This is a genomic window from Bradyrhizobium sp. DN3 (genome assembly GCF_041357655.1).
Classification (GTDB): domain Bacteria; phylum Pseudomonadota; class Alphaproteobacteria; order Rhizobiales; family Xanthobacteraceae; genus Bradyrhizobium.
Genome location: NZ_JAULLN010000023.1, coordinates 57,672 through 115,342, shown reverse-complemented (window position 1 = coordinate 115,342; position 57,671 = coordinate 57,672). Strand labels below are relative to the sequence as shown.

The 57,671-nt window shown below is 64.3% G+C and carries 51 protein-coding genes and 1 pseudogene (2 of these 52 cut by a window edge); 34 read left to right on the top strand and 18 right to left on the bottom strand.

Annotated features, from left to right (window positions below; genetic code table 11):
- Nucleotides 1-36: the final stretch of an ATP-binding protein gene (locus AAE027_RS29550; protein WP_370989466.1), read on the top strand. Its footprint begins 1,833 nt before the window's first position; only the last 36 of its 1,869 coding nucleotides appear in the window; its start codon lies off the left edge, out of view; the stop codon is at nt 34-36.
- A gap of 248 nt (nt 37-284) precedes the next feature.
- On the opposite strand, the gene AAE027_RS29545 is transcribed toward AAE027_RS29550, so the two are convergent.
- Nucleotides 285-1,310: an AraC family transcriptional regulator gene (locus tag AAE027_RS29545; RefSeq protein WP_370989465.1), complete on the bottom strand. Its 1,026-nt coding sequence runs from the start codon at nt 1,308-1,310 to the stop codon at nt 285-287.
- 187 nt (nt 1,311-1,497) lie between these two features.
- Here AAE027_RS29545 and AAE027_RS29540 point away from each other — a divergent pair, with 187 nt between their 5' ends.
- On the top strand, nt 1,498-1,947 hold the full coding sequence (locus AAE027_RS29540) for a cupin domain-containing protein (RefSeq protein ID WP_370989464.1): 450 nt from the start codon (nt 1,498-1,500) through the stop codon (nt 1,945-1,947).
- Nucleotides 1,948-2,050: 103 nt separating this feature from the next.
- Entirely contained in the window at nt 2,051-3,541 is a 1,491-nt protein-coding gene (locus AAE027_RS29535) for a flavin-containing monooxygenase (RefSeq protein WP_370989463.1), read from the top strand.
- Here the strand turns inward: AAE027_RS29535 and AAE027_RS29530 are convergent.
- A complete protein-coding gene (locus AAE027_RS29530) occupies nt 3,526-4,251 on the bottom strand; it encodes a GntR family transcriptional regulator (RefSeq protein ID WP_370989493.1) in 726 nt (241 codons plus the stop codon). The genes AAE027_RS29535 and AAE027_RS29530 overlap by 16 nt on opposite strands.
- Nucleotides 4,252-4,426: 175 nt before the next feature.
- Here AAE027_RS29530 and AAE027_RS29525 point away from each other — a divergent pair, with 175 nt between their 5' ends.
- The 5 genes from AAE027_RS29525 (at nt 4,427) to AAE027_RS29505 (ending at nt 10,378) form a co-directional block, all read left to right on the top strand.
- A complete protein-coding gene (locus AAE027_RS29525; RefSeq protein WP_370989461.1) occupies nt 4,427-5,329 on the top strand; it encodes a VOC family protein in 903 nt (300 codons plus the stop codon).
- Nucleotides 5,326-6,933 (top strand): bifunctional 3-(3-hydroxy-phenyl)propionate/3-hydroxycinnamic acid hydroxylase, encoded by a 1,608-nt coding sequence (locus AAE027_RS29520; RefSeq protein WP_370989460.1) that lies wholly within the window; start codon nt 5,326-5,328, stop codon nt 6,931-6,933. The genes AAE027_RS29525 and AAE027_RS29520 overlap by 4 nt, the downstream gene beginning before the upstream one ends.
- Nucleotides 6,930-7,778: a fumarylacetoacetate hydrolase family protein gene (locus AAE027_RS29515; protein WP_370989459.1), complete on the top strand. Its 849-nt coding sequence runs from the start codon at nt 6,930-6,932 to the stop codon at nt 7,776-7,778. Before AAE027_RS29520 ends, AAE027_RS29515 begins: the two co-directional genes overlap by 4 nt.
- A 100-nt stretch (nt 7,779-7,878) precedes the next feature.
- Complete coding sequence (locus tag AAE027_RS29510) at nt 7,879-9,204, top strand: MFS transporter (protein WP_370989458.1); 1,326 nt, start codon at nt 7,879-7,881, stop codon at nt 9,202-9,204.
- 103 nt (nt 9,205-9,307) lie between these two features.
- The gene (locus AAE027_RS29505; RefSeq protein ID WP_370989456.1) at nt 9,308-10,378 is read left to right on the top strand and encodes a hypothetical protein; all 1,071 of its coding nucleotides are present in this window, start codon (nt 9,308-9,310) and stop codon (nt 10,376-10,378) included.
- Between the two features lie 28 nt (nt 10,379-10,406).
- Here the strand turns inward: AAE027_RS29505 and AAE027_RS29500 are convergent, their stop codons facing one another.
- Complete coding sequence (locus AAE027_RS29500) at nt 10,407-11,198, bottom strand: transporter substrate-binding domain-containing protein (protein ID WP_370989455.1); 792 nt, start codon at nt 11,196-11,198, stop codon at nt 10,407-10,409.
- A 235-nt stretch (nt 11,199-11,433) separates the two neighbouring features.
- Between AAE027_RS29500 and AAE027_RS29495 the strand changes: the two genes are divergently transcribed.
- Nucleotides 11,434-12,618 (top strand): efflux RND transporter periplasmic adaptor subunit, encoded by a 1,185-nt coding sequence (locus tag AAE027_RS29495; RefSeq protein ID WP_370989454.1) that lies wholly within the window; start codon nt 11,434-11,436, stop codon nt 12,616-12,618.
- An 11-nt stretch (nt 12,619-12,629) separates the two neighbouring features.
- Nucleotides 12,630-15,785 (top strand): efflux RND transporter permease subunit, encoded by a 3,156-nt coding sequence (locus tag AAE027_RS29490; protein ID WP_370989453.1) that lies wholly within the window; start codon nt 12,630-12,632, stop codon nt 15,783-15,785.
- Between the two features lie 171 nt (nt 15,786-15,956).
- Here AAE027_RS29490 and AAE027_RS29485 read toward each other — a convergent pair whose 3' ends face one another.
- Both AAE027_RS29485 and AAE027_RS29480 read right to left on the bottom strand, forming a co-directional pair.
- Complete coding sequence (locus AAE027_RS29485; RefSeq protein ID WP_370989452.1) at nt 15,957-18,218, bottom strand: cation:proton antiporter domain-containing protein; 2,262 nt, start codon at nt 18,216-18,218, stop codon at nt 15,957-15,959.
- Nucleotides 18,219-18,621: 403 nt separating this feature from the next.
- The gene (locus AAE027_RS29480) at nt 18,622-19,794 is read right to left on the bottom strand and encodes an MFS transporter (RefSeq protein WP_370989451.1); all 1,173 of its coding nucleotides are present in this window, start codon (nt 19,792-19,794) and stop codon (nt 18,622-18,624) included.
- A gap of 59 nt (nt 19,795-19,853) precedes the next feature.
- Here AAE027_RS29480 and AAE027_RS29475 point away from each other — a divergent pair, with 59 nt between their 5' ends.
- Complete coding sequence (locus tag AAE027_RS29475; RefSeq protein ID WP_370989450.1) at nt 19,854-20,705, top strand: AraC family transcriptional regulator; 852 nt, start codon at nt 19,854-19,856, stop codon at nt 20,703-20,705.
- A 172-nt stretch (nt 20,706-20,877) separates the two neighbouring features.
- A complete protein-coding gene (locus AAE027_RS29470; RefSeq protein WP_370989449.1) occupies nt 20,878-22,230 on the top strand; it encodes a malonyl-CoA decarboxylase in 1,353 nt (450 codons plus the stop codon).
- 327 nt (nt 22,231-22,557) lie between these two features.
- Here the strand turns inward: AAE027_RS29470 and tarD are convergent, their stop codons facing one another.
- The 5 genes from tarD to AAE027_RS29445 all read right to left on the bottom strand — a co-directional run bounded on the left by tarD (nt 22,558) and on the right by AAE027_RS29445 (nt 26,520).
- The gene (tarD, locus tag AAE027_RS29465; RefSeq protein ID WP_370989448.1) at nt 22,558-23,727 is read right to left on the bottom strand and encodes a D(-)-tartrate dehydratase; all 1,170 of its coding nucleotides are present in this window, start codon (nt 23,725-23,727) and stop codon (nt 22,558-22,560) included.
- Between the two features lie 167 nt (nt 23,728-23,894).
- Nucleotides 23,895-24,137 (bottom strand): DUF3297 family protein, encoded by a 243-nt coding sequence (locus tag AAE027_RS29460; RefSeq protein ID WP_035730878.1) that lies wholly within the window; start codon nt 24,135-24,137, stop codon nt 23,895-23,897.
- Between the two features lie 11 nt (nt 24,138-24,148).
- On the bottom strand, nt 24,149-24,625 hold the full coding sequence (locus tag AAE027_RS29455) for a glutathione peroxidase (protein WP_370989447.1): 477 nt from the start codon (nt 24,623-24,625) through the stop codon (nt 24,149-24,151).
- 2 nt (nt 24,626-24,627) lie between these two features.
- On the bottom strand, nt 24,628-26,028 hold the full coding sequence (locus AAE027_RS29450; protein WP_370989446.1) for an amidase family protein: 1,401 nt from the start codon (nt 26,026-26,028) through the stop codon (nt 24,628-24,630).
- A 234-nt stretch (nt 26,029-26,262) separates the two neighbouring features.
- Nucleotides 26,263-26,520 (bottom strand): DUF6894 family protein, encoded by a 258-nt coding sequence (locus AAE027_RS29445; protein WP_124162551.1) that lies wholly within the window; start codon nt 26,518-26,520, stop codon nt 26,263-26,265.
- Nucleotides 26,521-26,785: 265 nt separating this feature from the next.
- Between AAE027_RS29445 and pqqA the strand changes: the two genes are divergently transcribed.
- From pqqA to AAE027_RS29395, 10 genes are all read left to right on the top strand, one after another.
- Complete coding sequence (gene pqqA / locus AAE027_RS29440) at nt 26,786-26,866, top strand: pyrroloquinoline quinone precursor peptide PqqA (RefSeq protein WP_007595659.1); 81 nt, start codon at nt 26,786-26,788, stop codon at nt 26,864-26,866.
- A gap of 130 nt (nt 26,867-26,996) precedes the next feature.
- Nucleotides 26,997-27,926 (top strand): pyrroloquinoline quinone biosynthesis protein PqqB, encoded by a 930-nt coding sequence (gene pqqB / locus AAE027_RS29435; protein WP_370989445.1) that lies wholly within the window; start codon nt 26,997-26,999, stop codon nt 27,924-27,926.
- On the top strand, nt 27,923-28,702 hold the full coding sequence (pqqC, locus tag AAE027_RS29430) for a pyrroloquinoline-quinone synthase PqqC (RefSeq protein ID WP_370989444.1): 780 nt from the start codon (nt 27,923-27,925) through the stop codon (nt 28,700-28,702). The genes pqqB and pqqC overlap by 4 nt, the downstream gene beginning before the upstream one ends.
- Before the next feature lie 11 nt (nt 28,703-28,713).
- The gene (pqqD, locus tag AAE027_RS29425; protein WP_370989443.1) at nt 28,714-29,025 is read left to right on the top strand and encodes a pyrroloquinoline quinone biosynthesis peptide chaperone PqqD; all 312 of its coding nucleotides are present in this window, start codon (nt 28,714-28,716) and stop codon (nt 29,023-29,025) included.
- The gene (gene pqqE / locus AAE027_RS29420; protein ID WP_370989442.1) at nt 29,022-30,221 is read left to right on the top strand and encodes a pyrroloquinoline quinone biosynthesis protein PqqE; all 1,200 of its coding nucleotides are present in this window, start codon (nt 29,022-29,024) and stop codon (nt 30,219-30,221) included. The genes pqqD and pqqE overlap by 4 nt, the downstream gene beginning before the upstream one ends.
- Nucleotides 30,211-31,197: a prolyl aminopeptidase gene (gene pip, locus AAE027_RS29415; protein WP_370989441.1), complete on the top strand. Its 987-nt coding sequence runs from the start codon at nt 30,211-30,213 to the stop codon at nt 31,195-31,197. Before pqqE ends, pip begins: the two co-directional genes overlap by 11 nt.
- Nucleotides 31,198-31,210: 13 nt before the next feature.
- Nucleotides 31,211-31,888, top strand: coding sequence for a hypothetical protein (locus AAE027_RS29410; protein ID WP_370989440.1), 678 nt, complete (start codon nt 31,211-31,213; stop codon nt 31,886-31,888).
- Nucleotides 31,889-32,343: 455 nt separating this feature from the next.
- Complete coding sequence (locus AAE027_RS29405; protein ID WP_370989439.1) at nt 32,344-34,143, top strand: FAD-dependent oxidoreductase; 1,800 nt, start codon at nt 32,344-32,346, stop codon at nt 34,141-34,143.
- Nucleotides 34,113-35,960 (top strand): 2-oxoacid:acceptor oxidoreductase subunit alpha, encoded by a 1,848-nt coding sequence (locus AAE027_RS29400; RefSeq protein WP_370989438.1) that lies wholly within the window; start codon nt 34,113-34,115, stop codon nt 35,958-35,960. The genes AAE027_RS29405 and AAE027_RS29400 overlap by 31 nt, the downstream gene beginning before the upstream one ends.
- 172 nt (nt 35,961-36,132) lie before the next feature.
- Nucleotides 36,133-37,188, top strand: coding sequence for a 2-oxoacid:ferredoxin oxidoreductase subunit beta (locus tag AAE027_RS29395; protein ID WP_128936150.1), 1,056 nt, complete (start codon nt 36,133-36,135; stop codon nt 37,186-37,188).
- Here AAE027_RS29395 and AAE027_RS29390 read toward each other — a convergent pair whose 3' ends face one another.
- Nucleotides 37,189-37,638, bottom strand: coding sequence for a DUF4399 domain-containing protein (locus AAE027_RS29390; protein WP_370989437.1), 450 nt, complete (start codon nt 37,636-37,638; stop codon nt 37,189-37,191). It lies immediately after the preceding gene.
- A gap of 17 nt (nt 37,639-37,655) precedes the next feature.
- Nucleotides 37,656-39,182, bottom strand: coding sequence for an SUMF1/EgtB/PvdO family nonheme iron enzyme (locus AAE027_RS29385; RefSeq protein ID WP_370989436.1), 1,527 nt, complete (start codon nt 39,180-39,182; stop codon nt 37,656-37,658).
- A 323-nt stretch (nt 39,183-39,505) separates the two neighbouring features.
- Here AAE027_RS29385 and AAE027_RS29380 point away from each other — a divergent pair, with 323 nt between their 5' ends.
- From AAE027_RS29380 to AAE027_RS29355, 6 genes are all read left to right on the top strand, one after another.
- A complete protein-coding gene (locus AAE027_RS29380; protein WP_370989435.1) occupies nt 39,506-40,126 on the top strand; it encodes a hypothetical protein in 621 nt (206 codons plus the stop codon).
- Nucleotides 40,127-40,163: 37 nt separating this feature from the next.
- Nucleotides 40,164-40,613, top strand: coding sequence for a DsrE family protein (locus tag AAE027_RS29375; protein ID WP_370989434.1), 450 nt, complete (start codon nt 40,164-40,166; stop codon nt 40,611-40,613).
- A 213-nt stretch (nt 40,614-40,826) separates the two neighbouring features.
- The gene (locus tag AAE027_RS29370) at nt 40,827-41,150 is read left to right on the top strand and encodes an ArsR/SmtB family transcription factor (protein WP_091879607.1); all 324 of its coding nucleotides are present in this window, start codon (nt 40,827-40,829) and stop codon (nt 41,148-41,150) included.
- Nucleotides 41,147-41,566 carry an SRPBCC family protein gene (locus tag AAE027_RS29365; protein ID WP_370989433.1) on the top strand — a complete coding sequence of 140 codons (420 nt, stop codon included), beginning with the start codon at nt 41,147-41,149 and terminating at the stop codon, nt 41,564-41,566. Before AAE027_RS29370 ends, AAE027_RS29365 begins: the two co-directional genes overlap by 4 nt.
- A gap of 43 nt (nt 41,567-41,609) precedes the next feature.
- Entirely contained in the window at nt 41,610-41,813 is a 204-nt protein-coding gene (locus AAE027_RS29360; RefSeq protein ID WP_370989432.1) for a hypothetical protein, read from the top strand.
- A gap of 12 nt (nt 41,814-41,825) precedes the next feature.
- Nucleotides 41,826-42,272: a DUF1801 domain-containing protein gene (locus tag AAE027_RS29355; RefSeq protein ID WP_370989491.1), complete on the top strand. Its 447-nt coding sequence runs from the start codon at nt 41,826-41,828 to the stop codon at nt 42,270-42,272.
- 105 nt (nt 42,273-42,377) lie between these two features.
- Here the strand turns inward: AAE027_RS29355 and AAE027_RS29350 are convergent, their stop codons facing one another.
- From AAE027_RS29350 to AAE027_RS29335, 4 genes and pseudogenes are all read right to left on the bottom strand, one after another.
- Complete coding sequence (locus AAE027_RS29350; RefSeq protein WP_370989431.1) at nt 42,378-43,916, bottom strand: SpoVR family protein; 1,539 nt, start codon at nt 43,914-43,916, stop codon at nt 42,378-42,380.
- Nucleotides 43,913-45,190: a YeaH/YhbH family protein gene (locus AAE027_RS29345; protein ID WP_370989490.1), complete on the bottom strand. Its 1,278-nt coding sequence runs from the start codon at nt 45,188-45,190 to the stop codon at nt 43,913-43,915. Before AAE027_RS29345 ends, AAE027_RS29350 begins: the two co-directional genes overlap by 4 nt.
- A 19-nt stretch (nt 45,191-45,209) precedes the next feature.
- A complete protein-coding gene (locus AAE027_RS29340) occupies nt 45,210-47,153 on the bottom strand; it encodes a PrkA family serine protein kinase (RefSeq protein WP_091879622.1) in 1,944 nt (647 codons plus the stop codon).
- A gap of 297 nt (nt 47,154-47,450) precedes the next feature.
- Nucleotides 47,451-47,671: pseudogene (locus AAE027_RS29335) on the bottom strand (hypothetical protein); the annotation flags it as partial.
- Nucleotides 47,672-48,032: 361 nt separating this feature from the next.
- Between AAE027_RS29335 and AAE027_RS29330 the strand changes: the two are divergent.
- The 6 genes from AAE027_RS29330 to AAE027_RS29305 are packed head-to-tail and all read left to right on the top strand — an operon-like array spanning nt 48,033 to nt 55,556.
- Nucleotides 48,033-50,882 (top strand): bifunctional transaldolase/phosoglucose isomerase, encoded by a 2,850-nt coding sequence (locus AAE027_RS29330; RefSeq protein WP_370989430.1) that lies wholly within the window; start codon nt 48,033-48,035, stop codon nt 50,880-50,882.
- Between the two features lie 13 nt (nt 50,883-50,895).
- Complete coding sequence (gene gnd / locus AAE027_RS29325; RefSeq protein WP_370989429.1) at nt 50,896-51,894, top strand: phosphogluconate dehydrogenase (NAD(+)-dependent, decarboxylating); 999 nt, start codon at nt 50,896-50,898, stop codon at nt 51,892-51,894.
- A 27-nt stretch (nt 51,895-51,921) separates the two neighbouring features.
- Entirely contained in the window at nt 51,922-53,433 is a 1,512-nt protein-coding gene (gene zwf / locus AAE027_RS29320) for a glucose-6-phosphate dehydrogenase (protein WP_370989427.1), read from the top strand.
- A complete protein-coding gene (gene pgl, locus AAE027_RS29315; RefSeq protein ID WP_370989426.1) occupies nt 53,430-54,179 on the top strand; it encodes a 6-phosphogluconolactonase in 750 nt (249 codons plus the stop codon). Before zwf ends, pgl begins: the two co-directional genes overlap by 4 nt.
- A complete protein-coding gene (locus AAE027_RS29310; RefSeq protein WP_128936164.1) occupies nt 54,166-54,696 on the top strand; it encodes a gluconokinase in 531 nt (176 codons plus the stop codon). The genes pgl and AAE027_RS29310 overlap by 14 nt, the downstream gene beginning before the upstream one ends.
- Before the next feature lie 47 nt (nt 54,697-54,743).
- Nucleotides 54,744-55,556, top strand: a complete 813-nt coding sequence (locus tag AAE027_RS29305) for an HAD family hydrolase (protein WP_370989425.1) — start codon at nt 54,744-54,746, stop codon at nt 55,554-55,556.
- Between the two features lie 206 nt (nt 55,557-55,762).
- Here AAE027_RS29305 and AAE027_RS29300 read toward each other — a convergent pair whose 3' ends face one another.
- Both AAE027_RS29300 and malQ read right to left on the bottom strand, forming a co-directional pair.
- On the bottom strand, nt 55,763-57,562 hold the full coding sequence (locus tag AAE027_RS29300) for a glycoside hydrolase family 15 protein (protein ID WP_370989424.1): 1,800 nt from the start codon (nt 57,560-57,562) through the stop codon (nt 55,763-55,765).
- 30 nt (nt 57,563-57,592) lie between these two features.
- Nucleotides 57,593-57,671, bottom strand: the 3' end of a protein-coding gene (gene malQ / locus AAE027_RS29295) for a 4-alpha-glucanotransferase (RefSeq protein ID WP_370989423.1). The gene runs 1,883 nt beyond the window's last position; only the last 79 of its 1,962 coding nucleotides appear in the window; its start codon lies beyond the right edge, outside the window — the gene reads right to left on this strand; its stop codon occupies nt 57,593-57,595.

Below are 57,671 nucleotides of genomic sequence, written 5' to 3'. Positions count from 1 at the left end.
GCCGAAGACAACGGCCCAACGCGACCGCGGAAGTAGGCCTCGCGCCTAGAGCGGGATGATTTTTTGTTGAGCCGGTGCGAGCCGAGAACTCGTCACCTCTCCCGAAGGGAGAGGTCGGATCGCATCGTAAGAGGCGATCCGGGTGAGGGGTTCAAGTCTCACTGGGTGCTGCGGCCCCTCACCCGGATTGCACTGGACGATGCTTCGCATCGCCAGACGATCCGACCTCTCCCCGCTGGGGAGAGGTGAACACGGACCGCCGCCCGGGCCCAACTTCACCACGGCTAACTCATCCTTCGCCGCAACGTCGCCGAGGGCGTCTCGCCGAATTTCTCGCGGTAGGCACCTGCCATGCGGCCGAGATGGGTGAAGCCGAGATCGAAAGCGATCTCGGTGATGGAGGCATCGGGCGAAGCCTGCGCGAGGCGGGCGTTCAGGCCGGCAAGGCGCATGTCGAGCAGCATCTGCGAGATCGAGAGGCCGAAGTGACGGCGGAAGCCGAGCTGGAGCGCGCGGATGCCGATGCCGGAGGCGCAGGCGAGCTGCGCGAGGTCGAGCGGCTCGCCGGCATTGTCCGAAAGATGATCCCGCGCGGCGCGGAGCGCGCGCGGCAGACGCTCGGCCCGGCCCGAAAACGTCCTGATCGCATCCGACAGGTCATGCCGCTGGCCATTCAGGAGGTGATCCAGCAGAACCTCGCGCCAATCGGCCATCGCGACCGGTGACAGCCTGCCGGCGGGACCGAGACGTTCGGCAAGCGTCATCAGCTCGGCAAGGCTGGCCCGCAACGCCCGCCCCGACGCCGCGTCCAGGTCGATCACAGGATCGAACTCGACCGTGCCGGCCGCCCTGCCCGACAGCGCCGCGACGCGCTGCTCGACCATGCGACGATCGAGCAGCAGGATCGCTTGCGCGCAGTCGGCCCAGGTCATGCGCGTCGGGATCGTCGGCGACAGCAGTGACGCCGTCCGGTCCGGCACGGCATCGAGCTCGCAGGCGCCGGCACGAATGCGGGCGGTGCCCGTGAGCGGGACTTGGACCAGGAAGAAGCGTTCGAGGCAGCCGGGATCGATGCTGACCGATCCGCCATAGGCGACATAGTTGATGGAAAAGCCTGCGAATGCCGCGCAATTGTGCCGAGCGGAGAAGCCGGCGGCGCGCGCACGCGTCGGCTTGAGATCGTGCGGACAGAAGATGCGTCCGATCTGCTCGGCTGCTTCGTCGACGTCGTCCGTGGTGACGCGGGCGAAATCCGCAAGCCGTTCGGCTGCGGTTGGTCTCGCGCTCATTTCCAGCACGGCTGCGGACATCGTCGACCACGCTTCGCGTCACGGAATTACTTTAAGCCTATAATAGTTCCGTGACAGCGAAAAGGGCCGCATCCACAAAATCGTCGTGCTGCATGGCAACAGCCGTTGCAGATTCGTTTAGCGGATAGACAGGCGGGCCACGACTGGCCGATGCTCCGTCCCCGCCGGAATCCATGAGGAGGCGAGCATGACTGCACTCGAAAAGGGCATTACCGCAAACGGCACGGGCTATGGCGGCAAGAGCTGGAACATCCTGGGCCAGGTCTATTTCCCAAAGGCCGTGACCGACTCCACCTTCGCGTTCGAGACCAACAGCGATCCCGGCCAGTTCGTGCCGGTGCACGTCCATCCGACCCAGGACGAGTTCATCCTGGTGCAGGAAGGCACGCTCGACCTCAAGCTGGACGGCCAATGGGTCAAGGCCCATGCCGGCGATCTCGTGCGCATGCCGCGCGGCATCCCGCACGGCTATTTCAACAAGTCCGACAAGCCGTGCCGCGCGCTGTTCTGGGTCTCGCCGATGCAGAAGCTGGAGGCGCTGTTCAATCAGCTGCACAACCTGACCGACCCGGCCGAAGTGGTGCGCATCTCGGCGCTGCACGAGGTCGATTTCTTGCCGCCCGAGGCCAACGAGTAGGCAGCCTCCTCGTCCACTTTCATCTGCTTGCAGCTCCGCCGGCCGCGCCTTGCGGCCGAACGTAGCCGCTTGCGCGCGAAACACACTGATTGCGAGCAAACCCATGATCACTCCGAAGCATGTCTGCGTGATCGGCGCCGGCGTCTCCGGCCTTGCCGCCGCAAAGGCGTTCTCCATCCGCGGTCACCGCGTCACCATCATCGAGCGCAGCGGCGATCTCGGCGGCGTCTGGGAGCCGGCGCGCTCCTATCCCGAAGTGCAGACCCAGAGCCCGAAGGAGCTCTACCGCTACACCGACCGCGCCATGCCGGACGCCTATCCGGAATGGCCGACCGGGCCGCAGGTCCACGCCTATCTCGCCGACTACGCGAAGAGTTTTGGCCTCGACCGCATACTGCGCCTCAACACCGAGATCGCGGGAATGGCGCGGCGCGCCGACGGCAAACCGGGCTGGGCGCTCGCACTGAGCGGCAAGGACGGCGCGACCTCGCAGGAGGACTTCGATTTCGTCGCGGTGTGCACCGGTCAGTTCAACGAACCGCGCGAGCTGCATTGCCCGGGCGAGGACGGCTTTCTGGCACAGGGCGGCCAGATCCTGCATTCGTCGAAATACAATGATGCCGCCCTGGCAAAGGGACGCCGCGTCGTCGTGCTCGGCGGCTCCAAATCCGCGACCGACATCGCCGTGAACGCAGTCAAGGCAGGCGCGCGCGAGGTGACGATCGTGATGCGCGAGCCGGTCTGGCGCATCCCCTATTTCATCGGCGGGCTCGTGAACTTCAAGCGCATCCTCTACATCCGCGCGCAGGAGGAGATGTTTCCGGGCTGGGGCATCAGCACGATGGCCCGGCTCGCGCACCGCCTCGCCGCGCCGCTGGTTTGGGCGAACTGGCGCGGGCTGGAGAGCCTGTTGAAGGCGCAGCTCAAGCTCAACCGGTGCAACATGGTCCCGAAGGAGCGGATCGAGGACGGCGTCAACTGCTCTGTGCCGATCGCAACGCCGGGCTTCTATCCCATGGTCGCCGACGGCCGCATCAAGGCCGTGTTCGGCACGTTCGATCATTATGACGGCGACAGCATCGTGATGAGCGGCGGCGAGCGCATTGGTGCCGATATCGCCGTGCTCGCGATCGGCTACAAGCTCGGCGTGCCGTTCCTGCCCTCGGCCTGCCAGCAGAAGCTGGTCGATGCCGACGGACAGTACCGGCTCTATCGCCTGATCGCCAATCCTGATCTGCCGGAGCTCGGCTTCGTCGGCTTCAACTCGTCATTCTGCACCGTGCTTTGCGCCGATCTCGCCGCCAACTGGCTGGTGCGCTATGCCGACGGCCAGCTCGCCAACCAGCCGACCGCGCAAGCCATGCGCGACAACATCGAGATGATGCTGCACTTCAAACGTGTAGAACGACCGGCCGCGGGCGTCTATGGCGGCCTGTGTGTCGCGCCGTATCACTATCGCCATTTCGACGAGCTGATGGCCGACATCGGCGCGAAGAACCAGAAGCGCGGCGGGCTCGCCGGGCGGTTCTCGCCGCCGGACGCAGATGCCTATGCCAAGTTCCTGGCCACGGCGCCGGACTATCGCGCGGCGTAAGGCGTGTCGGACTTCGGCAGCACCGTCTCGAGATCCGAATCGATCACATCCGCCGTGCGCTGATAGTGCTGCTGCAGCAGCGCGACGGCATCGTCGGTCTTCCGGTCGAGCACAGCCTGGAGGATCTGTGCATGCTCGGTTCCGATCTTCCGGACCGGGTAGGCCTTCGCGATCGACATCATGCGATAGCGGTAGAGCCGGTCGGCAAGCTGCTCGCAGAAGCCGAGCAGCGGGCGCGAGCCGCACAGGCCAATCAGCGTCGCGTGAAACGCGCGGTGCGCCTTCTCCCACTCCGGATTGTCCGCGAACTTTTCCGGATCGAGCGAACGCGGCGTGCGGTCGAGGCGGTGATGCGTCACCAGAAGTGCCTCCTCCCATTCTTGCGTCGCGTTCTGCATGGATTCGCGCAAGGCCAGCCCTTCGACCCAGCAGCGCGTCTTGGTCAATTCCCGGAGCTCGTCCTTGCTGACCGGCTTCACGTAGAAGCCGCGCTGCTCCATGCCGACGACGAACTTCTCGGTGGTGAGACGGTTGAGCGCCTCGCGGAGCGGGGTCTGCCCGACATTGTAATGCTCCATCAGGAAGCGCGACTGGAGCTTGCGTCCGGGCGCAAGGCGCGTGGTCAGGATGTCGGCCTTGAGGCGGGCATAGATGCTCGTCGCCAGCGTCGCCGGCGCGTCGGTCTTCGGGCTCGACAGGTCTGAGCTCATGGCGTCCCACTGATTCATCGAGATTTTTTGTACAACAGGCTGCAAGCACCAATAATTTATAAATTTCGTCTTTACGGATAGATTTATATAGATTAATCGTTCGCCGACAACAACCGGCTTGGTGGGCGATCCGCGGCTATTCGGGTGCGGCCCTCTGCCTTGACGAGGAAGCCCGATGTCCGATTTTCCGGTGGTCGCGTTGCGCAGCGTCGAGATTGCGACGCCACGCCTTGGCGTCTCCGCCGACTTCTATACGAAGGTCTGGGGCCTCGATGTCGCGGCCGAAGCCGAGGGCACGATCTATCTCGCCGCGACGGGCGCGGATTTCCACGTTCTCGAACTCTCGCAAGGTGAACGAGCTGCGCTGTGCAAGATGACTTTTCGCGTCCGCTCGCGCGACGATCTCGACCGCCTGTTCGCGCGCGCACGCGAGGCGGACTGCGAGATCATCACGCCGCCCGGGCAATCGCACGCGCCATCGGGCGGCACGCATTTCGTGATCCGCGAGCCGCAGGGCTGCTGCATGGAGTTCGTCCACGGCGATCGCACCAAGACGGCGCGCATCGTGGCTGACCGTCCCGAGCGGCTCGCCCACGTCAACATCAACAGCGCCGACATCGAAAAGCTCTCGGCGTTCTATCAGCAGGTGCTCGGCTTTCGCCTGACCGACCGCTCGAAGCTGATGGCATTCCTGTGCTGCAACAGCGATCACCACGCCGTCGTGCTCGCGGAAGCACCAAGCAACGGCCTCAACCACATCGCTTTCCTGATGCCGGATCTGGAATCGGTGATGCGCGGCTCCGGCCGCATGATTGATCACGGCTTTCCGATCGGCTGGGGCGTCGGCCGGCATGGGCCTGGCGACAACGTGTTCGCCTATTTCGTCGATCCGGACGGGGTCGTCGTCGAATACACCGCCGAAGTCCTCCAGGTCGACGACAGCTATCGCGCGAAGGGACCGGCGGAATGGGTCTGGCCGCCGGGACGCACCGACCAATGGGGCATTGCGCCGCCCAAGAGCGAGGCCTGCAAGACCGCACAACTCTCCGTGCTCTTCGACACGGATCGCCGCACATGACGATGTCCGCCGCCACCACGGATTACGATGTGCTTATCGTCGGCTTCGGACCGACCGGCGCCGTCGCGGCCGGGCTGCTCGGCCGTCTCGGCCATCGCACGCTCGTCGTCGATCGCCTCGTCGACATCTACGACAAGCCACGGGCGATCGCGCTCGATCACGAGATCTTTCGTCACTTCGACAATATGGGATTGGCCGAAGCGATCGCGCCCCATGTCGAGCCCTTCACCGCCTCCGAGCATTTTGGCGTCGACGGTCAATTGATCCGGCGCGTCCACATGGTCGAAAAGCCCTACCCGCTCGGCTACACGCCCAGCATGGTGTTCAGCCAGCCGCCGGTCGAGGCCGAGTTGCGCCGTCACGCCTTGAGCTTTTCCTGTGTCCGCGCCGAGCTCGGCGTCGAGCTGGTCGATCTCGTGCAGCGGACGGACCGCGTCGGGGCCAAGTTGAAGGATGCGGCAGGACAATCGCGGACGGTGACGGCGCGTTACGTGCTCGGCTGCGATGGTGCCTCGAGCACGGTGCGACAGATCGCCGGCATCGCGCTCGAAGACCTGATCTTCGACGAGCCCTGGCTCGTGGTCGACGTGCGGGTCAATCAAGACGCACTCGCAAAGCTGCCGCAGAACTCAGCGCAGTTCTGCAATCCGGCGCGGCCCGTCAGCTTCCTGATCGGCCCCAACAACCATCGTCGCTGGGAGATCATGCTGCTGCCGGGCGAAGATCCCAGGCAGATGGAGCGGCCGGAAAATGTGTGGAACCTGCTCGCGCCGTGGCTGACGCCGGAGGATGGCGAATTGTGGCGCGCGGCATCCTATCGTTTCCACGCCCTGGTGGCCGCCGATTGGCGCAACGACCGCATCGTCATCGCCGGCGATGCCGCGCATCAACAGCCACCGTTCATCGGCCAGGGCATGTGCCAGGGCCTGCGCGATGCGACCAACCTCGTCTGGAAGCTCGATTCCGTGCTGAGGGGCGTCTCGCCCGACGCCCTGCTCGACAGCTACACGGCCGAGCGCAAGCAGCACGTGATCGAGCTGACCGGCAAGATCAAGGCGATCGGCCAGTCGATCTGCGAGCGTGATCCGGCCGCCGCGCGACGCCGCGATGCGCAGATCCTGATTGCAGGCGGCGGCAAGCCGCTCGAAATCACGCGGCAGGAGATCATCCCGCCGCTCCGCACGGGCTTCCTGGCCGATCAGGATGGAGCCGCCCGCGGCAGCCTGTTTCCGCAGCCGCGGGTTCTGATCGATGGCGCGCCTTGCCTGCTCGACAAGATCACCGGGCCCCGCTTGCGCGTGCTCATCGACGGCCGCCGCAGCGAGGCCCCCTCCCTCATGGCGCTCTGCGTCGCGCATCCGGAGTTGATCGCAACGACAATCGCGCCTGCCGGCGCCGATGCATCCGACGTGCTCCAAGAGAGCGACGGCGTGCTGGCCGGCTGGTTCGACCGCCACGGCGTCCTCGCCACGATCGTACGGCCCGATCATTACGTGTTCGGGGCGGCGCGCAACGCGGCCGAGCTCGGCAGTCTCTTGCACGAGGTCACTTCGCGCCTGCACGGCCATCCCGATCCGGATTTCAAAATGGAGAAGACAGCATGAAACTCGCGACCGTTGCGATCGACGGACGGACGACCTGGGGCCTTGTCGAGGGCGATAATTTCCTCGATGTCGGCGCCGTGCTCGCCACCCGCTATGCCGATCTGAGGGCCGCCTTCGCCGGTGCGCTCGCAGGCGTCGCGGACGCGAAGCCCAAGGCGGCCGCCACGCCGCTAGCGGGGCTCAGCTGGCTGCCGGTCGTTCCAAACCCGGACAAGATCCTGTGCGTCGGCCTGAACTACGAGACGCACCGGAAGGAAACCGGCCGCCCCGAGGTCGAGCACCCCACCATCTTCTCGCGCTATTCCAACAGTCAGACCGGGCATCTGAAGCCCATCATCCGGCCGCGCGTCTCGACCCATCTCGACTTCGAGGGCGAGCTCGCGGTCATCATCGGCAAGGGCGGGCGATACATCTCCCGCAGCGAAGCGATGGGTCACGTTGCCGGCTACGCCTGCTACAACGACGGCAGCATCCGCGATTTCCAACGCCACACCCACCAGTTCACGCCGGGCAAGAATTTTCCCGATACCGGCGCGTTCGGCCCGTGGATGATGACGCCGGACGAGCTCGGCGAGCTCGGCGAGCTCAAGCTCACCACACGCCTCAACGGGCAGGTCGTGCAGGAAGCGCAGATCAGGCACATGATCTTCGATATCCCGCGCCAGATCGAATATTGCTCGACCTTCACCCGGCTCGAGCCCGGCGACGTCATCGTCAGCGGCACGCCCGGCGGTGTCGGCGCCAAGCGCACCCCGCCGCTCTGGATGAAGCCCGGCGACGTCGTCGAGGTCGAGGTCGAGAAGCTCGCAATCCTGCGCAATCCGGTCGTCGACGAGGCGCGGTGAGCGATCCATTCCCTGGCGGCGGCGAGGCCTGCCTCGCTCCGCCGCCAGCCCGGCGCGCCCGATGTGAGACGACATAAGCAAAAGCAGAGAGGGGAAACGTATGAGCAACACTGCCGAGGTCATAACCGGGGCGACCAGTCGCGCCGAGGCGGCGCCAATCACGCCGGCGTTCCGTAAGCTCGTGATCGCATCCTCGCTCGGATCGGTGATCGAACACTATGATTTTTTCATCTATGCCTTCACCGCTCCCATCGTGTTCGACCGCTTCTTCTTTCCGAAGATGGATTCGACGGCGAGCATGCTAGCGGTTTACGCGACGTTTGCAGTCGGCTTCGTCGCCCGCCCGCTCGGCGGCATGGTGTTCGGCCATTACGGCGATCAACTCGGCCGCAAGGCGATGCTGACGATCACCTTCGTGCTGATGGGTGTGGCGAGCTTCCTGATCGGCTGCCTACCGAGCTACGATTCGATCGGGCTCCTGGCGCCGATCGCGCTGGTCGCCTTGCGCTTCGTGCAGGGGTTTGCCTTCGGCGGCGAATACATGAACGCGGTGTCGCTGACGCTGGAGAATGCGCCATCGGCAAGACGCGGCTTCTTCGCTTCCTTTGTCAACGCGTCCGGTCCGATCGGCGTGATCCTGGCCTCCGGCTTCATCGCCTTGCTCGGCTTCGTCTCGACCCCGCAAGACTTTGCGCAATGGGTCTGGCGCGTGCCCTTCGTGCTCAGCCTCGTCCTGGTGGTGCTCGGCACCTACATCCGCCTCCAGGTCGACGAGTCGACCCTTTTCAAGGCGGTCCAGGCTTCGGCCGCGCGGCCGAAGGCACCACTGCTCGACGTGGCGCGGTCGTGGAAGAAATCGGTCCTGTTCGGCTGCCTCGCCAACATGGCGCACAGCACGTTCCAGTACATGAGCACGGTCTTCGTGCTCGGCTATGCCGTCAAGACGCTCGGCATGGCGCAATCCAGCGTCACCTTCGGGACCATGGTCGCCAACGTGCTGGAAATGTGCATGGTGCCGCTGATCGCGGCCTATTCGGACCGCTTGGGCCGCCGTCCGTTCATCGCGATCGGCATCCTGCTGGCGGCGGCGTGGTACCCGATCTACTTCCAGCTCGTCGCGACAAAGGACCCGACACTGCTCGTCATGGGCCTGGTCGTCTCGATCGGAATCATTCACGCCCTGATGTTTGCGCCGGAAGCAGCCTTCACGGCGGAGCAGTTTCCGACAGAGGTTCGCGTCAGCGGCTCCTCGCTCGGCAAGCAGCTCGGCATCATCCTGGGCGGCGGGATCGCGCCCCTGGTCGGCACCGCCCTGATGGGATCGAGCGGCAGCTTCACCCCTGTGATCCTCTATTTCGAGGCGATCGCGGCCTGCGCCTTCATCGGCATCCTGCTCGCCCCGGAAAGTTCGAAACGCGCGCTATAGGTGGAGAGGGCAGCCGTCGGCTCGGGAGAGATTGCATCTCGCCAGCCTCCGCGTCTGATGCTTACGTTCCGTGGCGACGATTCGACAGCTGCCGGGGAACCGCATGGGACCGAGACACCTTGTTGCCGCTGCCTTGACGGCGCTCGCCCTCTTGACGGCACCCGCCGTCGGACAGCAGGGCACGCTCACGGCAAAACAATCCGAGGCGCTCGCCGCCTATGACCGCGCGCTCGCCGACTTCAAGTCGGTCCTGGCCGAGCGGCGGCGCCAGATCGAGGCGAAGCAGCCGCTGCCGAACCTGCCGGGACAGGCGCTGTATCTGGCGCGTGTCGCCGTCATCAGCACCTACAAGGATCTCACCGACGCCATGCCGGCGCGGATCGGCAGGCCCAATAAGTTCGAAATTCCCCCGGCCTATTTCGACGCCGACATCGAGCCTTTGATCGACGAATATTCGAAACTGTTCGACATCATGGAAGCGCCGCCCGCCAATGCGCAGAACTCGCCGACGCCGTTCAAGGACGTCGTCGATCTCGCCACGGCGATCGCGCGTGCCAAGGGGCTTGCACCTGACCACGCGGACGCTGCGGGGCGCATCAGCCTCGGGCTGTTCTTCGCCGAGACCAACGGCAAGCAGAATGTCCGCAACGGACGCTCGAACACCTATATGGGCAGCTTCCAGACCGGCCCCGCCGAGGACCGCAACGGCCGCAGGAAATGGGAGGCCATCAAGGGCGAGATCGCAGCGATCGATCCAGGACTGAGCGCGCGCGACGACAAGGAGGAGGCGCGCGCCCGCGGCACCGATCACCGCTTCAACCATTGGACCAACGTGCGCGACGGCCTGATGAACGCGCATGCCGACGTGTTCCGTGAGATCCCCGCAATCGTGAAGACGCTGCCCGACCCGATCGACCAGATGAAGCTGTTCGAGCTGATCCAGATCGTGCCCACCCCGACCAGATCCGCGCTCAAATCGGGCGATCTCCTGAACTACAGGGTGTCGAGCCCCACGATCATGAAGCACTTGCGCAACAACAGCATCTTCGCGTTCGGACAGGCCGACCGAGCGCGAGCCTCCGCAAGCTTCCGCGAGATCCTTGCCGCGATGTGGCTATTCAACCGAAAATTCGAGCGCGCGATGGCGAAGTACGCGGAGATCAGGGCGCGCTGAGAGATCGGCGCGCCGAAACTGGGTCATACTACTCCGTCCGGATCGGCGAATCCTTCAGGCCGTTGTTGTCGTAGGCCTTGCGCAGCGTGCCGTTCGTCGTGGCCTCCGTCATGAATTTGGTGACGAACGCCAATGCCTGACTGTGGCCGAGCGGGACGGCGACGGCGGTCACCGTCTTCTTGAACGTCTCATCCAGCACACGCGTACCCGGAATCTTCTGCGCCATCTTGTTGAGCTGGTTGCGCGACAGCGCGAAGGCGTCGATCTCGCCGCTCTTGAGCAGGCCGAAGATCTCGTCATAGGTCTGATAGCCCGTGACCTTCGCATTCCTCAAATGCGCGATGGCGCCGCGCATGGTGGTGGTGGCGTTGACGGCCGCGACCTTGACGCCCACCTGGTCGAGCGTGGCGAAGTTGGTGATGTTCGAACCGGGCTTGACGATGTAGGTGGCGTCGGCGACCTCGTAGATCGGGCCGAACATCATCTTGGTCTCGCGATCGGGATCCTTGGGAAGCCAGGTGACGTCCCATGTGCCTTTCGACGCGGCGTCGGTGATCTGGCCGGAATTCTGGTGCACGACATATTCGACGGGCACGCCAAGTTGCGCCGCCAACTCCCTGCCGAGATCGACGGGAACGCCGGCATAGCCGGCCTCGGCCTTGGTCGACCAGAACGCACCGCCCGCCGGGCTGATCGCGATCGCAACCCGCAGCTTGCCGACCGGCGCGATCTCGTCCTTCAGGCCATCAGCTAGCGCGGGCATGGCGACCACCGCTGCGAGAACGAGGCCGGCAAGGGCCGATTGGAGCGACGTGGGCATGTCATGGTCTCCTCACCTTTTCTTCTTCCGATGCATCACGTCGGTCACATGGCCTTTGACACAATTCTGGTCGATCGTGCGCTCAGTGAAAAGCCATTTGTCATGACAAACCTGTTAAAGGCCACGCCGCCGTTTGCAGTGCAAGGCCGCTGACTGCCATGGCTATGGTGTTCCACGGACGGGCATTTGTTGGTAGCCTGCCTGCACCGACAGACAGCAACCCGGGGGCCACCGAATGACGCGCGCGAATCCCGCATCACGTAAGGAAGCGTGGAGACATGTCGGGCGGGCCTTGGCAACGGCAACTGCCGTGATCGCGCTCGCCGGCTGCGAGGACAAGAACACCTTCGTGGCGCCGCCACCGCCCAAGGTGGACGTGGCAACGCCGGTGCAGCGCGCCGTGACGCGCTATGTCGAGGCCACCGGCAACACCGCGCCGATCAAGAGCGTCGATCTCGTCGCGCGCGTGCAAGGTTTTCTGCAATCGATCGACTATCAGGACGGCACCTTCGTGAAGCAGGGCACTCAGCTCTTCACCATCGAGCCGGAGACCTACAAGCTCAAGGTCGAGCAGGCGAAGGCCGCGGAGGTCGGCGCGCAGGCCACCGTCAAGCAGGCCGAAGCCGATTACAAGCGCCAGGTCGAGCTCGTGCAGCGCCAGGCGGTGTCGCAGTCCACGCTCGACACCTCGACATCCACCCGCGACAACGCTCAGGCCAGTCTGCAGCAGGCCCAGGTCAATACCAGGCTCGCCGAGGTCAATTACAGCTATACCAGGGTGACGGCGCCGTTCGATGGCATCGTCAGCGCGCACTTGGTCTCGGTCGGCGAGCTCGTCGGCGTCTCCTCTCCGACCCAGCTCGCGCAGATCGTCGCGCTGGACCCGATCTGGGTGAACTTCACGGTCAACGAGCAGGACGTGCTGCGCATCCGCGCCGAAGCGGCCCGTCGCGGGCTGACCGTCGCCGACCTCAAACAGTTGCCGATCCAGGTGGGCCTCCAGACCGAGACCGGCTATCCGCATGAAGGCCACCTCGACTACGTCTCGCCGACCCTCAATACATCGACGGGCACGCTCGCGGTGCGCGGCGTCGTGCCCAACGACAAACGGGTGCTGCTGCCCGGCTATTTCGTTCGCGTCCGCGTGCCCTTCGACCAGGAGAAGAGCGCCCTGCTCGTCCCCGACACCGCGCTCGGCAGCGACCAGGGCGGCCGCTATCTGCTGGTGGTCAACAGTGACAATTTCGTCGAGCAGCGCAAGGTGCAGATCGGCCCCGTCGACAACGGCTTGCGCGTGATCGAGAGCGGCCTGAAGCCGGAGGACCGCGTGGTGATCGCAGGATTGCTGCGGGTGATCCCGGGCCAGAAGATCGACCCGCAAGTGACGAAGATCGAGCAGCCGCAGGCCTCTGCCAAGTAGGAGCGCCGGCCATGATCTCAAAATTCTTCATCGAGCGGCCGGTCCTCTCGAACGTCATCGCGCTGCTGATGATTCTGATCGGCGGCGTCGCGCTGTTCAATCTCGCTATCGCGCAATATCCCGATGTGGTGCCGCCGACCGTGCAGGTCACCACGCGCTATCCCGGCGCCAGCGCCAAGACCGTGATCGACACCGTGGCGCTGCCGATCGAGCAGCAGGTCAACGGCGTCGAGGACATGCTCTACATGCAGTCCTACAGCGGCTCCGACGGCACGTATACGCTGACCGTGACCTTCAAGATCGGCACCGACCTCAATTTCGCGCAGGTGCTGGTGCAGAACCGCGTCTCCAGCGCGCTGGCGCAATTACCGCAGGCGGTGCAGAACCAGGGCGTCACCGTGCAGAAGCGGTCGACCTCGATCCTGCTATTCGTGACGCTGACCTCGCCCGACGCGAAGTACGACAGCCTCTATTTGAGCAACTACGCCACCATCAACATCCGCGACGAGCTCTCCCGCCTGCCCGGCGTCGGCAACGTCACGGTGTTCGGCGCCGGCCAGTATTCGATGCGGGTCTGGCTCGATCCCAACAAGCTGCAAGTCCGTGGCCTGGTGCCGCAGGACGTCATCAACGCGATCCAGCAGCAGAGCCAGCAGGTCTCCGCCGGCCAGGTCGGTGCGCCACCGACGCCGCCGGGCCAGGCGTTTCAGTACACGCTCAACGTCAACGGACGACTCGACGACACCAGCCAGTTCGAAAACATCATCGTCAAATCGGGCACGAGCGGCGACGTCACGCGGGTTCGCGACGTCGGCTGGGTGGAACTGGGCGCGCAGACCTACAGCCAGATCTTCTCGCTCAACAAGCAGCCGGCCGTCGGCATCGGCGTATTCCAGTCGCCCGGCGCGAACGCGCTCCAGGTCGAGCAGGCCGTCGAGAGGAAGATGGCGGAGCTCGCCAAGCGCTTCCCCGAAGGCATCAAATACGACACGCCGTTCGACACCACCAAGTTCGTGCAGGCCTCGGTGCACGAGGTCTACATGACGCTGATCGAGGCCGGCCTGTTGGTGCTGGTCGTGATCCTGGTGTTCTTGCAGGACTGGCGCGCCATGCTGGTGCCGGCGACGACCGTGCCGGTGACCATCATCGGCGCGTTCGCCGCCATGGCGGCGCTCGGCTTCACCATCAACATGTCGACGCTGTTCGCGATCGTGCTCGCGATCGGCATCGTGGTCGACGACGCCATCGTCGTGGTCGAGGGCGCCGCTCACAATATCGAGCAGGGCATGAACGGCCACGACGCCGCGATCAGGGCGATGGATCAGTTGTTCGCGCCGATCGTCGGCATCACCCTGGTGCTGATCTCGGTGTTTCTGCCGGCCTCGTTCCTCGCCGGACTGACCGGGCGCATCTATTCGCAATTCGCGCTGGTGATCGCCGCGACCGCGCTTCTGTCCGCCATCAACGCGGCGACCTTGAAGCCGACGCAGTGTGCGCTCTGGCTGCGGCCGGCGGTGCCGCCGGAGCGGCGCAATTTCTTCTACCGCGGCTTCAACGCCGTCTATAACCGGCTCGAGCGCGGTTACACGCGGCTGATCGGCTTCCTGGTCAGGCACGCCACCGTCTCGGTCGCGGTGGCGCTGGTCCTGATCGGAATCGGCGGCTACGGCCTGTCGCGGGTGCCGACCGGCTTCCTGCCGATCGAGGACCAGGGCTATCTGATCGCCGCCGTGCAGCTGCCCGACGGCGCCGCGCTGGAGCGAACCCAGACGGTGCTCGACAGAGCGAGTGAGCTGATCAAGGACACCCCAGGCGTCCAGCAGGTCATCACCATCGCCGGCATCTCCGCGCTCGACAACAGCGCGAGCCTTGCCAATGCCGGCGTCGCCTACATCATCCTGAAGGACTGGGCGGCGCGCAAAGGGCCCGGCGAGGATCTGCGCTCGCTGGTGTACGGGCTCAATGACAAACTGGCGACCATCATGGAGGCGCGCACCATCGTGCTGCCGCCGCCGCCGATCCAGGGCATCGGCAATGCCGCCGGCTTCTCGATGCAAGTCGAGCTGCGCGACGGCAACAGCGATTTCGCCAAGCTGCAGGCCATCACCGGGGCGATGGTCAGTAACGGCCAGAGCCAGAGCGCGCTGCAGCGCGTGCAATCCTCGTTCCGCTCGTCAGTGCCGCAATTCAACGTCGAGATCGATCGCGTCAAGACCCAGACGCTGCACGTCACCACCGATCAGGTGTTCTCGGCGCTATCGACTTATCTGGGCTCATCCTACGTCAACCAGTTCAACAAGTTCGGCCGCGTGTTCCAGGTCTACACCCAGGCCGATCCGGCGTTCCGCGTCACCGAGCACGACATCGCCAACATGCAGGTGCGCAACTCGAACGGCGACATGATCCCGATCGGCACCGTCGCCAAGATCACGCCGGCCAACGGCCCGTCGCTGATCAGCCTCTACAACCTCTATCCATCCTCGACCGTCATCGGCCTGCCGGCGCAGGGCTATTCCTCCGGCCAGTCGCTGCAGCTGATGGAGGAGATCGCGGACAAGACGCTGCCGCCGGGCACCGGCTATGAATGGACCGCGATGTCCTATCAGGAGAAGGCAGTCTCCAACCAGATCTACTGGGTGTTCGGCCTCGCCATGCTGCTGGTCTATCTCGTGCTCGCCGGCCAGTATGAGAGCTGGTACGCGCCGATCTCGGTGATCCTCGCGGTGCCGCTGTCGCTGCTCGGGCCGATGCTGATCCTCAGCGGGCTCAAGATCGACAACAACCTCTATTGCCAGATCGGCTTGATCCTGCTCATTGCGCTGTCGGCCAAGAACGCGATCCTGATCGTCGAGGTCGGGCTCGAGCTGCACGGCCGCGACGGCAAGCCGCTCCTGGATTCCGCGATCGAGGCGGCGCGCGCCCGCTTCCGTCCGATCCTGATGACGTCGTTCGCCTTCATCCTCGGCGTGGTGCCCCTGGTGCTCGCCACCGGCGCCGGCGCCAGCGCGCGCAAGTCGATCGGCATCACCGTGTTCTCGGGCATGCTGGCCTCGACCTGCCTCGCAGTGCTGTTCGTGCCGGCCTTCTTCGTGGTGGTGCAGCGCTTCGAGAACTGGCGCGCGTCGAAGAAGGCGCCGAAGGCGAAGGTGGCGGAGGTGAAGCCTTGAGAGTGTCGGTAGGATCAGCGGCGCGGCGTTCTCGGTGTAACCTCTCCCGCTTGCGGGAGAGGTCGGCGCGTAGCGCCGGGTGAGGGCTCTCTCCTCTGGGGGAGTGTCCCAATGTGGAGACACCCTCTCCCCACCCCTCTCCCGCAAGCGGGAGAGGGAGCGCACCGTCGTCTACGCCTTCTCCGCCGGTGCCTGTCGCGCCTCGCCGCTCGAGACCAGCAGCACGGAGACCTTCGACTGCCTCAGCACGGCGGCAGCGACGCCGCCGAAGGAGAGATGGTCGGCCTGGATCCTGTCGACGCCCATGACCACGAGGTCGACGTCGGTGGTGTCGATCTCGCGCAGGATCGCCGTCTCCGGCGCGCGGTTCACGCGCAGCGTCGTGGTGATGTCGACGTCGTAGCGGGCGGCGAGATCGCTGGTGTCCTTGAGGATGCCCGTCTCCTGGCTCAGTCCGCGAGAGGTGCCGCGCTGCGCACCCTTGTCGCGCGTCGTCGTCACATAGATCACCCGGAGCGAGCCTGAGCCGGCCTGCGCCAGCGCCACCGCGACCTCGGCGCCGCGCTTGGAGACGCCGCTGCCGGAGACCGGAACGAGGATGTTGAGCGCGTCGGGCACCGGTTGCTTCAAGTGCCTGCCCTTGGCCACCACGATCGCGAGCGGCCCCTCGAACTCGGCGGCGATGTCCTCGATCTTCCGGTCGAAGCGATCCTTGGCGGCAGCGACTTTGTCGATGCCGACGACGAGGAGGTCAAAGCCCTTGCGCGCTTCGTCGGCAATGGTCTCGCCGAGCTCCGCGCGCCTGGTCCGGGTGACGACATCGACGCTGCCGGCACCCTCGTCACCATTGGCGGAGACGGTTGCGGCCGCCTTCTTCACCACGGCTTCGTGGCTCTCGCCCTCGCCCTTGTCCTGCTCCCTGGCGCGCTCGCCGATGTGCAGCACGGTGATCGGCAGGCCGCGCATGCCGGCAATCACGCCCGCGACGTGCGCGGCGAAGGTGGCGTTGACGCTCTCGTCCACCGCGAGCAAGGGACGTTCGAGATTGGCGATGAAGCCGCGCTTCTCGAATTCTTCCCGCTCCAGCCGCTCCTTCTCCTCCTCGTTCACCGGCAGCTTTGCCAGCGCCGCGCGCAGCATCGGCGGCATCGCCATCGTGGTCAGGATCGCCATGGTCACGATCATGGTGAACAGGTTCTGGCTGAGCACGCCGATGGAGAGGCCGATGGTTGCGATGATCACCTCGGTCGAGCCGCGCGCATTCATGCCGCTGGCGAGCGCCAGGGACTCCCTCGCATTCAGCCCGCCCAGGGTGCCGCCGACGAACGCGCCGCCGAATTTGCCGACACTGGCGATCACGACCAGCAGGCCGGTGAGCATCAGGAGATTGGGATCGCGAAGCACCGAGAGGTCGGCGCTGAGCCCGGCGAGGCCGAAGAACACCGGCATGAAGAAGCTCGAGATCAGGCCGCGCAGGCGCTCGTCGATCTGCCGCGTCAGGATCGGAGACTCCCCGACCAGGATGCCAGCGACGAAGGCACCTAGCACGGTGTGGACGCCGATCAGATGCGTGATCATAGCCATGACGCTCATCAACAGCAGGATCACCGTGATGACGGCCGCCGCGCTGACGAGATTGTCGTTCGCCCAGCGGATCAGCTGGAACACCAGGCGGCGGCCAATGGTGAAGCTGACGGCCAGGAAGGCGAACGTTCCCAGCATGGCCTTGGCCACGGAGGCGACATCGAGCGTGCCGTGCGAGGCCAGGCTGAAGATGACGGCGATGATGATCCAGCCGATGGTGTCGTCGATGACGGCGGTCGCGACGATGATCTGCCCGACATTGCGGCGCATGAAGTTCATCTCGCGCACGACCACGGCGACGATCTTCACCGAGGAGATCGACAGCGCCGTGCCCATGAACAGCGAGGCCACGAGGCGCGCGTGCGGATCGGGCAGCAGCGCATCCGGCAGGAACTCGCCGAGCGCAAAGCCGAAGGCGAAGGGCACGAGGATGCCGGCAATCGAGATCGCGATCGCCGCCTTGCCGACCTTCCGGACCAGCTTGAGGTCGGTCTCCATGCCGGTCAGCAGCAGCAGCAGCAGAATGCCGAACTGGGCGATGCCGTCGATCATCGCCTTCTGCTCGGGCGTCTTCGGGAAGATCGCGTGCTGCGCCTCGGGCCAGATCCAGCCGAACAGCGACGGCCCCAGGATGATGCCGGCGAGCAGTTCGCCCATCACCGAGGGCTGGCCGATGCGCTGCATGATCTCGCCGAGACCGCGGCCGACCCCGATCAGCAAGACGATCTGCGCCACCAGGAGGAATTCGGACGGGCCGGCCGATTTGCCGCCCTCAGCACTCGCCGCAATGGTGGTGAGGACAAGCGCCGCGGGGACAAGGCCGACCGGTCGGAGCAGGCTCCACTGCATGCGGGTGTCATTCCCCCTTCATCTGCCCGACGAAGCGCCGGGGCGACGGGGGTAGAACCCGCGGGAGGCGGAGGGAGTTCCGGCTTTCCGCTGCCGGTCCTTGGGGGGCTTCAACAATAAGTGCGAAAACAACCCCATGCACAGTAGAACAGCGTTGTTGGCGTTGAGGTTTTCCGGCGGCAACCGGCGTTTGACACGTCGGGCAAAACACCGGCAGAATGGCATCATCGGCAGGCACTACGCGACGTGCCGCCACATCCCCCCGTCATTGCGACTGTTCCCCGTCATTGCGAGGAGCTCTTGCGACGAAGCAATCCAGAGTCCCTCCACGGAAAGATTCTGGATTGCTTCGCTGCGCTCGCAATGACGGTGTGGCGTGAGCAGCGCACCTCACGATGGCGCTTCACGCCGCCTGCGGCGTCCGGATCTCGCGCGGCAGGATCAGTGCGGCGGCGATCGCGAGCAGGCAGAGGGCGGCGAAGGCGTGCAGCATGGTGACGAAGCCGCCCTGCTCGTAGAGCCAGGCGACCAGGCCGACCGAGGCACCGGCCGCGGTGAAGCCGACGAAATAGCGCACGGCATAGGCGCGCGAGCGCCACTCTTCCGTGGTGTACTTGCCGACCATGGCATCGTTCACCGTGACCTGCCCGAACGCGCCCATGACGATGCCGATCGAAACCACGATCAGCGGCAGATTGGACAGGCTTGCGGCCAGATACAGGAACGGCGCCAGCATGAAGGACAGCGGCAGCGCCACCGTCTTCAGCGAATAGCGGTCGAGTAGCCGCCCGATCGTGTACTGCGTCATCGCGCCGAACACGTAGACACCGGCCGCGATGACGCCGAGCAGCGCCGGGCTCTTGGTCAGGTCCGCGAGCCGCTCGGCGAACAGCTTTGGCAGCGCCACGGTCACGGCGTTGAAGGTGGTGGAGATCGCGACCACGACGATCAGCAGCGACAACACCACGCGCCACATGTCCTGCTTGGCGACGCGCGCCTGCGCCGCTGCCTGCTTGGAGCCCTTGCGATCCTCATGGACGACCGTCAGCGCAAACGCGATGCCGATCAGGATGGTGACGATGCCGGGAACGATGAAAGCAAACCGCCAGCCGAGATACTGGCCGATCACGCCGGTGACCAGCGCCGAGGAGGCAACACCGAGATTGCCCCAGACGCCGTTGAGCCCCATCTCGCGGCCGAGCTTGTCGGCATAGGACACGATCATCGCGGTGCCGACGGGATGATAGATCGAGGCAAACATGCCGATCGCGAGCAGCGCCGCGCCGAGCTGCGCCGGGGTCTGCACGAAGCCGACCGCGATCATGGAGGCGCCGATGCCGACGAAGAAGATCAGCATCATGTGGCGGCGGCTCCAGCGGTCCCCGAGCCAGCCGGTCAGCAGCGAGCCCGCGCCGAAGGCGACGAAGCCCGGCGTCGCGTAAGGCAAGAGTTCCGAATAGGCCATGCCGAGCGCCGGTCCCATGATGATGACGGCGGCGGCAAAGATCAGCATCGAATAATGGTCGATGAAATGGCCGGCATTGACGAAACTGATGACCCGGCTGGGGCTGTTCATACGAATCCTCTCCTGCTCCGAAATGAGTTATATGTCCTGGGCATGACGGGATGCTGCCAATGACTGTCGTCGAAACGCCAATCCTCCGGGAGGTCCGGGGCAACCACCGCTCGACCGCGGGCGTGCACCTGGTCGCGCGCGACTATCCCAAGGGGTTGCGGATCGACCCGCACTTGCACCGCGAGGCGCAGCTGATCTATGCCGCCAAGGGCACCATGCAGGTGACGACGCCCGGAGGGCGCTGGCTGGTGCCGCCGGACCGCGCGGTCTGGGTGCCCGCCGGGCTCGAGCACGCTATCGACCTGCTCGCCGACATCGAGATGCGCACGCTGTATTTCGACCTGCCCTGGCTGAAGCGCGAGCAACAATATGAGGGACTGACCAAGGAGTTCGTGGTCCGGGTGTCGCCGCTGCTGCACCAGGCGATCCTGGCGCTGTTCGACGCGGGCAATACCGAGGCGCGGACCGAGCTGCTGGTTCGTCTCGTGATGCTGGAATTGCACCAGGCCGAGGATTCCACGACCTTCGTGCCGCTGCCGCGCGAAGTGCGCTGCCGCCGCGCCGCGATGATCATGCTCGACGATCCCACCGGCCTGCACGACATCGACACGCTGGCGCGCGCGGTCGGAACCTCCGCGCGCACGCTGTCGCGGCTGTTCTCGACGGAAACGCAGCTGAGCTTCAAGAGCTGGTGCCAGCGCGCAAGGATTGCGGCGGCGATCCAGCGGCTATCGACGGATGCGAACGTGTCGGTGAAGCAGCTTGCGACGCAGCTGGGCTATGCCAGCGTGCCGGCGTTCTCGGCGGCGTTCCGGCAGGTGACGGGGCGGACGCCGACGGAGTTTGCCACACACTCAGTGTCATCGCCCGCGAAGGCGGGCGATCCAGTATTCCAGAGGCGGCGCGGCTAGAACCGAGAAGCCACGGTGTACTGGATGCCCCGGTCAAGCCGGGGCATGACAGTGTACCGTGGGCTGCATGGCACCACTAAAGATACAAAATTCCCCTGCTTGATTGTGATCGGCTTCCGCCTAAATCCCATGTAAGCTTCCGCATCGCACAAACCGGAATCGAAAAGTCCAGATGGCCAACGCCTTCTTCTCCGATCTGCTCGCCACCATCTCCGAGCGCGGCCGCACGCTGCTTCGCCGCGGCGACGGCTCGGACACCAAACCAGACGCCGCCGGGCTGATGGCGCTTTGCGACGCGCTGCTCTCGGGCCGGGGCGAAGCCTCGGGCACCGCGATGGCGCGCGAGGTGCTCGATCTCTACCAGGAGCTGGATGCGGCCGGACGCCGCGCTTTCTTCGAGGCGCTGGTGCGCGATTTCGGCCCCGATCGGGAGCGGCTGTCCAAGGCGATCGAGAAATGGCGCGCCCAGCCCACCGACGAGGACGCGAGCTCGCTGCATTTCGCTTCCGAGCCGCGACGGCAGGAGCTGATCCGCCGCCTCAACCGCGCGCCGGGCGGTACCGGCGATCTCGTCAGCATGCGGGCCGATCTGCTCGGCATGATGAACGGGCACACCGATCTCGCCGCGCTCGATCGCGACGTCTCACATCTTCTCTCTTCGTGGTTCAACAGGGGGTTTCTCGTGCTGCGCAGGATCGACTGGTCGACCCCGGCCAACATCCTCGAAAAGATCATCCGTTACGAAGCCGTGCATGAGATCTCCGACTGGGACGATCTGCGCCGCCGCATCGATCCGGTCGACCGCCGCTGCTACGCCTTCTTCCACCCTGCGATGGTCGACGAGCCCTTGATCTTCGTCGAGGTGGCGCTGACCGAGGCCATCCCCGGTGCGATTGCGCCGCTGCTCGCGGTGGACCGCCAGCATCTATCGATCGAGCGCGCGCGCACTGCCGTGTTCTATTCGATCTCCAACACCCAGCGTGGCCTTGGCGGCATCTCGTTCGGCAACTTCCTGATCAAGCAGGTGGTCGAGGAGCTGCGCCGCGAGCTGCCGAAGCTCGACACCTTCGTGACGCTCTCGCCGGTTCCGGGCTTCATGCAATGGGTGAAGCAGGACAAGGACCTGCCGCTGTCGGACGAGGACTGCGAGACGCTGAAGCGTCTCGACGATCCCACATGGTTCGAGCATCCCGAGACGACAGCGCTGCTGCGCAGCATTCTGGAGCCGCTCGCGGCGCACTTCTTCCTGAAGGCACGTACGCCGAAGGGCAAGCTGATCGACTCCGTCGCCCGCTTCCATCTCGGCAACGGCGCCCGGCTCGAGCGCATCAACTGGCTAGGGGATCTCTCACCAAAGGGCATGCGCGAGTCCGCCGGCGTCATGGTCAACTACCTCTACCGCCTCGACGACATCGAGAAGAACCACGAAGCCTACGCCAACGACGGCGAGGTCGTGGCGTCCAGCGCGGTGAAGAAGCTGCTGAAGGGCGAAGGCCGGCGGCTCTTGGATATGCGGTTGTCGTAAGGGACGCTCGCTCGCGCCACCGTCATTGCGAGGAGCTCGCGACAAAATTGCGCAGCAATTTTGCGCTGATGCGACGAAGCGACCCAGACTGCCTCCGCAGAAAGCCTCTGGATTGCTTCGCTGCGCTCGCAATGACGAAGTGTGTTGCAGCAGCTCGTGTATCTCAACCTGCCGTTCGCCGCGGACCAAGGCGTCCGCAATCGCGCTCGATCTTTCCATCGTCATTGCGAGGAGCTCTTGCGACGAAGCAATCCAGACTGCCTCCGCGGAACGACTCTGGATTGCTTCGCTGCGCTCGCAATGACGGAGTGTGTGGCGGCAGGCCGGCTACTCCGCCAGCGCCTTCATTTCCTTGTAGAGATCCGACTTGCCTTCGAACCCGATGCCTGCCAGCTCCGGCATGGTGATGTGGCCGTTCTCGACGCTGATACCGTCGGGGAAGCCGCCATAGGGCTGGAACAGGTCGGGGTAGCTTTCGTTGCCGCCTAAGCCCAGGCCGGCGGCGATGTTGAGCGACATCTGGTGGCCGCCATGCGGGATGCAGCGGCTGGGGGACCAGCCATAAGTCTTCAGCACCTCCAGCGTGCGCTGATATTCGCACAGGCCGTACGACAGTGCGCAGTCGAATTGCAGCCAGTCGCGATCGGGGCGCATGCCGCCGTAGCGGATCAGGTTGCGGGCGTCCTGGTGGCTGAACAGGTTTTCGCCGGTTGCCATCGGGCCCGGATAGAACTCGGCGAGCGCGGCTTGCAGCGCATAGTCGAGGGGATCGCCGACCTCCTCGTACCAGAACAAGGGATAATCGCGCAGCATTTTTGCGTAGGCGATGCCGGTCTCGAGGTTGAAGCGGCCGTTGGCGTCGACGGCGAGCTGCGCGTCCTTGCCGATCTCCTTCAGCACCGCCTCGATGCGGGTGCGGTCCTCGTCGATCGGGGCGCCGCCGATCTTCATCTTCACGACGTTGTAGCCGCGGTCGAGATAGCCGCGCATCTCGCCGCGCAGCATCGAGAGGTCCTTGCCGGGATAGTAATAGCCGCCGGCGGCATAGACGAACACGCGCGGATTGGCGGTCACGCCGTGACGCTCGGCAAGCAGGCGAAACAGCGGCTTGCCCGCGATCTTCGCCACCGCGTCCCACACCGCCATATCGATGGTGCCGACCGCGACCGAGCGCTCGCCATGGCCGCCCGGCTTCTCGTTGGTCATCATCGCGGCCCAGACCTTGTCAGGGTCGAGATTGTCGCCGGCGGCATTGAGCAGCGAGTTCGGATCAGCTTCGAGAATGCGCGCGGCAAAGCGCTCGCGGATCAGGCCGCCCTGCCCGTAACGGCCATTGGAGTTGAAGCCGTAGCCGACGACGCGCTTGCCATCGCGCACCACGTCGGTGACGACGGCGACCAGGCTCGTCGTCATCCTGGTGAAGTCGATATAGGCGTTGCGGATCGGCGAGGAGATCGGTTTTGTAATTTCGCGGACGTCGACGATGCGGACGGACATGGGGTTTGGCCTTTGGTGGTTATTGTCGTCATTGCGAGGAGCTCGCGACAAAATTGCGTAGCAATTTTGCGCTGATGCGACGAAGCAATCCAGATCGTCACTGCGGAAAGATTTCTGGATTGCTTCGCTTCGCTCGCAATGACGAGGAAAGAGTGTGCGCCGCGCGCTTACTTCTTATCCCTGAAATACGGCTCGACGGGACCATGCACCTTGATGGTCAGCGGGTTGCCGTAGCGGTCCTTGGCGTTGCCGGCGGTGACGCGGACCCAGCCTTCGCTGATGCAGTATTCCTCGACATTGGTCTTCTCGATGCCCTTGAAGCGGATGCCGACGTCGCGCGCCAGGATGTCCGCGTTGTAATAGGGGCTGTTCGGATCGACCGACAGGCGGTCCGGAAATTCGTCGCTCATGATTGTCTCGCTCACAGCAGTGTTTCGATTTGATTGCGCAATCCTTCGGGCCGCGCGGTCGGCGCGTAGCGCGCGACCACCTTGCCGGCACGATCCACCAGGAATTTGGTGAAATTCCATTTGATGGAGGCGCCGAGAAGCCCGGATTGCTGCCGTTTCAGGTACTCATACAGAGGGTGTGCGTTGGCGCCATTGACGTCGATCTTCTCGAACAGCGGGAAGGTGACGTCGTAATTGGTCGAACAGAACGCCTGGATCTCGTCCGCCTGCCCCGGCTCCTGCGCGCCGAACTGGTTGCAGGGAAAGCCGAGCACCGAGAAGCCGCGCGGCGACAGATCGCGATAGAGATCCTCCAATCCGCGATATTGCGGCGTGAAGCCGCATTTGCTCGCGGTGTTGACGATCAGCAGCACCTGTCCCTCGAAACGGCGCATCGGCACCTCCTCGCCGGCGAGCGAGTTGGCCCTGAAGTCGTAGATAGCAGTCATCGCTAGCCCACGGGATCGATCGGCGACGGCGGCACGCCGCCGGCCTCGATCGCTTCGCCCGCGAGCAGGCACAGATCCTCGCGGTAGCGGCCGGAGACGATGTGCACGCCGACGGGCGCCTTGCCGACGAGACCGGTGGAGACCACGAGGCCCGGCAAGCCCATGAAGGGAATCGCGATCTGCGGCAGCTGCGCTTCCCAGACGCGCTTGAAAGACTCGTCATCCTTGAGGTCGAGATGATCGGGGAACGGCAGTTCGCCGGAGACCGGCGTCAGCAGCACGGCATATTTTTCGAAGAACAGCATCCATTCGCGGGTTAGCGTCGCGCGGCGGGTCAGCGCCTTCGCGTAATTCGCCTGGTCCATCGGCGTAACCCTGCTGCGGTTACCGCGCAGGCAGGCCAGCGCACCGGGATCGCCCTCGCGCTCGGCCGCCTCTAGCTGCGCCTCGTAGCCATCGCCGAGCCAGAGCTTGATCTGCCACTCGACCGCGTCGCGCGTCGGCGGCGTATCCGCGATGACGTCGACGGTCCAGCCCGCGCGCTCCAGCCGCTTGCCGGCATCGCTCACCGCCGCCTTCACCTCCGGCGTGGTGGCAAGGCCGCCCGGATTGAGACAGAGCGCGGCACGCTTCGGCCGTGCGGGACCTTCCAGCGGCACCGGCACGAACCAGGGATCGCGGATGTCGCGGGCCGACATCGCGGCGAGTGAAATCCGCAAGTCGTTGACGGTGCGCGCCAGCGGGCCGGAGACCGCCATGATCTGCGGCCCGATCGGGCGCTCCGGCAGTGCGGGATTGAAAGCGGGAATGCGGCCGAGCGTCGGGCGCAGGCCGTGCACGCCGCAGGCATAGGCGGGATAGCGGATCGAGCCGGCAATGTCGGTGCCGTGGGCGATGTGGCCGATGCCGGCCGCGACCGCCGAGCCGGCGCCGCCGGAGGAGCCGCCGGGGGTCAGCGAAGCATCGCGGGGGTTCTTGGTGTCGCCATGGATCAGATTGGTGGTGAACCAGCGGTAGGAAAAGGCCGGACAATTGGTGCGGCCGAGCAGGATGGCGCCGGCTTTGCGGAAATTGGCGACCACCGGATTGTCCTCGCGCGCGATCAAGTCGCGCTGGAGTTTCAGCCCGTTGGTGGTGGCAAAGCCTTCCTGGTCGACATTGGCCTTGGTGGTGACGGGCACGCCCGCGAGCACGCCGGGGTCCTCGCCCCGCGCGATGGCGGCATCAACGGCGTCAGCCTGCTTGAACACGTCGTCCGGCCGGTGGTCGATCACCGCGTTGAGCGCGGGATTGACGGCGTCCAGGCGGGCGAGACCGGCCTTGGCGGCCTCCCTGGCGGACACCTTTTTGGACTTGACGAGGGCGGCGAGGTCGGCGGCCGACAGGCGCCAGAGATCTTGCATGGCTTGCTCCGTATGACCGGCGTCTTTTAGCGCCGGGAAGGCGGCAAAGCCATGCGGATTTCGCAGGGGCGAAGGGCGGGTTTGGCGGCGGGTGGTGCCTCATTCTCCGTCATTGCGAGCGCAGCGAAGCAATCCAGAATCCCTCCACAGAGACAGTCTGGATTGCTTCGTCGCAAGAGCTCCTCGCAATGACGGTGGAGGGAGTTGCGCGCCCCTTACCCGACCCGTGGGCCCCTAATGCCTGGTTGCGGACTGGTCCGGCATGTCCAGGAGCGCCTCGGTGAAGGGAAACTCCAGCACGATCTCCCCGTCGTCATCGGTCACCTCGATGACGGCCTCGAGCAGGGCCGGCTGGGCGCCCTCCGACTTCACCACCTCCAGGATCATCTGGCGCGCGACCTCCCAGGCGCGATCGGGGTTGCGCAGATCCTCGCCGTCAGGATCCACGATCAGTTCGTCGCCGATACGGGTGTTGAAGAAATATCTGGGCATGCCTGATCCAATGGGGTCGCTGTAGCCGATTGGAAGCCGTTCTATACTCACAACTCGTTTATCCCGACAGGGATCACGACCTATCGGCGTTTTTGCGCATGCCATTCGCTCATCTTTACGGCCGTAATGCGCTCTCTTTGCGGTGCAACAATTCCGCCGGCCTACTACCTTGGTCGGGAAAATTTCACTGGCGAACTTTTCCGCCCGCATTAACTTAAGCGCGGGCGGATACGTCCGGTTTCGCGAAAATAAAATGGAGAGCCAAATGGCCTGGAAAGCCCCGAAGATCGTCGAAGTGCCCTGCGGCATGGAAATCAACATGTATGTGAGCGCCACCCGCAAGTAAGCGGCGGGCGGTCTGCGTTCAGCGCAGGTGGATCTTTCGATCACAATAGGTTGCCGGAAGACATGATCTTTGTCGGCACTCCGTGTCGACCCGAGATCCACCTCGCAGCGTTCCCTCCAGGAGACGGATCATGCTTCGCGTCGTCGTCCTGGGCGCCGCAGCCGGCGGCGGAGTGCCGCAATGGAATTGCGGCTGCGAGGGCTGCCGAGCGGCCCGTGCCAGCGGCCATGACCTCTTGAGAACCCAGGCGTCGGTCGCCTTCAGCGGCGACGGCGAGCACTGGTTCCTGATCAACGCCTCCCCCGACCTTCGCCAGCAATTGAACGCCACGCCGCAGTTGCACCCGAAGGCGGGCGCGCTGCGCCATACGCCGATTGCCGGCGTGATCCTGACCAACGGCGAAGTGGACGCGGTCGCAGGCCTGCTGTCGATGCGGGAAGGCTCGCCCTTCACGGTTTACGCGCATGAGAAGGTGCTGGCGATCCTGAAGAGCAACAGCATCTTCAACGTGCTGAACGAGAAGAACGTGCGGCGTCAGCCGATCGACATCGGCGAGCCGTTCGAGCCGCGACTGCCGGATGGCGCGCGCTCAGGGATCGAGGTGCTGCCGTTCGCGGTGCCGGGCAAATCCGCCTGGTATCTGGAAGGCAAGGCGCATCCGGGCGGGGAGACCGGCGATGGCGATACGCTGGGCCTGAAGATCACGGACAAGACAAGCGGCAAGTGCTTCTATTTCATCGCGGCCTGCGCCGAGGTCACCGACGCGCTCAAGGCCGAGATCGAAGGCGCCGCGCTGGTGTTCTTCGACGGCACGGTCTGGCGCGACGACGAGATGATCAGGGCCGGGCTCGGCCACAAGACCGGCAAGAGCATGGGCCATGTCGCGATGTCCGGCGGCGACGGCGCGATCGCGCGGCTGGCCGACCTCGCTATCGACAGGAAGATTTTTCTGCATATCAATAACTCGAATCCGGCGCTGCTGCCCGCTTCACCCGAGCGGAAAGCCACTGAACAGGCGGGCTGGCAGATACCCGCGGATGGAACGGAGATCGTGCTGTGAATGCCGCGTCACTGACAGGAATGACCGCGCTCTCGATCGGCAAGGACATCAAGCTCACTAGCGCCGAGGAGCTCGAGGCGACGCTGCGCCATATCGGGGCGACGCGCTATCACAGCCTGCATCCGTTCCATAAGCTGCTGCATGGCGGCAAGCTGAACAAGGGTCAGGTGCAGGCCTGGGCGCTGAACCGCTACTATTACCAGAGCACGATCCCGATCAAGGACGCGGTCGTCATCTCGCGCTTCCGCGACCGCGCTACGCGCCTGGAATGGCGCCACCGCATCGAGGACCATGACGGCGACGTCGGCAGCGAGGGCGGCATCGAGCGCTGGCTGAAGCTGACCGAGGGCCTGGGCCTCGACACGGCTTACGTGGAATCGACCGAAGGCATTTTGCCGGCGACGCGCTTCGCGGTCGAGGCCTATGTCCACTATTGCCGCGAGAAGAGCCCGCTGGAGGCGATCGCCTCCTCGCTGACCGAATTGTTCGCGCCGAACCTGCACGAAGAGCGCATCTCCGGCATGCTGGCGCATTACGACTTCGTCAACCCCGACATCATGAGCTACTTCAAGCGACGTCTGACCCAGGCGCCGCGCGATGCCGGCTTTGCGCTCGACTATGTCAAGGCGCATGCCACGACGCCGGAGCAGCGCGCGCAGGTGTGCAATGCGCTGATCTTCAAGACCAACGTGCTGTGGGTGCAACTGGACGCACTCCAACACGCCTATGTCGAGGGCCACATTCCGCCGGGCGCCTTCGTGCCCAAGGCGAGCTGAGGATTAAAGCGATGGCCGGGCCGCGGAACATCAGCGTCAGCGAGGCAAGCCGCCCCGTGCTGCCGCGGCATGCCAAGCTGAAATACGACGAGACGCGACAGGTCTGGGTGATCCTGGCACCGGAACGGGTGCTGGCCCCGGACGAGATCGCGGTCGAGGTCTTGCAGCTCTGCGACGGCCAGCGCAATGTCGGCGACGTCGCCGATCGGCTGGCCGCGAAATACGCCGCGCCGCGCGAGGCGATCCTCACTGACGTCATCGTCATGCTGCAGGATCTCGCCGACAAGGGCTTTCTCACGGAGGCCCGGGAGAAGACGTCATGAGCGATGTGCTCGGCAATCCCACCATCCCGTCAGATGTTAGCGACAGCCTCGCGGTGCTGGAGAAGCAGCGCTCGACGGCGGAGACGTTCGGCATTCCGCTCGCCGTGCTGCTCGAAATCACCCATCGCTGCCCGCTGCAATGCCCCTATTGCTCCAACCCGGTCGAGCTCGACCGCTCGAGCAAGGAGCTGACGACAGAGGAATGGAAGAAGGTATTGAGCGAGCTCGCCGAGATCGGCGTGCTCCAGGTGCATTTCTCCGGCGGCGAGCCGACGGCGCGGAAGGACCTGGTCGAGCTGGTCAAGCACGCCAGCGACGCCGGGCTCTATACCAACCTGATCACCTCGGCCGTGCTGCTGACGCGCGAGCGGCTGAGCGATCTTGCGGATGCCGGGCTCTGCCACATCCAGATCAGTTTCCAGGGCGTTGAAGAGGGCCTTGCCGATCGCGTCGCCGGCTACAAAAACGGTCACCGCAAGAAGCTCGAAGTCGCCAGATGGACGCGGGAGCTCGATCTGCCGCTCACCGTGAACGCGGTGATGCATCGGCAGAACCTGCACCAGCTCCCCGACATCATCCAGATGGCGGTCGATCTCGACGCCGACCGGCTCGAGGTCGCCAATGTGCAATATTACGGCTGGGCGCTGAAGAACCGCGCCGCGCTGATGCCGACGGTGGCGCAGCTCGACGAGTGCACCCGCCTCGTCGAGGAGGCGCGCGAACGCCTGAAGGGCACACTCGCGATCGACTACGTCGTTCCCGACTATTACGCGCTGCGGCCGAAGAAGTGCATGGGCGGCTGGGGCCGGCAGTTCTTCAACATCTCGCCCGCCGGCAAGGTGCTGCCGTGCCACGCCGCCGAGAGCATCACCGGGCTCGAGTTCGAATCCGTGCGCTCCAATCACTCGATCGCCTGGATCTGGCAGAATTCCGACGCCTTCAACCGCTATCGCGGCACCGGCTGGATGAAGGAGCCCTGCAAGTCTTGCGAATTCCGCGAGATCGATTTCGGCGGCTGCCGCTGCCAGGCCTTCGCGCTGACGGGCGATGCCGCCAACACCGATCCGGCCTGCGCGCTGTCGCCGCTGCACGAGACCATCTTCAAGCAGGCCGAGCGCGAGGCCGAGGGCGAGACCAACCGCTTCCTCTATCGCAACTTCGCCGGCGGCACGCTGGAATCCGAGAATGGGACCTGACGCCGACGCGGCCAGCTCGATCAGGCGGGCCGATCCGTTTGCGCCGCTGACCTCTGACATGCTCGATGTCGGCGACGGCTTTGAGCTCTATGTCGAGAGCATCGGCCGCGCCGACGGCATCCCCGCGATCTATCTGCATGGCGGGCCCGGCAGCGGCTGCCAGCCCGACCATCGCCGCCTGTTCGATCCTGATCGCTTCTGCGCCGTGCTGTTCGACCAGCGCGGCTGCGGCCGCAGCCGTCCCAAGGGCTCGCGCGAGCACAACACCACGGTGCATCTGATCGCGGACATGGAGAAGATCCGCGACAAGTTTGGCTTCCAGCGCTGGATGGTGGTCGGTGGCTCCTGGGGCGCGACGCTGGCGCTGGCTTATGCAGAGGCGCATCCCGAGCGCGTCTGTGGCATCGCGCTGCGCGCGACGTTTCTCGGCACGCGGGCGGAGGTCGAGACGGCGTTCACCTCGCGCCTGTCGCAATTCTATCCCGCGCTCTACGAGGATTTTCTCAGCGTGCTACCGCTCGAAGAGCGCGCGCGGCCGGTGGAGGCCTATTGGCGCCGCATCCTCGATGCCGATCCCACCGTGCACGGCCCCGCCGCGCGGGCCTGGCACGACACCGAGCGCACCTTGTCCGAGCACAAGCCCGCCAAGACGCGGCTGGACCTGGCCTCACTGAACGTGTGGCGCACGCTGCCCGCGACGCCGTTCATGGAGGCGCATTATTTCGTCAACGACAGCTTCATGAGCGAGAGCCAGCTGTTGCGGAATGCAGGGCGGCTCGCCGGCATCCCCGGCATCATCGTCCAGGGCCGCTACGATCTGTTGTGCCTGCCCGAGACGTCGCAGGCGCTCGCGAAGGTTTGGCCGGATTCCGAGCTTCGCATCGTGGAAGAAGCCGGACATTCGCTCTATGATGCCGGCGTGCGGGACGCCGTCATGAAGTCGATCGCGGACCTCGCGTCGAAAGCCGCGCGATAATAGGATAAGAAGAATGCCGCTCGCCGGGAAAGGCATGCTGCTGACGTCGATGAACATCGACGCGGCCGATGAGGCCGATTTCAACCGCTGGTACGATCGCGAGCATCTGGAAGAACGCGTCGCGATCGACGGATTCCTGGAGGCGCGGCGCTATGTCGCGCATGCCGCCAATCCCAAATATCTCTGCCTGTATTCGACGGCCACGCTCGACGTGCTCGACAGTCCCGCCTACCGGGCGCGGCTCGCGAATCCGACCGACTGGTCGCGGCAATGCATGGCACGTTTCAAGGACATGCTCCGCGTCGTCGCGCGCATCACCATCAGCAACGGCACCGGACGTGGCACCGCGCTCGGCGTGGTGCGGCTGCGGCCGACACCCGACCACGCAACGCGATGGCGTGATGCTCTGCATGACAAGCTGGCGCCGGACCAGCGCGACGGTATCATCTCCATGCATCTTCTGGAGAGCGAGCCCGAATTGTCGGGTGCAACGGCGGACATTCCGGCGGTGCGCAATGAAGGCGCGCACGACTGGTTCGTGCTGATCGACGGCACGCATGTCGGCGCAGTCTCGGCCGTCATCGCCGAGCGCTTCACCGGCCCCGCCGCCGCGCCCTTGCCGCTTCCCATCTCCGTCGGCACCTACTGCCTGATATGGGATTTGACCAAGAGCGACATCCTGCGCGGTTAGAGCATGATGAAGTGAGACTAGATCGGTTGGCGGGGCTTCACCTCTCCCCGGAGGGGAGAGGTCGGATTGCTATGGCGCGCAATTGCGCGCCTGAGCAATCCGGGTGAGGGGCCGCAGCGTTCAGTGAGACCGTAACCCCTCACGCGGATCGCATCTTTCGATGCGATCCGACCTCTCCCTGCGGGAGAGGTGAACCATCGGCTCTCATCCGATTTTAGCACACTCACAGGCATCGCAATATGCTGCACCGCACGCACATCGTGCGCGGCGTTAATGCTGTGCGCGCGTAGCTCCCATGAAAGGCGGTGATCGCGCAAATTTGCCGTTGTACTTCGGAGCCGTTCTAATAAGCTAACCCAATGATGCCATTCAGAAACCAGATCGAAGCGCATTAAGCGCTCGCCAAGCTCAAGAAAAGGCCGCGGGGTCTTTGGGCCTGCGCGGACAGGGTAGGAATGAAACCGACCGACATTGCGGCCCCCGACTACTTTCACAAAGTGGTCGATTGCCAGTGGGCCTGTCCTGCGCACACCCCGGTTCCCGAATATATCCGACTGATCGCCCAAGGCCGCTACAGCGACGCCTATATGATCAATTGGAAATCGAACGTGTTCCCTGGAATTTTGGGACGCACCTGCGATCGTCCATGCGAGCCGGCATGTCGCCGCGGACGCGTCGAGGACAATCCGGTCGCGATCTGCCGCCTCAAGCGCGTCGCGGCCGACTTCAAGGACGACATCAGGCAGCGCCTGCCGCGCCCAGCCGCGAGGAACGGCAAGCGCGTTGCGCTGGTCGGCGGCGGTCCCGCCTCGCTGACGGTGGCGCGCGATCTCGCGCCGCTCGGCTATCACTGCACCGTGTTCGATGCCGATCCCGAAGCGGGCGGCATGATGCGCTCGCAGATCCCGAAATTCCGCCTGCCCAATTCCGTGATCGACGAGGAGACCGGCTACATCCTGGGCCTCGGCGTCGACTTCAAGGGCGGCCACCGCATCGACAGCATGAAGGCGCTGCTCGCGGAGAAATACGACGCGATCTTCGTCGGCTCCGGCGCGCCGCGCGGCCGCGAGCTCGACATTCCCGGCCGCAAGGAAGCCGCCGCCAACATCCATATCGGCATCGAATGGCTGGCCTCGGTGTCGTTCGGCCATACCGACAGAATAGGCAAGCGCGTGATCGTGCTCGGCGGCGGCAACACTGCGATGGACTGCTGTCGCACCGCGCGCCGGCTCGGCGGCGAAGACGTCAAGGTCGTCGTGCGCTCCGGCTTCGAGGAGATGAAGGCCTCGCCCTGGGAAAAGGAAGACGCGATCCACGAGGACATCCCGATCCTCAACTTCCTCGTCCCCGTCGCCTTCATCCACGACAATGGCAAGCTCACCGGCATCACCTTCCAGAAGGTGAAGGCCGAATACGACGCCAAGGGCCGCCGCAATCTCGTTCCATCAGGCGAGCCCGACCAGACCTTCGAATGCGACGACGTGCTGGTCGCGGTCGGCCAGGAGAACGCCTTTCCGTGGATCGAGCAGGATTGCGGCATCGAGTTCGACAAATGGCATATGCCCAAGGTCGATCCGGAGACCTTCGTCTCGACCAATCCAAAGGTGTTCTTCGGCGGTGACGCTGCGTTCGGCCCCAAGAACATCATCTGGGCGGTCGCGCACGGCCATGACGCCGCGCTGTCGATCCACAAACTGCTCTCGGGCGAGGATGTCAGCGAACGCCCGCTGCCGGAGGTGCAAATCTCCTCGCAGAAGATGGGCATCCACGAATGGAGCTATGACAACGACATCTCGATCGACAAGCGCTTCAAGGTGCCGCATCGCGACAAGGTCGTCGCGCTGAAGGACATCCGCGCCGAGGTCGAGCTCGGCTACGACGTCAAGCTCGCGCTCGGCGAGGCGCATCGCTGCCTGAACTGCGACGTGCAGACCGTGTTCTCGACCTCGCTCTGCATCGAGTGCGATGCTTGCGCCGACATCTGCCCGATGGATTGCATCACCTTCACCGATAACGGCGAGGAAAACGACCTGCGCCATCGCCTGAAGGCGCCCGCGCCGCATCCGGACCAGGATCTCTACGTCTCTTCGGATCTCAAGACCGGGCGCGTGATGGTGAAGGACGAGGACGTCTGCCTGCATTGCGGGCTGTGCGCCGAGCGTTGCCCCACCGGCGCCTGGGACATGCAGAAATATTTCATCGAGATGACCCACGCAGGTTCGACATGCCCGACAAAAAGCCGCTCAGCAGCGTAAACGACTTCGTCGTCCGCTTCGCCAACGTCAACGGCTCGGGCTCGGCCAGCGCCAACGAGATGTTCGCGCGCGCGATCCTGCGCCATGGCGTGCCGGTCTCCCCGCGCAATATCTTTCCCTCCAACATCCAGGGCCTGCCGACCTGGTACGAGGTGCGGGTGACGGAAGACGGCCATCTCGGCGCCCGCGGCGGCGTCGACATGATGGTGGCGATGAACCCGCAGACCTGGGACAAGGACGTCGCCGGCATCGAGCCCGGCGGCTACCTGTTCTACGATTCCACCAAGCCGATGCCGTCGACCAAATTCCGCGACGACATCACCGTGATCGGCGTGCCGCTCACCGCGATCACCAACTCGACCTATACCGATCCGCGCCAGCGCCAACTGTTCAAGAACATCATCTATCTAGGTAGCCTCAGTGCGCTGCTCGACATGGACCCGAAGCTGATCGAGCAGCTGATCGGCGAGCAGTACAAGGGCAAGGAGAAGCTGCTCTCCTCCAACGTCCACGCGCTGCATCTCGGCCGCGACTGGGCGCTGCAAAACCTGAAATGCCCGATCGGGCTGCGGGTGAAGAAGTCCGACAAGGTCGGCGACCGTATCTTCATCGAGGGCAACAGCGCCGCCGCGCTCGGCGCGGTCTATGGCGGCGCCACCGTGTGCGCCTGGTATCCGATCACGCCGTCGTCGTCGGTGGCGGAGGCCTTCACCGCCCACTGCAAGAAGTACCGCCACGATCCCGAAACCGGCAAGGCGAAATACGCGATCGTGCAGGGCGAGGACGAGCTCGCTTCGATCGGCATCGTGATCGGTGCGTCCTGGAACGGCGCCCGCGCCTTCACGGCGACCTCGGGCCCCGGCATCTCGCTGATGACCGAGTTCATCGGCCTCTCATACTTTGCCGAGATTCCGGCCGTGATCATGAACATCCAGCGCGCCGGCCCCTCGACGGGCATGCCGACCCGCACCCAGCAATGCGACATCATCGCCTGCGCCTATGCTTCGCACGGCGACACCAAGCATGTGCTGCTATTCCCCGAAGATCCCGCCGAGGCGTTCGAGTTCGCGGCCGCCGCGTTCGACCTCGCCGAGCGGCTGCAAACCACCATCTTCCTGATGCTCGACCTCGACATCGGCATGAACCATCGGCTCTGCCGCCCACTGAAATGGGACGATGCAAGGCAATATGACCGCGGCAAGATCATGACGGCGGAGATGCTGGAGGAAGGCCGCGACTTCGGCCGCTATCTCGACGTCGATGGCGACGGCATCCCCTACCGCACCTATCCCGGCACGCATCCGACCAAGGGCTCCTACTTCACCCGCGGCACCTCGCGCGACCGCTATGCGCGCTACTCCGAGGAAGGCACGGTCTACGCCGACAACATGCAGCGCCTGGTGCGCAAGTTCGAGACCGCGCAGGACCTCGTACCGCGGCCGCTGCAGGCCAATGCGGAACGGCCGACCAAATATGGCGTGATCTATTTCGGCTCGACCTCGCCGGCGATGGACGAAGCGGTCGGCCTGTTGGAAGCGCGCGGGCATCAGCTCGACCGTCTGCGCATTCGCGCGTTCCCGTTCCACTCCAGCGTGGCGAGCTTCCTCGCCGAGCACGACTTCGTCTACGTGGTCGAGCAGAACCGCGACAGTCAGCTCCGCCAACTCATCGTCAACGAGAACGGCATCGATCCCGTCCGCCTCGTGCCGATCGTGCATTACGACGGCACCCCGATCACCGCCCGCTTCATCGCAAAAGCCATTGGCGACCATCAGGATCACCTCAAGGTGACCCCGCTCCGCAAGGCCGTGTCATGATGATAGAGCGCAGGAATTGGATGCAATCACCTCTCCCCGCGTGCGGGGAGAGGTCGGATTGCGCAGCAATCCGGGTGAGGGGGACTCTCCACGAGTCGAACTCGTCGAAAGAGCCCCTCACCCCAACCCTCTCCCCGCGAAGAGCGGGGAGAGGGAGCAGAGAGAGACTGTCATGACCTATATTGCCAAGCCGAAATTCCATCATCCGGGCCTGAAGAAGAACGAGCTCGGCTATACCCGCCGCGATTACGAAGGCAAGATCTCGACGCTGTGCGCCGGCTGCGGCCACGATTCGATCACGGCCTCGATCATCGAGGCCTGCTATGAGCTCTCGATCGAGCCGCATCGGGTGGCAAAAATCTCCGGCATCGGCTGCTCGTCGAAGACGCCGGACTATTTCCTCGGCAACTCGCACGGCTTCAACTCCGTGCATGGCCGCATGCCCAGCGTGCTGACCGGCGCCAACCTCGCCAACCGCGATTTGATCTATCTCGGCGTCTCCGGCGACGGCGATTCCGCCTCGATCGGCTTCGGCCAGTTCGCGCATTCGATCCGGCGCGCCGTCAACATGACCTATATCGTCGAGAACAACGGCGTCTACGGCCTGACCAAGGGCCAGTTCTCGGCCACCGCCGACCGCGGCTCGAAGAGCAAGAAGGGCGTCACCAACACCGACAACGCCATCGACCTCGTCGCGATCGCGCTGCAACTCGGTGCCACCTTCGTCGCGCGCAGCTTCTCCGGCGACAAGACCCAGCTCGTGCCGCTGATTGCGGCGGCGATCCGGCACAAGGGCGCGTCGTTCATCGACGTCATCAGCCCCTGCATCGCCTTCAACAATCATGCCGGCTCGACCAAGAGCTTTGACTATGTCCGCGAGCACAATGACGCGGTGAACCGGCTCGACGTGCTGGTCGGTCGCGATCCGATCGCGGTGGACTATGCGCCGGGCACGGTGCAGGTGGTTGAGCAGCATGACGGCAGCAAGGTCGCGCTGCGCAAGATCGACGCCGACTACGATCCGCATGACCGTTTGGGCGCGATGACCTTCCTGCAAAAGCACGCCGCCAAGGGGCAGATCGTCACCGGACTGCTCTATGTCGACCCCGACGCGGAAGACCTGCACGAGCATCTCAACACGGTCGAGACGCCGCTCAACACGCTGGAGGCGGATGCGCTGTGCCCGGGCTCGGCGGTGCTGGACAAGATCAACGCCAGCCTGCGGTGATCATTTACTCCGCGCTGAAGCAAGCGGTCTGACGCGTATCGTGATCTTCTCCGACACGACCGGCGGTACGAACGGATAGTGCTTGGCGTCGCCGAGCACCAACTGCAGCGTGTGGGTGCCCGGCGGAAGGTCCAGCATGGTTTCGGTCTGCCCTGCGCCGAAGTGCAGGTGCGCCTTGTCTTGCGGGATCGGCTCCTTGGGATCGATGGGATCGTTGACGTCTACCAGCAGATGGTGGTGACCGGCGTTCTGGTAGTCATCGCCGGCATGCGTCACGCCCATGTTGCGTAGGCCGAACCGGACCCAGAATCCACCGCGAACTTTCTGCCCGTCATGCGGCGTGATGAAATAGAGTTTGGCGTCCTTGTGCGCGCTCTTGCCCTGCGAGTAGGCCGCGCCCGGGAGCAATGCGATCGCGGCCGCCAGGGCGGCGCAGGAAATGATCTTCATCAAATCTACTCCAGCACTTATGGACTGAGCGCGACACGGAATCCATGCGTGGGGTAACGGACATTGGTGTCGTAACCATCGCGGTTTGACGGCCGGACATATCTTGAATCGTTCTTCCAGGAGCCCGACCGCAGGACATGAGAGCTGCAGTCCGCGCTGCTCCACGCCGAGCCGTCGCTCGGCGCGCCCTGATAGGTCCTGTGCCAGCAGTCCTCGACCCACTGATCTATGCCGCCGCCCATGTCGTAGAGCCCGAATGGATTGGGCTTGAAACTGCCGACCTTGGCCGGCTGCTCGGCCGCAAGATCACCGCAATCCTTGCACCCGGCCATGCCTGGCTGAAGCTTGTCGCCCCACCAATATTTGGTCTGCGTTGCGCCGCGCGCCGCATATTCCCATTCGGCTTCGCTCGGAAGCCGGTAGGCCTTCTTTGTCGCTTGCGCGAGCCAGGCGGCATATTGCTGCGCATCGGTCCAGCTCACATTGCCGACCGGGGAATCATCCTTGCCGGTGGCGGTGAATCCGCACGCCTTGGCGGCGGCGCATTCGTTCCATTCCTGCACCGTCACCGGATATTTTGCGATCGAGAACGGCTTGATCGTAACCTGGTGGACAGGCCGTTCGGTCGGATCGTCATTGCTTCCCATCGCGAAGCTGCCGCCGCGAATGCCGATCATCTCGGGTTCGCGAGGTGGCGTCGCCGATGGGCTGGGCACCGGTGACGGCGACGGAGGGGCAGAAGCCAGTGACGGAGATGGTTGCGGCGTCTGCGTCGCCGCCTCGCGCGGCGACGGCTGCGGGATCGGTGACGCGGCCGGGGAAGCGGTTGGCGTGGCGGCCTGCTCGCCCATCCTGCCGGGCTGCGTCAGCACGTACCAAAGCACGTAGCCGGCAATCACCAGCAATGCCGTGATCAGAAGAAATAGCAGGACGCTCTCGCGCCGGCTTCGCGTCCTGCCGACCGCATCGGCATCCGGCAGCACGCGATAGATCCGCACCGGATCGGTGATGTTCTTGACCTTGCGATCCCCGAGCGACTCATAGCCGCACACCACCTTGTGCTTGATCTGCTCGTAGATCGCGCCCGAGATATAGACTTGGCCGGGCTCGGCAATGCCCTCAATGCGCGTGGCGATGTTGACGCCGTCGCCGTAGACGTCGTCCGGCTCTACGATCACGTCGCCGAGATTGACGCCAATCCGGTATTCGAGGCGCGAATGCTTCGGAAGCGAGGCGTTGCGGCCGATGAGGTTCTGCTGGATGACGATGCTGCAGCGAACGGCCTCAACGGGGCTATCGAAAATGGCGATGAAGCCATCGCCCGTCGTCTTCACCAGACTTCCATGGTGCTCGATGATGGTGGGCTGGATGATATCGCGCTCGATGCGCTTGACGCGGACATGCGTCCCCTCCTCGTCGGCCTGCATGATGCGGCTATAGGAGGCGATGTCACCGACGATGATCGCCGCAAGACGGCGAGGCATGGGGCCGTGTGGAGGCGGCTCATCCTGGTTGCCGGATCTGAAGTTGCGAATTTCGCCCATGCGGGGGACTCCACAAGCTTACAAGGCAGTCCCAGCTTACGACTGCCAAAGGCGGTCGTCTGTGAAAGCTATCACATTGACGAACCAAGACAATGTCGCAGCAATCGCCGGCATCGGGTTCCGCAGCATCAAGGCGCTGCACCGCTTGAACCTTCTTGATCCCATCAATGACTAAGACCCGGCGCGAAACCACTGGCCCGAGTCGGCGCCGCGATGGTCGCACGAAGCGACTTCTGAAGCTTGAACGCGATGCACCTCGCCTGCGTCTAACGGACAGGAGTTCTGTCCTGCTGCGGCAAGGTTGTCACGCGCTCGAGGTCATCATGAAGCTCTCCATCTTTGCTGCCCTCACTTTGGCTGCGCTAACCAGCGTCGCCCACGCCGATGAGGACAAGGTCCGGGAGACCACAAAGGCCGAAGCCGACGCCTTCAATGCGCGGCTCTATGCGGGAGCGCCTGCTGACAAGGTCCATGCCTGCTTCGTCCGCCACTACGATGCCGAGCATCTGGCGCGGCATCCCAAGCAGAAGGTCGCTTCCATGAAGCTGCTGATCTCGGCGGAAACCGACAAGGAGGACAAGCAACTGCACAATTCCTTCCGCCTCGGTTTTCGCTATCGCCATCGCTCGGGCGATTTCGACTCCAGCGGCTCGTGCGGCAGTCATGCGGTGCTTCTCAGTCAGGGGGACGAGGTCCGCATGGGCTGCGGCGTCGACTGCGAGGGCGGCGGGATCGAGGTGGCGCTCTCCAAGGACAACAAGTCCGCGATCATCCGGCTCGAACAGGTCAGGGTCTGGCAGAACAACAAGCCGGATGACGAGGCGGAGCAATCGCTGGTCGCCGGCGCCGACGACAAGATCTTCCGCCTCGACCGCACCGACACCAGCGAGTGCGCTTCGCTCGTGACCGACCGCAAGGAGCTCGCCGCGCTGCGTCACAAATGATATGTGTCCGGCAAAGTCTTGGTCGAGGGAGATCGCCATGAATCGCCGGAACATGTTGTGGAGCGCCGTCTCCGCTTTGGGCGCGGCGTTTGGCGCCTCGCGTGCACAAGCCGCCACTGAGGCAAGCGCGGGCAACAAGCTCAAGGTGGCCTATCACCTCAGCGACGCCGAGAAGGTCAATTTCGTGCTCGGCAACATCCAGAACCACATCGACGGCGTCGGTGGCCCCGACCATGTCACGATCGCGCTGGTGATCCACGGACCGGCGCTGAAGGCGTTTCACGCGGCGCAGGCCAACCCCGACATCAGCAAGCGTGTCGGTGATTTCTCCAAGGACGGCGTCGAGCTCGCCGCCTGCGGCAACACGATGAAGGCGCAGAACGTCTCACTGAAGGAGTTGTTGCCGGGCTTCGTCAGCGCGGAGAAAGGCGGCGTGGTCCGCCTCGCCGAGCTTCAGGCGCAGGGGTATTTGTATCTGCGGCCGTAAGGCTGCGCGGCGCCGCCACGTTTTCCGTCATTGCGAGGAGCCCTTGCGACGAATCAATCCAGGCTGTCTCTGAGGAGGAATTCTGGGTTGCTTCGCTACGCTCGCAATGACGGCGGAGCGCGTTGCGCGAGCGAGAGCCACATCCTCGCGCTTGACTTATCCATAACCCTGTGGTTATGAGTTAATCCATAACTTACCGGTTATGGATCTCGTATGTCCGCCACTCACGACCTCCTGTTCAGGACACTCGCCGATCCGACCCGGCGGGCGATCTTCGAACGGCTGTGCCGGGAGGGCGAGCAGACGGTCGGGGCACTGACGGCGCGGTCGGGCGTGTCCCAGCCGGCGGTCTCGAAGCATCTCGGCGCCTTGAAGCAGGCCGGCCTCGTGCGCGACCGCCATGAAGGACGCCAGACTCATTACAGCGCGCAGCCCGGTGCGCTCAATCCGCTGATCGACTGGACCAGCCAGATGGCCGGCTTCTGGCAGAACCGGCTCGACGCGCTCGACGATCTCCTGAAGAGGATGGACCAATGAACGAAACACGCTCCGTAGTCGTCGAACGCGAATTTGCCTTTCCGGCGGAGCGGCTCTGGCGCGCGCTGACGCAGCCGCATCTGATCGAGGAATGGCTGATGAAGAACGACTTCAAGCCGGTCGTCGGCCATCGCTTCAATCTGCGCGGCGAATGGGGCGGCGTGCTCGACTGCGAGGTGCTCACCATCGAGCCGCAAAAGACGCTCGCCTACACCTGGAATTTCTCGCATGAGGATGCGGCGTTCGACCTGAAAAGCATCGTGACCTTCACGCTGACGCCGACCGGCGCCGGCACGCATCTGCGCGTCGAGCAAGCGGGCTTCAGCCCGACGCAGAAGCAGGCCTATGGCGGCGCGCATGCCGGCTGGAAGCAGTTCTTTGCCAAGCTTGATGACCTGCTGGCGCGGACAGGCTAGCTCCGCCGGCCGTCCATTCCGATCAATGTAGAAGGAGGTCCCAATGAGCACGCAGATGTGGATTCGGCAGATTCATCGCTGGCTGTCGATGGCTTTCACGCTCGCCGTCATCGCCAACATCGTGGCGATGATCATTCAGATCCAGGCCGTCTGGATCGGCTTCCTGGCGCTCGTCCCACTCATTCCGTTGCTCGCGACCGGGTTATATCTGTTCGCGCGGCCCTATGTCAGCCGCAGCAACGCGTAACGAGGCGAGATGATGAAGAAGACTGTGACGGCGAAGAAGGCTGGCGCGAAGGAAGCGAATGGGGCTTCCCCCTCCAAGCTGATCGACGGCAGGATCAAGGAGCTCGGCGACTGGCGCGGCGAGATGCTGGGGCGGATCCGTGGCCTGATCAAGGAAGCCGACCCTGATATCGTCGAGGAATGGAAATGGCGCGGCGTTCCCGTGTGGGAGCACGACGGCATCATCTGCACCGGCGAGACCTACAAGGAAGTGGTGAAGATGACCTTTGCCAAGGGCGCTGCGCTGGAGGATCCGGCGGGGCTATTCAATTCCAGCCTCGACGGCAACGTGCGGCGCGCGATCGATATTCGCGAGGGCGAGAAAATCAACGAGAAGGCGTTGAAGGCGCTTATTCGCGCGGCGGCGGAGTTGAATGCGTCCAAGGCCAAGAAGAAGCCGGCCAAGAACCGATCGACCTAGGATACGATGATCACCGCGGAGCACACCTCTCCCCACCGGGGAGAGGTGAAACTGCGTCCTTGGCTTGCGTCGATTCAACAAAGCTCAGCCGGCGTAGTCGCGGCCTCAGGCTACTGCCGCCGGGATCGGGCGCGGGCTTACGACGTATTCGCGCAGGACCTTGTCGTTGGCGTCGACCTCGATCAGCGAGACGTCGTAGGTCCAGAGATCGGCCAGGTGCTGAAGCACGCGCTTGGCGTCGGTCTCGTTGAGCTGCGAGCCCTTGATGACGTGGTGATGCAGGATCAGCCGGCGGTCGCCGGAGAGATCGACGTCGACCACCTCGATGTTCGCGTCGATGAAGCCGACGTCATGCTGCCGGGCCAGCTCGCGGCGGACGCGGCGGAAGCCGCGTTCGTCGTGGATGGCGTCGACCCGGATTCCCGCGCGCTCCTCGGGATCGTCATGCAGGTGGAACATGCGGAAGTGCCGCATCAGCCTGGGGCTTAAGAACTGGCCGATAAAACTTTCATCGCGGTAATTGGCCCAGACGTCGCGCAGCACGCCCATCACGTCGCCCCTGCCGGCGATGTCCGGGAACCATTCACGGTCCTCGTCTTCCGGTTTGGTGACGATGCGCTCGATGTCCTGCATCACGGCAAAGCCGAGCGCATAGGGATTGAAGCCGGAGAAGCGTGGATCGTCGAACTCGGGCTGGAACACCACGTTGGTGTGCGATCCCAGGAATTCGAGGAAGTTGCCGTCGGTGATGCGGCCTCGCTCGTGCAGCATGGTCATGATGCGGTAGTGGACGTAGGTCGCCGTCCCTTCGTTCATGACCTTGGTCTGGCTCTGCGGATAGAAATATTGCGCGATGTGGCGCACGATGCGCAGCAGCTCGCGCTGCCACGGCGCCAGCCGCGGTGCGCTCTTCTCCAGGAAATAGAGCAAATTCTCCTGCGGCAAGCCGAGCAGCTTGCGGCGGCGTTCGATGCTGAGCGCGGACCGGCTCTTGGCGGCGCCCTTCGGGACTGTGCGCCAGAGGTCGTTGAAGACCTCCTCCTCATGCTGACGGCGGCGCCCTGCCCGCTTCTCCTCGGCGCGCAAATCGAGCTTCTTCTTGCCGGGATAGCGGTCGATGCCGTGCGACATCAGCGCGTGTGCAGCGTCGAGCGTGCGCTCGACCTCGATGCGGCCGTAGCGCTCCTCGCAGCTCGCGACATAATTCTTGGCGAAGTCGAGATAATCCAGGATGCCGTCGGCATCGGTCCACTGCTTGAATAGATAGTTGTTCTTGAAGAAGTGGTTGTGGCCGAAGGCGGCGTGCGCGATCACCAGCGTCTGCATCGTCGCCGTGTTCTCCTCCATCAGGTAGGAGATGCAGGGCGAGGAGTTGATCACGATCTCATAGGCAAGGCCCATCAGTCCCTTGCGATAGGACGCCTCGTGAAACGCAAAATGCTTGCCGAACGACCAGTGCTTGTAGAACAAGGGCATGCCGACCGACGAGTACGCGTCCAGCATCTGCTCGGCGGTGATGACCTCGATCTGGTTCGGATAGACGTCGAGACCGAGATCCTTCAACGCGACCTCCTCGCAGGCATCGGTGATGCGCTGCAAGGTGCGAAAATCCCAATCCGCGCCTTCGAACAAGCGTTCCGTCATGGAGCGGCCTTCTCCTGGCTGGTTTCGCGGCGCTGGAACAGGTCGTGGAACACCGGAAAGATCTCGCTGCGTTCCGACACCTTGCGCATCGAGAGCGGTGCGCCGCTGCCGCGCAGGCGCTCATAGAGGGTCCAGAGTGAGGAGTCAGAGAGATCGAAGGCGCTCCCCCCGGACTCGCCGACCTCGAGATAGGCAAAGAACTGGCAGACCGGCAGGATCTTGTCGGTCAGCAGCAGGCCCGTGAGCTCGCCGTCGGAATAGGAATTGTCGCCGTCAGAGGCTTGTGCGGCATAGATGTTCCAGTCCGCCGGATTGAAGCGCTCGCGCACGATCTCGTGCATCGCCTGGAGCGCGCTGGAGACCAGCGTGCCGCCCGAGGCCGGGCCGTAGAAGAAGGTCTGCTCGTCGACCTCCTCGGCGCGGTCGGTGTGGCGGATGAAGACGATCTCGACATGCTTGTAGCGGCGCTTCAGGAACACGTAGAGCAGCATGTAGAAGCGCTTGGCCAGATCCTTCATGTGCTCGGACATCGAGCCCGAGACGTCCATCAGGCAGAACATCACGGCCTGCGCCACCGGCCGCGGCACGGTCTCGAAGCGGCGGTAGCGGATATCGAGCGGGTCGATGAAGGGGATGCGCTTGGATTTCGCCTTGAGCTTTTCGAGCTTGGCCAGCAGCTCGGCTCGCACGTCCTCGTCGGTGCAGGCGGCAATCTCGGCTTCCAGCTCATCGATCTCGCTCTTGCGGGGACGGCGGAGCGCGATGCGGCGGGCGAGCGCGAGCTGCACCGTCCGGCTCACAGAGATGTTGGCGGGCGAGCCCGAGGTGGTGTAGCCGGCGCGCTGGATGCCCTCGCTCTCGGTCTGCGCGATCTTGCGCTTGGCAAGATCCGGCAGCTCGAGGTCGTCGAGGAAGAGGTCGACGAACTCGTCGCGGCTCAGCACGAAGCGGAACGCGTCCTCGCTGTCGCCTTCGCCGGGGCCGGAATCCTTGGCGCTGCCCTGGCCGGAGCGCTGGAGATAGTCGCCCTCGACGAACTTCTTGTTTCCGGGCAGTACCATGTCGCGCGTGCCGCCCTCGCGGCGGAAGCGCGGCTCGTGCATGCCGTCGAGCGGGATCGTGACCTCGCCACCCTCCAGGACATCCTTGATGTCGCGTTCCTGCGAGGTCTTCTTGACGGCGCCCTGCACCAGGGATTTGGCCCGACGCAAGAACCGCTGCCGGTTCTCAAGACTCTTGCCGCCTGGATTCAGGCGCCTGTCAATAATGTGAATGGCCACTGTCCCATCCGCCTTAACCGGCCTGCTTCACGCGCATGTACCATTCGACGAGCCGGCGAACCTGACGCTCGGTGTAGCCGCGCTCCACCATGCGTGCGACGAACTCGCCGTGCTTCTTCTCCGTCTCGCCGTCCTTCTTCGACCCGAAGGAGATGACCGGAAGCAGGTCCTCGACCTGGGAGAATATCCGCTTTTCGATCACGTCGCGAATCTTCTCGTAGGAGGTCCAGGTCGGATTCTTGCCAGCGTTCTGGGCCCGCGAGCGTAACGAGAATTTGACGACCTCGTTGCGGAAGTCCTTCGGGTTGGCAATGCCCGCCGGTTTCTCGATTTTCGTCAGTTCCTGGTTCAACAACTCGCGATCCAGCAGCTGGCCGGTGTCGGGATCCTTGAAGTCCTGATCCTCGATCCAGGCGTCGGCATAGTCGACGTAGCGGTCGAACAGATTCTGGCCGTAATCGGAGTAGGATTCGAGATAGGCCTTCTGGATCTCGTTGCCGATGAACTCGGCATAGCGCGGCGCGAGTTCCGCCTTGATGAATTCGAGATAACGTTTCTCGGTTTCCTCCGGAAGCTGCTCGCGGCGGATCGCCTGCTCCAGCGCGTACATCAGGTGCACGGCGTCGGCGGCGACCTCCTGCGGATCGTGGTTGAAGGTCGCGGCCAGAACCTTGAAGGCGAAGCGGGTGGAGGCACCGTCCATGCCCTCGTCGACGCCAGCGGCATCGCGATATTCCTGGACGCTGCGCGCCTTCGGATCGGACTCTTTGAGGCTCTCGCCGTCATAGACCCGCATCTTGCCGAACAGGGTGGAGTTCTCGTGCTTGCGCAGGCGCGACATCACCGAGAACCGCGCCAGGGTCTCCAGCGTCGAAGGCGCGCAAGGAGCCGAGGCGAGCTCGGAACCCTGGATCAGCTTCTCGTAGATCTTCTGCTCTTCGGTGACCCTGAGGCAGTACGGCACCTTGATGACGCAGATGCGGTCGATGAACGCCTCGTTGTTCTTGTTGGCCTTGAAGCTCGACCACTCGGCTTCGTTGGAGTGCGCAAGGATGATGCCGGTGAAGGGGATCGCGCCGATATTCTCGGTGCCGATGTAGTTGCCTTCCTGCGTCGCGGTCAGCAGCGGATGCAGCATCTTGATCGGCGCCTTGAACATCTCGACGAATTCGAGGATGCCCTGGTTGGCGCGGTTGAGGCCGCCGGAATAGCTGTAGGCGTCGGGATCGTTCTGCGCGTAGGTCTCGAGCTTGCGGATGTCGACCTTGCCGACCAGCGAGGAGATGTCCTGGTTGTTCTCGTCACCGGGCTCGGTCTTGGCGACCGCGATCTGGCGCAGCCGCGACGGCTGGATCTTGGCAACGCGGAATTGCGAGATGTCGCCGCCGAAGGATTCCAGCCGCTTGTAGCACCACGGGCTCATCAGGCCGGTGAGGCGGCGGCGCGGAATGCCGTACTTCTCCTCCAGCATCGGCCCGAGCTGATCGGGATCGAACAGGCTGAGCGGGCTCTCGAACACGGGCGAGAGCTCGTCGCCGGCCTTCAGCACGTAGATGGGCTGCACTTCCATCAGCGACTTCAACCGCTCGGCGAGCGATGATTTGCCGCCGCCGACAGGGCCGAGCAAATAGAGGATCTGCTTGCGCTCTTCGAGGCCTTGCGCGGCGTGACGGAAGAAGCCGACGATGCGCTCGATGGTTTCTTCCATGCCGTAGAAGCCGGCGAAGGCCGGATAGGTGCGGATCGTGCGGTTCAAAAAAATGCGGCCAAGGCGTGGGTCCTTGGCCGTGTCAATCGTCTGGGGCTCACCAATCGCCGCTAGTAGTCGTTCGGCCGCATTCGCGTATTTCATGGGATCGCTTCGACACGATTCCAGATATTCCGCCATCGACATGTCGTGCTGGCTTCTCGCCTCGAACGACCGAGCGAAAGCGTTGAATAGAGAATCGTTGTACATGATCCCTCTCCGCGTGAGTTCCGCTACAAGCTGAAACGAAAGCAGTTACCGGACCGTTCCTCAGGCCGTTTCGAATCAGCGTGAGCACATGACGATCATTGGACACCCGGGTAACGACTCGACGCAATGCACAACGTAGGCACTCGTTGAGTTACGAACAGGCACATGCCTGTAATTTGAGCGAATCTACATCCATATTGGCTCATTTCCAGGAAATGTCACTTGGTCGCAACATCCGGGCATTACCGGGGATTGGTCCATCCGGCGCTGCAGCATAGCGATCTGCCGGCGGCGATCTTATGACGCTTGTACGGCGAAGCCTTGAGCGCCGCGTTCATCTTCCTGCTGCAATGCAGTGCGTGGACCGTCGGCTGCGTGACCGTCGCGGCAAGCGCGCAGCCATGTATCAAAATCGGCCGCAAGGCCGGCGTCGGCACGATCATCTCGTGGTCGCGACATTCTTGAGCAGAGATCTCTGCAATCAAATCCCACGGCAGAAATTCATTGCCGATGCGGAGGACTGTCAGTGACAGCGAGCACCACCATGATGTGCGTGCATGCTTCCCCCCGCATGGCCGTTCGCGACAAATCCACCGAGGCCCCGGAATCTGTCGATCGCACACACACAACCGCTGACTGGCGAGGCGAGCCGGCCGAACTTACGCAACGAGACCGCCGGCCGAGTCTTCCCAGCCAACGCCCTTTACGCAACACACCTACGGCCGCCTGGATCGCCATGATCGCGACGGAGTTACACCCGAGGGTATGACGCTTATCCTCTTGATTGGTTCCCTCCCGGGAGCATGTAGGCTAGAGGATATCGCGTCAGGACCGGCGCGGAAACCCCTCGCCCGCAGGCTTGGAGATTAAATAAACATCATGAATCCCGTCAAAGAACTGGAAAAGCACGGACAAGCCGTCTGGCTGGACTTCCTGGCCCGCGGCTTCATCGCCAAGGGCGACCTAAAGCGACTGATCGACACCGACGGCGTCAAGGGCGTCACCTCCAATCCCTCGATTTTCGAGAAAGCGATCGGCAGCTCGGACGAATATGACGCCTCGATCGGCAAGGCGCTGAAGCGCGGCGACCGGACCGTGGCCGACCTGTTCGAGGCCGTCGCGGTCGAGGACATCCAGAACGCCGCCGACGTGCTGCGCCCGGTCTACGACCGCCTCAATGGAGGCGACGGCTATGTCAGCCTGGAGGTCTCGCCCTATCTGGCGATGGACACGGCCGGCACGGTCGCCGAGGCGCGACGGCTCTGGAAGGACGTCGATCGCAAGAACCTGATGGTGAAGGTGCCGGCGACGCCGGAGGGCCTGCCGGCGATCGAGCAGCTCATTGGCGAGGGCATCAGCATCAACATCACGCTGTTGTTCTCCAAGGAGGTCTATCTTGATGTCGCCGAGGCCTACCTCGCCGGTCTGGAAAAATACGTCGCAGGCGGCGGCGATCCGTCGCATGTGGCGAGCGTCGCGAGCTTCTTCGTCAGCCGGATCGACACCTTGGTCGACAAGCAGCTTGACGAGAAGATCGCCCGCGCCAACGACCCCAGCGAAAAGGAGCGCCTCGCAGCGCTGAAGGGCAAGGTCGCGATCGCCAATGCCAAGCTCGCCTACCAGGACTACAAGCGCCTGTTCTCCGGCCCGCGCTGGGAGAAGCTCGCCGCCAAGGGCGCCAAGCCGCAGCGCATGCTGTGGGCGTCCACCGGCACCAAGAACAAGGACTATAGCGACGTCCTCTATGTCGAGGAGCTGATCGGCCCCGACACCATCAATACGATGCCGCCGGCGACGCTGGAGGCGTTCCGCGACCATGGCAAGCTGCGCGACACCCTGGAAGAGAATGTCGACGACGCAAGGCGCGTGCTGGAGGAGCTGGAGCGCTCCGGCATCTCGCTCGATGCGATCACCGAAGAGCTGGTCAAGGACGGCGTCAAGCTGTTCGCCGACGCCGCCGACAAGCTCTATGGCGCCGTCGCCCATAAGCGCGCCGTCGTGCTCGGGCCCGCGCTCGACCGCCAGCTTCTCTCGCTCGGTGACGGGCTCGGCAAGGCCGTGGCCAAGAGCACCGAGGAATGGCGCGCATCCGCCAAGATCCGCAGGCTGTGGCAGCGCGACAAGTCGGTCTGGACCGGCACCGATGAGGACAAATGGCTCGGCTGGCTCGACAGCGCCGCCCAGGCCGACATCGCCGACTACGAGGACTATGCGGGCCGCGTGAAGGGCCAAAAATTCTCGGACGCCGTCGTGCTCGGCATGGGCGGATCGAGCCTCGGGCCGGAGGTGCTGGCCGAGACCTTTGGGAAAAAGCCCGGCTTCCCGAAACTGCATGTGCTGGATTCCACCGATCCGGCGCAGGTGCGGGCGATGGAGGCGAAGATCGACATCGCCAACACCGTCTTCATCGTCTCCAGCAAGTCCGGCGGCACCACCGAGCCGAACGCGATGAAGGACTATTTCCATGAGCAGGTTGCCAAGGCGGTCGGGCCGAAGGTGAAGACCGGCCATCGCTTCATCGCGGTCACCGATCCCGGCTCGTCGCTGGAGAAGGCGGCAAAGAAGCTGAACTACGCCCGCATCTTCCATGGCGAGCCCACGATCGGCGGCCGCTATTCGGTGCTCTCGCCGTTCGGCCTGGTGCCGGCGGCGACCGCGGGCATCGACGTCAAGACCTTCGTCAAGCATGCGCTCGCGATGGCCCGCTCCTGCGGGCCGGACGTGCCGCCATCCGAGAACCCGGGCGTACAGCTCGGCCTTGCCATGGGCCTCGCCGGCCTCGAAGGCCGCGACAAGGTGACGATCTTGTCATCGAAGAAGATCGCCGATTTCGGCGCCTGGGCCGAGCAGCTGATCGCGGAATCGACCGGCAAGGAGGGCAAGGGCCTGATCCCGATCGAAGGCGAGCCGCTGGGCGAACCCGCAATCTACGGCAACGACCGGTTCTTCATCGACATCCGCATCGACGGTGAGGCGGACGCCGCCCATGATTCCAAGCTTGCCGCGATCGAGGCGGCCGGCCATCCCGTGGCGCGCATCGTCATGAAGTCGATCGACCATCTCGGCCAGGAGTTCTTCCGCTTCGAGATGGCGACGGCCGTGGCCGGCAGCATTCTCGGCATCAACCCGTTCGACCAACCGGACGTGGAAGCGGCCAAGATCAAGACCCGCGAGCTCACTTCGGAGTTCGAGAAGACCGGCGCCCTGCCGGCCGAGGAACCGGTGGTCAGCACCGATGAGGCCGATCTCTACACCGATGAGGCCAACGCCACGGCGCTGCGTGCCGCCGGCGCCAATGGCGATCTCTCCTCCTGGCTGAAGGCGCATCTGTCGCGCTCGGGCCATGGCGATTATGTCGCCCTGCTCGGCTACCTCGCGCGGGACAAGGCGACCATCGACGCACTCCAGGCCATGCGGCTCGAAGTGCGCGAGAAGCGGCATGTCGCGACCTGCGCCGAGTTCGGACCGCGCTTCCTGCACTCCACCGGTCAGGCCTACAAGGGCGGACCGGACAGCGGCGTGTTCCTCCAGATCACGGCAGACGACGGCAAGGACCTTCCGGTGCCGGGCCAGAAGGCGAGTTTTGGTGTGATCAAGGCAGCCCAGGCGCGCGGCGATTTCGACGTGCTTACCGAACGCGGCCGGCGCGCGCTGCGCGTCCACCTCAAGGGCGGGCTCAAGAAAGGTCTCGTGGCGCTCAATGCGGCGCTTAACGATGCACTGAACTAAAGGAAGCTCTCACATGCAACTCGGCATGATCGGCCTCGGCCGGATGGGCGGCAACATCGTTCGCCGCCTGATGCGTCACGGCCATTCGACCGTGGTCTACGACAAGGACCCCAAGGCCGTCGCCGGTCTGGCCGCAGACGGCGCAGTCGGTTCCGCGACGCTCGAGGAATTCATCTCGAAACTGGAGCGGCCGCGCACGGCCTGGGTGATGCTGCCGGCGGGGCGCATCACCGAGACCACGATCGAGACGATCGCGGGCGTGATGCAGGCTGGCGACGTCATCATCGACGGCGGCAACACCTTCTGGCAGGACGACGTCCGCCGCGGCAAGGCGCTGAAGGAGCGCGGCATCCACTATGTCGACGTCGGCACGTCCGGCGGCGTCTGGGGGCTCGACCGCGGCTACTGCATGATGATCGGCGGCGAGAAACCGGTGGTCGACCGGCTCGATCCGATCTTCGCGGCGCTCGCGCCCGGTGCCGGCGACATTCCGCGCACGCCGGGGCGCGATGGCCGCGATCCCCGCATCGAGCAGGGCTACATCCATGCAGGCCCCGTCGGGGCCGGCCATTTCGTCAAGATGATCCATAACGGCATCGAATACGGCCTGATGCAGGCCTATGCCGAAGGTTTTGACATCCTCAAGAACGCCAATATCGAGGCGCTGCCGGCGGACCATCGCTACGATTTCGATCTCGCCGACATTGCCGAGGTGTGGCGGCGCGGCAGCGTGATCCCATCCTGGCTGCTCGACCTCACCTCGACGGCGCTCGCCGATAGCCCGGCATTGTCGGAATATTCCGGCTTCGTCGAGGATTCCGGCGAAGGACGCTGGACCGTGAATGCGGCGATCGACGAGGCGGTGCCTGCCGAGGTCCTGACCGCCGCACTGTACACACGTTTCCGTTCCCGCAAGGAACACACCTTTGCCGAGAAAATTCTCTCCGCGATGCGCGCCGGGTTCGGCGGCCACAAGGAGCCGAAGCAGCCCGGCGCGCCGAAGCCGAAGTAAAACCTACTCAAGCGAAGGCCACAATTCGTGACAAAAGACCCGCAGCCAAAGCGCAAGCCGGAAAATTGCGCCTTCGTCATCTTTGGCGTGACCGGCGACCTGACCCATCGGCTGGTGATGCCATCGCTCTACAATCTCGCCGCCGAAGACCTTTTGCCGGAGAAATTCTGCGTCGTCGGCGTGGGTCGCAAGGCTCAATCGGATGGCGAGCTGCGTGACAACCTGATGAAGGGCCTGCGCGAGTTTGCAACCCGCCCGGTCGACGATGTCGTCGCAAAACAGCTGCTGCAATGCGTGACCTTCGTCGAGGCCGATGCGAAGGATCCGCCCTCCTTCGATCGCTTGGGCGAGCATCTGGATTCGCTGGAATGCGCGCGAGGCACCGGCGGCAACCGGCTGTTCTACCTCGCGACCCCGCCCGCGGCTTTCGCGCCGACCGCGCGCGAGCTCGGACGCACCGGCTTGACGAAGCAGAACCGCGCCTGGCGGCGGCTGGTGATCGAGAAGCCGTTCGGCACCGATCTCGCCTCGGCGCGCGCGCTGAATGCCGAGCTGCTGAAGATCATGGACGAGCACCAGATCTATCGGATCGATCATTATCTCGGCAAGGAGACGGTGCAGAACATCCTGGTGCTGCGCTTCGCCAATGGCATGTTCGAGCCGATCTGGAATCGCAACCATATCGACCACGTCCAGATCACGGTGGAGGAGAAGCTCGGCGTCGGCCACCGCGGCGGCTTCTACGACGCCACCGGTGCGCTCCGCGACATGGTGCCGAACCATCTGTTCCAGCTGATGTCGCTGGTCGCGATGGAGCCGCCGAGCCGTTTCGACGCGCATTCGGTCCGCTCCGAGAAGGCCGAAGTGCTCACCGCGATCCAGCGGCCGAGCGAAGAAGAAGCGCTGAAGAGCTCGGTGCGCGCGCAGTATCTCGCGGGCCGCGTCGGCGACGAGGAGATTCCGGACTATCGCACCACGGCGGACGTCAAGCCCGGCAGCACCACCGAGACCTTTGTCGCGCTGAAGCTGATGATCGACAATTGGCGCTGGGCCGGCGTGCCCTTCTATTTGCGCACCGGCAAGGCGCTGGGCCACAAGCGCACGGAGGTCGCGATCAAGTTCAAGCAGGCGCCGCTGTCGATGTTCTCAGGCACGACAGTCGACCGCCTGTCGCAGAACTTCCTCACCATCGGCATCGCGCCGACCGAGACCATCGAGCTCCAGTTCAACGCCAAGATCCCGGGGCCGAGCGTCACCATCGACGGCGTCGAGATGAAATTCCGCTATGGCGACTATTTCCGCGCCGATCCCTCGACCGGCTACGAGACGCTGCTCTACGACTGCATGATCGGCGACAACATCCTGTTCCAACGCGCCGACGGTATCGAGGCCGGGTGGCAGGCGGTGCAGCCGTTCCTGGACGCCTGGAAAAGTGCGGGCACCAACAGCATCGAGACCTATCAAGCCGGCAGCGATGGCCCGGCCTGCGCGGACGAGCTGCTCCGGCGCGACGGACGAAGCTGGCGGAAGTACTCGTGATGGCGGCCGAGCAGCCGAAGCTGATCGTCGCGGCCGACGCCGAGGCGCTGGCGCAGACCGCGGCCGAACGGGTGATGGCGCGGATCGCCGCCAATCCCTCGCGCATCGCGATCTGCCTCACCGGCGGCTCCAGCCCGAAGAAACTCTATCAGTTGCTTGGCAGCGATGCCTGGCGCGAAAAAATTCCGTGGGAGCGCGTGCACTGGTTCATCGGCGACGAGCGTTTCGTGCCGGAAAGCGATCCCCTCAACAACATGGCGGTGGCCCGCGCGACATTTCTTGACCACAGTGCCCCCTCAGGCCATATCCACCCGATCCCGACCACGACCGAAAATCCCGATCGCGCCGCCGAGGCCTATGCGCACGAGCTGCAAGCCTTCTACGGCGCTGACCGGCTCAATTCGGCGCGGCCGCTGTTCGACATGGTCCTGATGGGCGCGGGGCCGGACGGCCACACCGCTTCGCTGTTTCCCGGCTATCCCGAAATCGAGGAGACCGAGCGCTGGGTCACCGGGGTGCCCAAAGCCAATGTCGCGCCTTTCGTGCCGCGGGTCTCGCTCACCTTGCCCGTTCTGGCCTCCTGCCGCGAAATGCTGTTCGAGATTGCCGGGCACGACAAGCAGGCGATCTTGACGCGCCTCCTCAATGGCGAGACTCTGCCGGCGTTACGCGCGCGCTCGAATGGTGAGACCGTCTGGCTGGTCGACCAGGCCGCGCTTCCGGAGGGAATTCGTGGCGGGCGTTGAAGCACCTTGTGCATTGATCGTGATGGGCGTGTCTGGCTCGGGCAAGAGCACGATCGCGGAAGCGCTCGGCCAGCGCCTTGGCTGGCGCTTCGAGGACGGCGACAGTTTTCATCCCGCCAGCAATGTCGAGAAAATGAAGGCGGGCCATCCGCTCACCGACGAAGACCGCTGGCCCTGGCTCAACGCCATCGCCGACGAGATCGCACGGGTCTGCGGGCGCGGCGAGCACGTCATCATCGCCTGCTCGGCGCTGAAACACGCCTATCGTGACGTGCTGCTGCGTGGTCGCGACGACGTCCGCTTCGTCTTCCTGAAGGGCACCAAGGAGCTGATCGCCGAGCGGCTCGCGCACCGCAAGGGTCATTTCATGCCGCCCGAGCTGCTGACCAGCCAGTTCAACACGCTGGAGCCGCCGGAGGCCGGCGAGCACGCCATCACCGTCTCGATCGACGAATCCGTCGAGGCGATCGTGGACGGCGTGGTGCGGCAATTGAGGTTGGGTGGGGCCAGGCGCTGAGCCCAGGAAGCTGAATCTTCAAGAAACCTGAACCTTAAGGTCATGCCATGACGAAGATCTCACTGGTCGTCTCCGACGTCGACGGCACGCTGCTGACCAAGGACAAGACGCTGACGGAGCGTGCGAGGTCTGCCGTGCAGCGGCTGCACCAGGCGGGCATCGGCTTCACCATCACCTCAAGCCGGCCCGCGATCGGCATGCGCTTCCTGATCGAGCCGCTGGCGCTCTGGCTGCCGGTCGGGCCGTTCAACGGCTCCTCGATCGTCGATCCCGAGATGAGGGCGGTCGAACAGCATCTCATCCCAGCGGGCGCGGCCGAGCGGTCGTTGCGAATCCTGCGCGAATTCGGCGCCGACGCGTGGCTCTTCACCACCGACAAATGGCTGATCGACAATCCCGAGGGCAGCTATGTGGCGCATGAGCAGCGCACGATCCGCGCCGATCCGACCATCGTGACGGATTTTTCGCCGTACCTTGCGAGCGCCTGCAAGATCGTCGGCGCCAGTGCCGATGCCGCCGGCCTCGAGCGTTGCGAGAAGGCGATGCAGGAGGCGCTCGGCAGCGAGGCCACCGCGGTGCGCTCGCAAACCTACTATCTCGACATCACCCCGCCCGGCTTCAACAAAGGCACCTTCGTGCAGGCCATTGCCAAGCGCGTGGGCATTGCGACCGAGGCAGTCGCGACCATCGGCGACATGCAGAACGACCTCGCGATGTTCCGCGTCAGCGGCGTCTCGATTGCCATGGGCAATGCCACCGACAACGTCAAGGACCACGCCACCCACGTCACCGCGACCAACGAGCAGGATGGTTTTGCCGAGGCGATGGAGATGATCTTGAAGCTGAATGGGGTTGGTTAAGGGGGCTGCCGCTCGTTCACCTCTCCCGCTTGCGGGAGAGGTCGCCGCGTAGCGGCGGGTGAGGGCTTTCTCCTCGTGGGGATTGTCCCATTGTGGAAGCACCCTCTCCCCAACCCTCTCCCGCAAGCGGGAGAGAGGGGGCGCACCTCCGCCCTGGCAGCGATCAAGCCGCATTTCACCGCACTTGGCACTGTTACGCGCTCACCTTACTGCGACCGCTGCACGGCCGGCTTCTCGCTCTCCCGCCTGGCCGCCGACAGATTATGTGCGGTGTTGATCAGTGCGATGTGGGTCAGCGCCTGCGGGAAGTTGCCGGTCTGGCGCCGCGCCACGGAATCGTATTCCTCCGCCAGCAGCCCGACATCGTTCGCGATGCCCACCACGCGATCGAACAAGACTTGCGCCTTGTCGATATTACCCGACAGCACATGGGCATCGGCCAGCCACAGCGTGCATGCCAGGAACGCGCCTTCGAGCGGCGGCTGACCCGCAGGCACCTCGCGCGGATCGTGCCGCAGCACGAAGCCGTCGTGCATCAGGCCTTTCTCGACAGCAGCGATGGTCCCGCAGATGCGCGGATCGGACGTCGGCAGGAAGCCGACCGCCGGCAGCAGCAGCACGCTGGCATCGAGCAGCTTCGTGCCGTATGACTCGACGAACGTGTTTTCGTCCGCGTCGAAACCGTTGTTGCAGACGTCGCGATGAATGGCCTCGCGCAAGGCCCGCCAGTGCAGCAGCGGCGCCTTGAAGCCGAAGGTCTCCGCACTCTTGATGCCGCGGTCGAAGGCGACCCAGGTCATGACTTTGGAGAAGACGTAGTGTTTGGGCTGGCCGCGGCGCTCCCAGATGCCGTGATCGGGCCGGTCCCAGACCTCGGCGAGATGATTGAGCACCGCGCATTCCAGCGCCCAGCTCTGCTCATCGAGCTTGAGCTTGGCCATGCGCGATTGATGAAATACATCGATCAGCTCACCATAGACGTCGAGCTGGAGCTGCGCATGCGCGGCATTGCCGATGCGCACCGGCCGGGCGCCACCATAGCCGCCGAGCCAGCCCGCCTCCCATTCCAAGAGCCGCCGATGGCCCCAGATGCCGTACATGATCTGCATGTTCGAGGGCGAGCCGGCGGCGGCGCGCAAGAGCCAATTGTGCCAGGCCAGGGCTTCCTCGGTATAGCCCGAGTTCATCAGCGCAAGCAGCGTGAAGGTGGCATCGCGCAGCCAGCAGAAGCGATAGTCCCAGTTCCTGCTGCCCCCGAGCTTTTCCGGCAATGAGGTGGTGGGTGCCGCCACGATGCCGCCGGTCGGGGCGAAGGTCAGCGCCTTCAGCGTGATCAGCGAACGTACGATGAGATCGTGATAGCCGCCGTCGCGAGTGCAACGGCTGCACCAGTCGTGCCAGAATCTTTCGGTCTCCTGGAGCGCGATCTCCGGGTCGATCGGCGCCGGCGGCTCGATGTGCGAGGGCCCGTAGGTCAGCACGAAGGGTATGGTCTGGCCGGACGTCACCTCGAAGTCAGAAACCGTGGTCAGATCTTCGCCGCGGGTCTCGACAGGCGTGCGCAGCACAATCATGTCCGGGCCGGCGATTGCCATCAGAGAATGGTCGATCCGCCGCACCCATGGGATAGCCGCACCGAAGCCAAAACGGATGACGAGCTGCATCCGCATCTTCACCGCGCCGCTGATACCGCGGACCAGCCGCACGATGTCGGATGCCTTGCCGCGCGGCGGCATGAAGTCGATCAGCGCGACGGTGCCGCCCTTCGTCTCGATGCGGGTTTCGAGGATGAGGGTATTGCCGAGATAGCGGCGGGACGCAGCGGTGACATCCACGCTCGGTGCGATCAGCCAGCGACCATTCTTGTGCGTGCCGAGGATCGCGGCAAAGCAGGCGTCGGAATCGAAAGCCGGCCAGCACAACCAATCGATCGAGCCGTTGCGCCCGACCAGCGCCGCGGTCTCGCAGTCGCCTATCAGCGCATAGTCCTCGATCCTCTGAGACAATGTCGTTCGAGCCTGAGAAGCCCCGGCTGTTCAACTCCCGCCGGTCAATGAACGTTCCCGCGTCGCGGCCTTCAAAGCCGCGAGATCGACCTTGGTGGCGATCTTGTCG

Coding starts and splice junctions, on each gene's coding strand:
- AAE027_RS29530 (WP_370989493.1), bottom strand. CDS start 4,251: ATGAGCTCAGACCTGTCGAGCCCGAAGACCGACGCGCCGGCGACGCTG.
- pip (WP_370989441.1), top strand. CDS start 30,211: ATGGGACCTGACGCCGACGCGGCCAGCTCGATCAGGCGGGCCGATCCG.
- AAE027_RS29505 (WP_370989456.1), top strand. CDS start 9,308: ATGGGACCGAGACACCTTGTTGCCGCTGCCTTGACGGCGCTCGCCCTC.
- AAE027_RS29460 (WP_035730878.1), bottom strand. CDS start 24,137: ATGAGCGACGAATTTCCGGACCGCCTGTCGGTCGATCCGAACAGCCCC.
- AAE027_RS29365 (WP_370989433.1), top strand. CDS start 41,147: ATGAACGAAACACGCTCCGTAGTCGTCGAACGCGAATTTGCCTTTCCG.
- AAE027_RS29520 (WP_370989460.1), top strand. CDS start 5,326: ATGACGATGTCCGCCGCCACCACGGATTACGATGTGCTTATCGTCGGC.
- AAE027_RS29405 (WP_370989439.1), top strand. CDS start 32,344: ATGAAACCGACCGACATTGCGGCCCCCGACTACTTTCACAAAGTGGTC.
- AAE027_RS29515 (WP_370989459.1), top strand. CDS start 6,930: ATGAAACTCGCGACCGTTGCGATCGACGGACGGACGACCTGGGGCCTT.
- AAE027_RS29500 (WP_370989455.1), bottom strand. CDS start 11,198: ATGCCCACGTCGCTCCAATCGGCCCTTGCCGGCCTCGTTCTCGCAGCG.
- AAE027_RS29525 (WP_370989461.1), top strand. CDS start 4,427: ATGTCCGATTTTCCGGTGGTCGCGTTGCGCAGCGTCGAGATTGCGACG.
- AAE027_RS29450 (WP_370989446.1), bottom strand. CDS start 26,028: ATGCAAGATCTCTGGCGCCTGTCGGCCGCCGACCTCGCCGCCCTCGTC.
- AAE027_RS29395 (WP_128936150.1), top strand. CDS start 36,133: ATGACCTATATTGCCAAGCCGAAATTCCATCATCCGGGCCTGAAGAAG.
- AAE027_RS29385 (WP_370989436.1), bottom strand. CDS start 39,182: ATGGGCGAAATTCGCAACTTCAGATCCGGCAACCAGGATGAGCCGCCT.
- gnd (WP_370989429.1), top strand. CDS start 50,896: ATGCAACTCGGCATGATCGGCCTCGGCCGGATGGGCGGCAACATCGTT.
- AAE027_RS29390 (WP_370989437.1), bottom strand. CDS start 37,638: ATGAAGATCATTTCCTGCGCCGCCCTGGCGGCCGCGATCGCATTGCTC.
- AAE027_RS29490 (WP_370989453.1), top strand. CDS start 12,630: ATGATCTCAAAATTCTTCATCGAGCGGCCGGTCCTCTCGAACGTCATC.
- AAE027_RS29535 (WP_370989463.1), top strand. CDS start 2,051: ATGATCACTCCGAAGCATGTCTGCGTGATCGGCGCCGGCGTCTCCGGC.
- pqqA (WP_007595659.1), top strand. CDS start 26,786: ATGGCCTGGAAAGCCCCGAAGATCGTCGAAGTGCCCTGCGGCATGGAA.
- AAE027_RS29485 (WP_370989452.1), bottom strand. CDS start 18,218: ATGCAGTGGAGCCTGCTCCGACCGGTCGGCCTTGTCCCCGCGGCGCTT.
- AAE027_RS29510 (WP_370989458.1), top strand. CDS start 7,879: ATGAGCAACACTGCCGAGGTCATAACCGGGGCGACCAGTCGCGCCGAG.
- AAE027_RS29410 (WP_370989440.1), top strand. CDS start 31,211: ATGCCGCTCGCCGGGAAAGGCATGCTGCTGACGTCGATGAACATCGAC.
- pqqE (WP_370989442.1), top strand. CDS start 29,022: ATGAGCGATGTGCTCGGCAATCCCACCATCCCGTCAGATGTTAGCGAC.
- pqqB (WP_370989445.1), top strand. CDS start 26,997: ATGCTTCGCGTCGTCGTCCTGGGCGCCGCAGCCGGCGGCGGAGTGCCG.
- AAE027_RS29540 (WP_370989464.1), top strand. CDS start 1,498: ATGACTGCACTCGAAAAGGGCATTACCGCAAACGGCACGGGCTATGGC.
- pqqD (WP_370989443.1), top strand. CDS start 28,714: ATGGCCGGGCCGCGGAACATCAGCGTCAGCGAGGCAAGCCGCCCCGTG.
- AAE027_RS29495 (WP_370989454.1), top strand. CDS start 11,434: ATGACGCGCGCGAATCCCGCATCACGTAAGGAAGCGTGGAGACATGTC.
- AAE027_RS29350 (WP_370989431.1), bottom strand. CDS start 43,916: ATGACGGAACGCTTGTTCGAAGGCGCGGATTGGGATTTTCGCACCTTG.
- AAE027_RS29470 (WP_370989449.1), top strand. CDS start 20,878: ATGGCCAACGCCTTCTTCTCCGATCTGCTCGCCACCATCTCCGAGCGC.
- AAE027_RS29480 (WP_370989451.1), bottom strand. CDS start 19,794: ATGAACAGCCCCAGCCGGGTCATCAGTTTCGTCAATGCCGGCCATTTC.
- AAE027_RS29545 (WP_370989465.1), bottom strand. CDS start 1,310: ATGTCCGCAGCCGTGCTGGAAATGAGCGCGAGACCAACCGCAGCCGAA.
- AAE027_RS29445 (WP_124162551.1), bottom strand. CDS start 26,520: ATGCCCAGATATTTCTTCAACACCCGTATCGGCGACGAACTGATCGTG.
- AAE027_RS29475 (WP_370989450.1), top strand. CDS start 19,854: ATGACTGTCGTCGAAACGCCAATCCTCCGGGAGGTCCGGGGCAACCAC.
- AAE027_RS29375 (WP_370989434.1), top strand. CDS start 40,164: ATGAATCGCCGGAACATGTTGTGGAGCGCCGTCTCCGCTTTGGGCGCG.
- AAE027_RS29455 (WP_370989447.1), bottom strand. CDS start 24,625: ATGACTGCTATCTACGACTTCAGGGCCAACTCGCTCGCCGGCGAGGAG.
- tarD (WP_370989448.1), bottom strand. CDS start 23,727: ATGTCCGTCCGCATCGTCGACGTCCGCGAAATTACAAAACCGATCTCC.
- AAE027_RS29400 (WP_370989438.1), top strand. CDS start 34,113: ATGCCCGACAAAAAGCCGCTCAGCAGCGTAAACGACTTCGTCGTCCGC.
- AAE027_RS29305 (WP_370989425.1), top strand. CDS start 54,744: ATGACGAAGATCTCACTGGTCGTCTCCGACGTCGACGGCACGCTGCTG.
- AAE027_RS29360 (WP_370989432.1), top strand. CDS start 41,610: ATGAGCACGCAGATGTGGATTCGGCAGATTCATCGCTGGCTGTCGATG.
- AAE027_RS29380 (WP_370989435.1), top strand. CDS start 39,506: ATGAAGCTCTCCATCTTTGCTGCCCTCACTTTGGCTGCGCTAACCAGC.
- AAE027_RS29330 (WP_370989430.1), top strand. CDS start 48,033: ATGAATCCCGTCAAAGAACTGGAAAAGCACGGACAAGCCGTCTGGCTG.
- AAE027_RS29355 (WP_370989491.1), top strand. CDS start 41,826: ATGAAGAAGACTGTGACGGCGAAGAAGGCTGGCGCGAAGGAAGCGAAT.
- AAE027_RS29370 (WP_091879607.1), top strand. CDS start 40,827: ATGTCCGCCACTCACGACCTCCTGTTCAGGACACTCGCCGATCCGACC.
- AAE027_RS29340 (WP_091879622.1), bottom strand. CDS start 47,153: ATGTACAACGATTCTCTATTCAACGCTTTCGCTCGGTCGTTCGAGGCG.